The organism is Microbacterium maritypicum MF109, from assembly GCF_000455825.1.
Classification (GTDB): Bacteria; Actinomycetota; Actinomycetes; order Actinomycetales; family Microbacteriaceae; genus Microbacterium; species Microbacterium maritypicum_A.
The window spans coordinates 1-57,671 of sequence record NZ_ATAO01000179.1 but is presented as its reverse complement, the minus strand read 5'-3'; the positions used below and the strand labels follow the sequence as shown (position 1 = coordinate 57,671).

The 57,671-nt window shown below is 69.8% G+C and carries 52 protein-coding genes, 1 tRNA gene and 1 riboswitch (1 of these 54 running past the window's edge); of the genes, 23 read left to right on the top strand and 30 right to left on the bottom strand.

What is annotated here, in order from left to right; genetic code table 11:
• The 5 genes in view from xseA to L687_RS30280 are tightly spaced (at most 36 nt apart) and all read left to right on the top strand, a layout consistent with a single transcriptional unit that may run on beyond the window.
• Positions 1–940, top strand: partial view of an exodeoxyribonuclease VII large subunit gene (gene xseA, locus L687_RS30300; protein WP_021199552.1) — the 3' portion only. It extends 338 nt beyond the left edge of the window; 940 of the gene's 1,278 nt are visible here — the last part of the coding sequence; its start codon lies beyond the left edge, outside the window; its stop codon occupies positions 938–940.
• 36 nt (positions 941–976) lie between these two features.
• Positions 977–1,219, top strand: a complete 243-nt coding sequence (locus L687_RS30295; RefSeq protein ID WP_021199551.1) for an exodeoxyribonuclease VII small subunit — start codon at positions 977–979, stop codon at positions 1,217–1,219.
• Positions 1,216–1,860, top strand: a complete 645-nt coding sequence (locus L687_RS30290) for a DUF4245 family protein (RefSeq protein ID WP_021199550.1) — start codon at positions 1,216–1,218, stop codon at positions 1,858–1,860. The genes L687_RS30295 and L687_RS30290 overlap by 4 nt, the downstream gene beginning before the upstream one ends.
• A complete protein-coding gene (locus L687_RS30285) occupies positions 1,857–2,546 on the top strand; it encodes a carbonic anhydrase (RefSeq protein WP_021199549.1) in 690 nt (229 codons plus the stop codon). Before L687_RS30290 ends, L687_RS30285 begins: the two co-directional genes overlap by 4 nt.
• Entirely contained in the window at positions 2,543–3,937 is a 1,395-nt protein-coding gene (locus tag L687_RS30280; RefSeq protein WP_021199548.1) for a class II fumarate hydratase, read from the top strand. Before L687_RS30285 ends, L687_RS30280 begins: the two co-directional genes overlap by 4 nt.
• 63 nt (positions 3,938–4,000) lie before the next feature.
• Here the strand turns inward: L687_RS30280 and L687_RS30275 are convergent, their stop codons facing one another.
• From L687_RS30275 to L687_RS30265, 3 genes are all read right to left on the bottom strand, one after another.
• Complete coding sequence (locus L687_RS30275; protein WP_021199547.1) at positions 4,001–5,383, bottom strand: PhoH family protein; 1,383 nt, start codon at positions 5,381–5,383, stop codon at positions 4,001–4,003.
• A gap of 158 nt (positions 5,384–5,541) precedes the next feature.
• Positions 5,542–6,672 (bottom strand): aminotransferase class V-fold PLP-dependent enzyme, encoded by a 1,131-nt coding sequence (locus tag L687_RS30270; protein WP_021199546.1) that lies wholly within the window; start codon positions 6,670–6,672, stop codon positions 5,542–5,544.
• Positions 6,673–6,727: 55 nt separating this feature from the next.
• Positions 6,728–7,507 carry an isoprenyl transferase gene (locus tag L687_RS30265; RefSeq protein WP_029260386.1) on the bottom strand — a complete coding sequence of 260 codons (780 nt, stop codon included), beginning with the start codon at positions 7,505–7,507 and terminating at the stop codon, positions 6,728–6,730.
• A 97-nt stretch (positions 7,508–7,604) separates the two neighbouring features.
• On the opposite strand from L687_RS30265, the gene trhA reads away from it, so the two are divergent.
• Positions 7,605–8,336: a PAQR family membrane homeostasis protein TrhA gene (gene trhA, locus L687_RS30260; protein WP_021199544.1), complete on the top strand. Its 732-nt coding sequence runs from the start codon at positions 7,605–7,607 to the stop codon at positions 8,334–8,336.
• A 7-nt stretch (positions 8,337–8,343) separates the two neighbouring features.
• Here trhA and L687_RS30255 read toward each other — a convergent pair whose 3' ends face one another.
• Positions 8,344–8,643: a hypothetical protein gene (locus L687_RS30255; protein ID WP_021199543.1), complete on the bottom strand. Its 300-nt coding sequence runs from the start codon at positions 8,641–8,643 to the stop codon at positions 8,344–8,346.
• 67 nt (positions 8,644–8,710) lie between these two features.
• On the opposite strand from L687_RS30255, the gene L687_RS30250 reads away from it, so the two are divergent.
• Complete coding sequence (locus L687_RS30250) at positions 8,711–9,097, top strand: DUF4307 domain-containing protein (protein ID WP_021199542.1); 387 nt, start codon at positions 8,711–8,713, stop codon at positions 9,095–9,097.
• Positions 9,098–9,195: 98 nt separating this feature from the next.
• Positions 9,196–9,684: a transcription elongation factor GreA gene (gene greA / locus L687_RS30245; protein WP_021199541.1), complete on the top strand. Its 489-nt coding sequence runs from the start codon at positions 9,196–9,198 to the stop codon at positions 9,682–9,684.
• A gap of 69 nt (positions 9,685–9,753) precedes the next feature.
• Here the strand turns inward: greA and ilvA are convergent, their stop codons facing one another.
• Positions 9,754–10,983, bottom strand: coding sequence for a threonine ammonia-lyase (ilvA, locus tag L687_RS30240; protein WP_021199540.1), 1,230 nt, complete (start codon positions 10,981–10,983; stop codon positions 9,754–9,756).
• Entirely contained in the window at positions 10,980–12,176 is a 1,197-nt protein-coding gene (locus L687_RS30235) for an AI-2E family transporter (RefSeq protein ID WP_021199539.1), read from the bottom strand. Before L687_RS30235 ends, ilvA begins: the two co-directional genes overlap by 4 nt.
• Positions 12,177–12,264: 88 nt before the next feature.
• Between L687_RS30235 and L687_RS30230 the strand changes: the two genes are divergently transcribed.
• Both L687_RS30230 and L687_RS30225 read left to right on the top strand, forming a co-directional pair.
• Positions 12,265–13,518 (top strand): winged helix-turn-helix domain-containing protein, encoded by a 1,254-nt coding sequence (locus L687_RS30230; RefSeq protein ID WP_021199538.1) that lies wholly within the window; start codon positions 12,265–12,267, stop codon positions 13,516–13,518.
• The gene (locus tag L687_RS30225) at positions 13,515–14,420 is read left to right on the top strand and encodes a hypothetical protein (protein WP_021199537.1); all 906 of its coding nucleotides are present in this window, start codon (positions 13,515–13,517) and stop codon (positions 14,418–14,420) included. The genes L687_RS30230 and L687_RS30225 overlap by 4 nt, the downstream gene beginning before the upstream one ends.
• A gap of 25 nt (positions 14,421–14,445) precedes the next feature.
• Here the strand turns inward: L687_RS30225 and L687_RS30220 are convergent, their stop codons facing one another.
• The 3 genes from L687_RS30220 to L687_RS30210 form a co-directional block, all read right to left on the bottom strand.
• On the bottom strand, positions 14,446–15,012 hold the full coding sequence (locus L687_RS30220) for a LemA family protein (RefSeq protein WP_021199536.1): 567 nt from the start codon (positions 15,010–15,012) through the stop codon (positions 14,446–14,448).
• Positions 15,013–15,100: 88 nt separating this feature from the next.
• Positions 15,101–16,414: a D-arabinono-1,4-lactone oxidase gene (locus L687_RS30215; RefSeq protein WP_021199535.1), complete on the bottom strand. Its 1,314-nt coding sequence runs from the start codon at positions 16,412–16,414 to the stop codon at positions 15,101–15,103.
• Complete coding sequence (locus L687_RS30210; RefSeq protein WP_021199534.1) at positions 16,411–17,658, bottom strand: alanine racemase; 1,248 nt, start codon at positions 17,656–17,658, stop codon at positions 16,411–16,413. The genes L687_RS30215 and L687_RS30210 overlap by 4 nt, the downstream gene beginning before the upstream one ends.
• An 86-nt stretch (positions 17,659–17,744) precedes the next feature.
• On the opposite strand from L687_RS30210, the gene L687_RS30205 reads away from it, so the two are divergent.
• Positions 17,745–17,817 (top strand) — tRNA-Leu (locus tag L687_RS30205).
• A 23-nt stretch (positions 17,818–17,840) separates the two neighbouring features.
• Here L687_RS30205 and L687_RS30200 read toward each other — a convergent pair.
• The 11 genes from L687_RS30200 to L687_RS30155 all read right to left on the bottom strand — a co-directional run bounded on the left by L687_RS30200 (position 17,841) and on the right by L687_RS30155 (position 28,390).
• Positions 17,841–18,506, bottom strand: coding sequence for a DedA family protein (locus L687_RS30200; RefSeq protein WP_021199533.1), 666 nt, complete (start codon positions 18,504–18,506; stop codon positions 17,841–17,843).
• 6 nt (positions 18,507–18,512) lie between these two features.
• On the bottom strand, positions 18,513–19,121 hold the full coding sequence (locus L687_RS43105) for a hypothetical protein (RefSeq protein WP_235045223.1): 609 nt from the start codon (positions 19,119–19,121) through the stop codon (positions 18,513–18,515).
• 625 nt (positions 19,122–19,746) lie between these two features.
• Positions 19,747–21,273: an NAD(P)/FAD-dependent oxidoreductase gene (locus L687_RS30190; protein WP_040569697.1), complete on the bottom strand. Its 1,527-nt coding sequence runs from the start codon at positions 21,271–21,273 to the stop codon at positions 19,747–19,749.
• 25 nt (positions 21,274–21,298) lie between these two features.
• Positions 21,299–22,606, bottom strand: a complete 1,308-nt coding sequence (locus tag L687_RS30185; protein WP_021199530.1) for a S8 family serine peptidase — start codon at positions 22,604–22,606, stop codon at positions 21,299–21,301.
• Complete coding sequence (locus L687_RS30180; protein ID WP_021199529.1) at positions 22,603–23,145, bottom strand: DUF501 domain-containing protein; 543 nt, start codon at positions 23,143–23,145, stop codon at positions 22,603–22,605. The genes L687_RS30185 and L687_RS30180 overlap by 4 nt, the downstream gene beginning before the upstream one ends.
• 47 nt (positions 23,146–23,192) lie before the next feature.
• Positions 23,193–23,768, bottom strand: coding sequence for an FtsB family cell division protein (locus L687_RS0121530; protein ID WP_021199528.1), 576 nt, complete (start codon positions 23,766–23,768; stop codon positions 23,193–23,195).
• Positions 23,769–23,843: 75 nt separating this feature from the next.
• Positions 23,844–25,124, bottom strand: a complete 1,281-nt coding sequence (gene eno / locus L687_RS30175) for a phosphopyruvate hydratase (protein ID WP_021199527.1) — start codon at positions 25,122–25,124, stop codon at positions 23,844–23,846.
• Between the two features lie 132 nt (positions 25,125–25,256).
• The gene (locus L687_RS30170) at positions 25,257–25,916 is read right to left on the bottom strand and encodes an O-methyltransferase (protein ID WP_021199526.1); all 660 of its coding nucleotides are present in this window, start codon (positions 25,914–25,916) and stop codon (positions 25,257–25,259) included.
• A gap of 31 nt (positions 25,917–25,947) precedes the next feature.
• A complete protein-coding gene (locus L687_RS30165; RefSeq protein ID WP_021199525.1) occupies positions 25,948–26,898 on the bottom strand; it encodes a CPBP family intramembrane glutamic endopeptidase in 951 nt (316 codons plus the stop codon).
• Positions 26,895–27,965, bottom strand: a complete 1,071-nt coding sequence (locus L687_RS30160) for a DUF1648 domain-containing protein (RefSeq protein ID WP_021199524.1) — start codon at positions 27,963–27,965, stop codon at positions 26,895–26,897. Before L687_RS30160 ends, L687_RS30165 begins: the two co-directional genes overlap by 4 nt.
• Positions 27,962–28,390, bottom strand: a complete 429-nt coding sequence (locus L687_RS30155; protein ID WP_021199523.1) for a GntR family transcriptional regulator — start codon at positions 28,388–28,390, stop codon at positions 27,962–27,964. Before L687_RS30155 ends, L687_RS30160 begins: the two co-directional genes overlap by 4 nt.
• Before the next feature lie 109 nt (positions 28,391–28,499).
• Between L687_RS30155 and L687_RS30150 the strand changes: the two genes are divergently transcribed.
• Positions 28,500–28,970 carry a PaaI family thioesterase gene (locus L687_RS30150; RefSeq protein WP_021199522.1) on the top strand — a complete coding sequence of 157 codons (471 nt, stop codon included), beginning with the start codon at positions 28,500–28,502 and terminating at the stop codon, positions 28,968–28,970.
• On the opposite strand, the gene L687_RS30145 is transcribed toward L687_RS30150, so the two are convergent.
• Positions 28,951–29,955, bottom strand: coding sequence for a LacI family DNA-binding transcriptional regulator (locus L687_RS30145; protein ID WP_031207208.1), 1,005 nt, complete (start codon positions 29,953–29,955; stop codon positions 28,951–28,953). The two genes, L687_RS30150 and L687_RS30145, sit on opposite strands and share 20 nt — an antisense overlap.
• Before the next feature lie 104 nt (positions 29,956–30,059).
• Here L687_RS30145 and L687_RS30140 point away from each other — a divergent pair, with 104 nt between their 5' ends.
• The 5 genes from L687_RS30140 to L687_RS30120 are packed head-to-tail and all read left to right on the top strand — an operon-like array spanning position 30,060 to position 36,381.
• A complete protein-coding gene (locus tag L687_RS30140; RefSeq protein WP_021199520.1) occupies positions 30,060–31,070 on the top strand; it encodes an alpha/beta hydrolase in 1,011 nt (336 codons plus the stop codon).
• Positions 31,067–32,083: an alpha/beta hydrolase fold domain-containing protein gene (locus tag L687_RS41555; RefSeq protein WP_021199519.1), complete on the top strand. Its 1,017-nt coding sequence runs from the start codon at positions 31,067–31,069 to the stop codon at positions 32,081–32,083. The genes L687_RS30140 and L687_RS41555 overlap by 4 nt, the downstream gene beginning before the upstream one ends.
• A 35-nt stretch (positions 32,084–32,118) precedes the next feature.
• The gene (locus tag L687_RS30130; RefSeq protein WP_031207206.1) at positions 32,119–33,417 is read left to right on the top strand and encodes an MFS transporter; all 1,299 of its coding nucleotides are present in this window, start codon (positions 32,119–32,121) and stop codon (positions 33,415–33,417) included.
• A complete protein-coding gene (locus L687_RS30125) occupies positions 33,414–35,147 on the top strand; it encodes a CocE/NonD family hydrolase (RefSeq protein WP_021199517.1) in 1,734 nt (577 codons plus the stop codon). Before L687_RS30130 ends, L687_RS30125 begins: the two co-directional genes overlap by 4 nt.
• A 4-nt stretch (positions 35,148–35,151) precedes the next feature.
• The gene (locus L687_RS30120) at positions 35,152–36,381 is read left to right on the top strand and encodes an APC family permease (protein WP_021199516.1); all 1,230 of its coding nucleotides are present in this window, start codon (positions 35,152–35,154) and stop codon (positions 36,379–36,381) included.
• A gap of 79 nt (positions 36,382–36,460) precedes the next feature.
• On the opposite strand, the gene L687_RS30115 is transcribed toward L687_RS30120, so the two are convergent.
• Entirely contained in the window at positions 36,461–37,252 is a 792-nt protein-coding gene (locus L687_RS30115) for a helix-turn-helix domain-containing protein (protein WP_021199515.1), read from the bottom strand.
• Positions 37,253–37,339: 87 nt separating this feature from the next.
• Between L687_RS30115 and L687_RS30110 the strand changes: the two genes are divergently transcribed.
• Positions 37,340–37,906 carry a VOC family protein gene (locus L687_RS30110; protein ID WP_021199514.1) on the top strand — a complete coding sequence of 189 codons (567 nt, stop codon included), beginning with the start codon at positions 37,340–37,342 and terminating at the stop codon, positions 37,904–37,906.
• Here the strand turns inward: L687_RS30110 and L687_RS30105 are convergent.
• From L687_RS30105 to nhaA, 4 genes are all read right to left on the bottom strand, one after another.
• Entirely contained in the window at positions 37,875–38,681 is an 807-nt protein-coding gene (locus tag L687_RS30105) for an SGNH/GDSL hydrolase family protein (protein ID WP_021199513.1), read from the bottom strand. The two genes, L687_RS30110 and L687_RS30105, sit on opposite strands and share 32 nt — an antisense overlap.
• Before the next feature lie 64 nt (positions 38,682–38,745).
• Positions 38,746–39,996: a histidine--tRNA ligase gene (gene hisS / locus L687_RS30100; RefSeq protein ID WP_021199512.1), complete on the bottom strand. Its 1,251-nt coding sequence runs from the start codon at positions 39,994–39,996 to the stop codon at positions 38,746–38,748.
• Between the two features lie 69 nt (positions 39,997–40,065).
• Positions 40,066–40,671 carry a MazG family protein gene (locus L687_RS30095; protein WP_208323757.1) on the bottom strand — a complete coding sequence of 202 codons (606 nt, stop codon included), beginning with the start codon at positions 40,669–40,671 and terminating at the stop codon, positions 40,066–40,068.
• Positions 40,672–40,807: 136 nt separating this feature from the next.
• Positions 40,808–41,977, bottom strand: coding sequence for a Na+/H+ antiporter NhaA (gene nhaA / locus L687_RS30090; protein ID WP_021199510.1), 1,170 nt, complete (start codon positions 41,975–41,977; stop codon positions 40,808–40,810).
• A 110-nt stretch (positions 41,978–42,087) separates the two neighbouring features.
• Between nhaA and L687_RS30085 the strand changes: the two genes are divergently transcribed.
• Positions 42,088–44,784: a phosphoenolpyruvate carboxylase gene (locus tag L687_RS30085; RefSeq protein ID WP_021199509.1), complete on the top strand. Its 2,697-nt coding sequence runs from the start codon at positions 42,088–42,090 to the stop codon at positions 44,782–44,784.
• A 131-nt stretch (positions 44,785–44,915) separates the two neighbouring features.
• A complete protein-coding gene (gene gdhA, locus L687_RS30080) occupies positions 44,916–46,286 on the top strand; it encodes an NADP-specific glutamate dehydrogenase (RefSeq protein ID WP_021199508.1) in 1,371 nt (456 codons plus the stop codon).
• A 72-nt stretch (positions 46,287–46,358) separates the two neighbouring features.
• Here gdhA and L687_RS30075 read toward each other — a convergent pair whose 3' ends face one another.
• The 4 genes from L687_RS30075 to mfd all read right to left on the bottom strand — a co-directional run bounded on the left by L687_RS30075 (position 46,359) and on the right by mfd (position 55,149).
• Positions 46,359–47,786, bottom strand: a complete 1,428-nt coding sequence (locus L687_RS30075; protein ID WP_021199507.1) for an APC family permease — start codon at positions 47,784–47,786, stop codon at positions 46,359–46,361.
• 159 nt (positions 47,787–47,945) lie between these two features.
• Positions 47,946–50,915, bottom strand: a complete 2,970-nt coding sequence (locus L687_RS30070) for an aminotransferase (RefSeq protein ID WP_021199506.1) — start codon at positions 50,913–50,915, stop codon at positions 47,946–47,948.
• A complete protein-coding gene (locus L687_RS30065; RefSeq protein ID WP_021199505.1) occupies positions 50,912–51,538 on the bottom strand; it encodes a gamma carbonic anhydrase family protein in 627 nt (208 codons plus the stop codon). Before L687_RS30065 ends, L687_RS30070 begins: the two co-directional genes overlap by 4 nt.
• A 35-nt stretch (positions 51,539–51,573) precedes the next feature.
• On the bottom strand, positions 51,574–55,149 hold the full coding sequence (mfd, locus tag L687_RS30060; RefSeq protein ID WP_031207203.1) for a transcription-repair coupling factor: 3,576 nt from the start codon (positions 55,147–55,149) through the stop codon (positions 51,574–51,576).
• A gap of 78 nt (positions 55,150–55,227) precedes the next feature.
• Between mfd and L687_RS30055 the strand changes: the two genes are divergently transcribed.
• The 3 genes from L687_RS30055 to ribD form a co-directional block, all read left to right on the top strand.
• Complete coding sequence (locus tag L687_RS30055) at positions 55,228–55,791, top strand: GNAT family N-acetyltransferase (protein WP_021199503.1); 564 nt, start codon at positions 55,228–55,230, stop codon at positions 55,789–55,791.
• Between the two features lie 50 nt (positions 55,792–55,841).
• On the top strand, positions 55,842–56,705 hold the full coding sequence (locus L687_RS30050) for an Fpg/Nei family DNA glycosylase (protein WP_021199502.1): 864 nt from the start codon (positions 55,842–55,844) through the stop codon (positions 56,703–56,705).
• A 93-nt stretch (positions 56,706–56,798) separates the two neighbouring features.
• Positions 56,799–56,943: riboswitch (FMN riboswitch) on the top strand.
• Positions 56,944–57,006: 63 nt separating this feature from the next.
• The coding region (ribD, locus tag L687_RS30045) for a bifunctional diaminohydroxyphosphoribosylaminopyrimidine deaminase/5-amino-6-(5-phosphoribosylamino)uracil reductase RibD (RefSeq protein ID WP_021199501.1) at positions 57,007–57,671 on the top strand (665 nt) is incomplete at its 3' end.

Below are 57,671 nucleotides of genomic sequence, written 5' to 3'. Positions count from 1 at the left end.
CGACTTCAGCTTCGCGGTCTCCGCGATGAAGCACGTCGGGCTCGGCGACCAGCTCGAGCGGCTCGAGAAGCTCCGCGTGCAGCTGCGGCAGGAGGGTCTGTTCGACCCGGCCAGGAAGAGGCGCCTGCCGTTCCTCCCGCACGTGATCGGTCTGATCACCGGTGAGCGGTCCGACGCCGAGAAGGATGTCCACCGCAATGCCGAACTGCGCTGGCCGCAGGTGCGCTTCCGCACCGAGTACGCCGCTGTGCAGGGCGACCGCTGCGTTCCCGACACGCTCGCGGCCCTCGCTCGACTCGACGCCGACCCCGAGGTCGACGTGATCATCATCGCCCGCGGCGGCGGCGACCCGCAGACGCTGCTCGGCTTCAGCGACGAGAAGCTGGTGCGAGCGGTCGCCGCGGTCTCCACCCCGGTGGTGAGTGCGATCGGGCACGAGAACGACCACCCGCTGCTCGACGACGTGGCCGATCTGCGCGCCTCGACCCCGACCGACGCCGCGAAACGCGTCGTGCCCGACGTCGGCGAACAGCGTGCGCTCATCGCCCAGCTGCGTTCCCGCGCCACCACGCGGCTGACGCAGCGACTCACCCACGACATCTCGCAGCTGGAGCAATTGCGCTCGCGCCCCGTGCTGCGCTCGCCCGCGCCGATCATCGACGCCCGCGCCCAGGAGATCTGGCTGCTGCTCGGACGTGGACGAGACGCCGTGAACCGACAGCTCGACGACGCCGGCCGCCGCACCGGTGAGCTCCGCGCGTCGCTGCGCGCGCTCTCCCCCGCGGCGACGCTGGCCCGGGGCTATGCCATCGCCCATCTCGACGGCGGCGTGATCCTGCGTGACGCCGCCGACGCGCCGGCCGGGAGCGCGCTCACGATCACCCTCGATCGGGGCTCGTTGAGCGCCCGCTCGGAGGGTGAGATCGCGGAAGACGCCTGAGCCGAGCACCCGCGGCACACGACGTAAGATGGAGGAGTGAGCGCCCTGAACGACACCCCTGTGGACACGCTGTCGTTCGAGGCGGCCCGTGACGAGCTGGTCAAGGTCGTGGCCGAACTCGAGCAGGGTTCCCCGACGCTCGAGCACTCCCTCGCCCTCTGGGAACGCGGTGAGGCTCTCGCCGCCCGCTGCGAGGAGTGGCTGCTGGGGGCCAAGCGCCGCCTGGATGCCGCCCGCGCCGCGGCTTCGGACGCCGAGACCCCGGCGGGAGATTCATGAGCAAGCAGCCCCCGATCATCGCCGAACTCGGCCGCCCCGAGACTCCGGACGAGACCGCCGCACGCAAGGCCGCATCCAGCAAGGCCTACCGATCGAGCCAGACGGTGCGCAACCTCGTCGCCGCGCTGCTGGTCACTCTCGCCGTGGTCGCCGTCATCATCTTCGCCGTGCCTCGCGGCGCCCCCGTCGAGCAGAAGCCCCTCGACGTCGCCGCGGTCGCCGAAGGTGTGGAGTCCTCGATGGACCGCCCTGTCCTCATCCCCGAGCTCGGCGACTTCTGGCGTGCGAACGGTGCAGAGATGCAGGGTGGAGCCACCGTGGTGTGGGAGGTCACCCTCGCTCCCAAGTCCGACAAGGAACGTGGTTTCATCAAGGTCGCGCAGGCGTTCGACGCCGATTCCTCCTGGGCACCGCAGCGCCTGAACGGCATCGCCCCCACCGACACGGTGCGCATCGGCGGACTCGACTGGGACGTCTACAAGCCGGGCAGCGCCGAATCCAACGCGAACGTCACCTACGCCATCGGCACCCAGGCCGGCGACGACTACATCCTGCTCTACGGATCGCGGTCGGCGGATTCGACCGCTGAGCTCGCCGAGTCGCTCATTCCGCAGATCCGCACCATCTCGGAGGCTTCATGACGCACCCGCTGACCCCCACCGCCGCCTGGAAGCAGATGCAGGACGGCAACCGCCGTTTCGTGCAGGACGAGCCTCGGCACCCGAACCAGGACGTCGCCCGCCGCAAGGATCTGACAGCGGCCCAGCACCCGGTCGCGACGCTCTTCGGCTGCTCGGACTCGCGTCTCGCCGCCGAGATCATCTTCGACCTCGGCCTCGGCGACCTGTTCGTGGTGCGCAACGCCGGACAGGTGATCGGCGAGTCGATCGTCGCGAGCCTCGAATACGCCGTCGCGGTGCTCGAAGTGCCCCTGATCGTCGTTCTCGCCCACGACTCCTGCGGCGCCGTGCGCGCAGCGATCGACGGCACCGCGATCGACGCCGCTCCCCTGCCGCCGCACATCTGGAAGCTGATCGCCCCGATCGTCCCCGCGGCGCGGAAGGTGCTGGCCGAGAACGGCGGAACCACCGTCGCCGAGATCGACTCGGAGCTCGTCGGCATCGAACACCTGCGCAACACGGTGAGCGACCTGCTGCAGTCGTCCGAGATCATCAGCGGCGCCGTCTCCGCGGGCCGCCTGGGCATCGTCGGCGCCAACTACCGTCTGGCCGAGGGCACCGCGGTGCCCGTCATCACGGTCGGAATCGACGCCGAAGGCGTCACCACCGAGGGAACTGACCCCGCAACCGAGGAGGGTTCGGAATGACCGAGCAGGACTACCGCATCGAGCACGACACCATGGGTGAGGTGCGGGTGCCCGTGAACGCACTGTACGGAGCGCAGACCCAGCGCGCCGTGGAGAACTTCCCGATCTCGGGCAAGGGTCTGGAGTCGACGCAGATCGCCGCCCTGGCCCGCATCAAGAAGGCCGCGGCGCTCGCCAACAAGGAGCTCGGCACCCTCGACGGCGCCATCGCCGACGCCATCGCCCAGGCCGCCGATCAGGTAGCGTCCGGCGCCCATGACGGAGAGTTCCCGGTCGACACGTACCAGACCGGATCCGGCACCTCGTCGAACATGAACATGAACGAGGTGCTGGCCACGCTCGCGACGCGCATCCTCGGCGCGACGGTGCACCCCAACGATCACGTGAACGCCTCGCAGTCGTCCAACGACGTGTTCCCGACCTCGGTGCACATCGCGGTCACCCAGGCTCTCATCGATACTCTCATCCCCGCGCTCGACCACCTTGCCGTCGCCCTCGAGGCAAAGGCGGAGCTGTGGAAGGACGCGGTCAAGTCCGGTCGCACGCACCTCATGGACGCGACGCCCGTCACGCTCGGCCAGGAGTTCGGCGGTTACGCCCGCCAGATCCGCCTCGGCATCGAGCGCGTGCAGTCGGCCCTCCCCCGCGTCGCCGAGGTCCCGCTCGGCGGCACCGCAGTCGGCACCGGCATCAACACCCCGCTCGGCTTCCCGCAGAAGGTCATCGCGCTGCTGGCAGCGGAGACCGAGCTGCCGATCACCGAGGCCAAGGACCACTTCGAGGCGCAGGCCAACCGCGACGGTCTCGTCGAGGCCTCCGGCGCCCTGCGCACGATCGCGGTCTCGCTGACCAAGATCAACAACGACCTGCGCTGGATGGGCTCCGGCCCCAACACGGGTCTCGGAGAGCTGCACATCCCCGACCTGCAGCCCGGATCCTCGATCATGCCCGGCAAGGTCAACCCGGTCGTGCCCGAAGCCGTGCTGATGGTGTGCGCGCGCGTGATCGGCAACGACGCGACCGTCGCCTGGGCGGGCGCATCCGGGTCCTTCGAGCTCAACGTCGCCATCCCCGTCATGGGCACGGCCGTGCTCGAGTCGATCCGTCTGCTGTCGAACGCCTCGCGCGTTCTCGCGGACAAGACGATCGACGGCCTGCAGGCCAACGTCGAGCGTGCCGCTGCCTTCGCGGGCATGAGCCCGTCGATCGTGACCCCGCTGAACAAGCTCATCGGCTACGAAGCCGCAGCGAAGATCGCCAAGCACTCGGTCGCCAAGGGCATCACGGTGCGCGACGCCGTGATCGACCTCGGCTACGTGGAGCGCGGCGACCTCACCCTGGAGCAGCTCGACGAGAAACTCGACCTGCTGTCGATGACGCACCCGGGCTGACCCATAGCGCGAGACAGCGGATGCCGCGAGGACTCTTCCCCGCGGCATCCGCTGTTTCCGTCGTCAGCTGAGCTCTCCACCCTCCAAGAGCTCGGTGACGAGGGCGGCGATGGCCGAACGCTCGGAGCGCGTCAGAGTCACGTGCCCGAAGAGGTCGTGCCCCTTCAGCGTCTCGATCACGCTGGCGATTCCGTCGTGACGTCCGACCCGGAGGTTGTCGCGCTGACCGACGTCGTGGGTGAGGATCACCCGGGAATTCTGGCCCATCCGACTCAGCACCGTCAGCAGCACGTTGCGCTCGAGCGACTGCGCCTCGTCGACGATCACGAACGCGTCGTGGAGGGAGCGTCCGCGGATGTGGGTCAGCGGGAGCACTTCGAGCAGTCCGCGCTCGATGACCTCCTCGATCACGTTTCCCGACACCACCGAGCCCAGCGTGTCGAACACCGCCTGACCCCAGGGCCCCATCTTCTCGCCCTGGTCGCCGGGAAGGTAGCCGAGCTCCTGCCCGCCGACGGCGAACAACGGCCGGAACACGATGATCTTCTTCTGCTGCTGCCGCTCCAGCACCGCTTCGAGTCCGGCGCAGAGCGCGAGCGCCGACTTGCCGGTACCGGCGCGTCCGCCGAGGGAGACGATGCCGACCTCCTGATCGAGCAGCAGGTCGATCGCGATGCGCTGCTCGGCCGAACGGCCGTGCATACCGAAGATGTCGCGGTCTCCTCGTACGAGTCGGTACTCGCCGTCGCCCGTCACCCGGCCGAGCGCGGAACCGCGCTCGGAGTGGATGATCAGTCCGGTGTTCACCGGGAGACCGCGTGCCTGCTCGCTGATGCCGACCTCGCTCTCGTAGAGGTCGCTGATGTCGTCACCGGAGAGGTCGAGCGTCGAGATGCCGGTCCACCCGGAGTCCACCGCCTGCTCGGCCAGATACTCCTCGGCGCGCAGGCCGAGAGAGGCGGCCTTGACACGCATCGGCAGGTCCTTCGAGACGATCGTGACGTCCTGCCCGTCCTGCGCGAGGTGCATGGCGACCGAGAGGATGCGCGTGTCGTTGTCACTGAGGCGGATGCCGGCGGGAAGCACGGAGGAGTCGGTGTTCGCCAGCTCGACGCGGAGCGTGCCACCCTCGCCGACCTCCACCGGGAAGTCGAGCCGTCCATGCTCGATGCGCAGGTCGTCGAGGTGGCGCAGGGCCTGCCGTGCGAAGTAGCCGATCTCCGGGTCGTGGCGTTTGCCCTCGAGTTCCGTGATCACGACGACGGGAAGGACGACCGAGTGCTCCGCGAAACGGAAGAACGCCTGCGGATCGCTCAGCAGGACAGAGGTGTCGAGGACATACGTGCGCAGATCCTGATCCGGATCGGCGGACGATGCCCGGCTCGACGTCTTACGGGTGGACTGCTGCGCGGTGCTGGTGGCCTGCTGCGCTGTACGTGTGGTCACGACCCACTCCCGACCCGGGGAATCCCGGCTATTCGAACGAGTCGACCAGGGGGTCACGAGTCGTCAACCTGAGGCCGACTCGAACGGGCGCCTTGCCCGATGCCTAGAACGTACGACCGTGCGGGTGATTAACCCGAATTCGACACGCCAATGATTCGTTACGCGCTGATGAACGTCTCGTTGCCGAACGCCCGCAGAGCATCGTCGAGGAGCTCGAATGTCGCGGCGTCGGTGCCCGCGTGCGGCGCGATCCGCACCGAGGCACCCCGTGCCGTGACGACCACTCCGGCGTTGGCGAGTGCCGCGGCGAGTCGCGCGGGCTCCTCCGGAGCGAGCGCGACGATGCCCGCACGCCGGCTGCGCTCGCGCGGGGAGCTCACCTCGATGCCGTGGCGGTCGGCGATCTCGATCACGGTGTCGACGTTCTGGGCGAGCCGCTCCTCGATCGAGTCGACGCCGGCATCGCGCACGTCGCGCACGCCGATCGCGAGTCGGCCGGCCGCGAGCGTGTCGGGCTGGCTCACGGTGAAGGCGCGGGCCGACGGCGCAGGTGCAGGCAGTTCGTCGACGAACAGCCCCGCAGCCGTCGTGCCGGTGATACCGGACAACACGGGGGTGATGCGCTCTCGTGCACGGGGCGAGAACCACGCGAAGGCGCTGCCACGACCCGCGCGCAACCACTTGTAGCCGTGTCCGACCACCACGTCGGCAGCGGAGTAGTCGGCGTCGATCACACCGAACGACTGGACGGCGTCGACGATGAGCAGGCGGTCGGCCCCGATCGACTCGCGAAGCGCCGCGAGATCGACGCGGAATCCGGTGCGGAAGTCGACGTGGCTCACCGCCAGCGCGACCACCTCGTCATCGAGGGCCTCGATCACGGTGTCGGGTGTCACCCGCCCGTCGTCGGGTGTGATCCAGCGCGGTGCGACCGTTCGATCCGATGCCGTGGATGCGCGCTCCAGGGTCAGACTGACGCTCGGGAATTCGGCGGTGCTCGCGATCACGTCGCCGGAGAGCCCGAACAGCGCGTGCATGAGCCCGTGGGTCGACGACGGCTGCAAAGTGACGTCGTCGGCCTCCGCGTCCAGCAGCTCGGCGACGAGCTCCTGGGCCTGACCGATGCGCTCGGCGACCAGGGAGAGCGATGACGGCCGCCCGCTGCCGAGCAGATCGGCGTCGGCGAAGACCTCTTCACGGACGGACGGCGACAGCGGACCGAAGGCCGCCCAGTTCAGATAGCCGGACTCGGTGTCGAACGTGTCGACATAGTCCCGGAAAGTGCTCACTGCGTCATTGTGGCACGGCTCACAGGTCCCTGGTCCCCGGCCTCCCGACACCCGTTCAGCGCCCGAAGCGTCGGTCCCGATCGGCGTAGTCGCGGATCGCACGGAGGAAGTCCACCTGTCGGAGATCAGGACCCAGCGCCTCGACGAAGTAGAACTCGCTGTGCGCGCTCTGCCACAACAGGAAGTCGCTCAGCCGCTGCTCCCCACTCGTGCGGATCACCAGGTCGGGATCGGGCTGACCGCCGGTGTAGAGGTGCTCGCCGATCATCTCGGGCGTGAGATGGGCGGCGAGGTCTTCCAGCGTGCCGCCGGATGCCTCGTGCTTCGTGATGATGCTCCGCACCGCGTCGACGATCTCATTGCGTCCGCCGTAGCCGACGGCGAGATTCACGTGTAATCCGGTGTGATCCTTCGTGCGCTTCTCGGCGTCGGAGAGGACGCGCGCGAGTTCCGCCGGGAGGATGTCGGATCGGCCGACGTGCTTGACCCGCCAGTTGCCTTCACGGGACAGAGCCTCGGCGAGTTCGGCGATGATCTCGATGAGGTCGGCGAGCTCCGCGGAATCGCGCTTTCGCAGGTTGTCGCTCGAGAGCAGATACAGCGACACCACGCGCACACCGAGCTCGTCGCACCAGCCGAGGAACTCGCGCATCTTGGCGGCGCCCGCCCGGTGGCCCTCTGCGGGCGTGTCCAGTCCGAGCTGACGCGCCCAGCGACGGTTGCCGTCGATCATCATCGCAACATGATGCGGCACGCTGGCCGGATCGAGGTGGCGACGCAGCCGGCTGGTGTAGAGCCGATACAGCGGCCCTCGCCCCGGGCTCTCGCGTGACATCACCTCCCTACGCTACCGTGTCGAGGCCCGCGGCATCGTGTGTGCGCGCTGAGGATATGTGCCCTGTGGGGTATGCGCGTCGGCTTAGAGTGAGCACGTGAGCACTCCCGAGCCCTCCGGCCCCGACGTCCCCCAGCTGCCCCTGCTCGAAGCGGCCGCCGTGGATGCGGCGACCGAGGTCAAACCGACCTGGCGCGGATGGATCCACGCCGGCACGTTCCCGGTGGCTCTGATCGCGGGCATCGTCCTCATCGTCGTGGCCGATGGCGCCCCGGCGAAGTGGGCCTCCGCCGTGTTCATGCTCACCTCGCTGCTGCTCTTCGGCAATTCGGCGCTCTACCACCGCATCGACTGGCGGCCGAAGGTGAAGGTGCTGCTCAAGCGCATCGACCACGCCAACATCCTGCTGCTGATCGCCGGTACCTACACTCCTCTGGCGGTTCTGGCGCTCCCGCCCGCGAAGGGCGTACTGCTCCTCTGCCTGGTGTGGGGCGGAACCCTCGTCGGCATCCTTTTCCGGGTCTTCTGGATCCACGCGCCGCGCTGGCTCTACGTCGCCCTGTACCTGCTGCTCGGCTGGGCGGCCGTGATGTACATCGTCGACCTCATGAACGCGAACTTCGCGATGATGGTGCTGGTGATCGTGGGAGGCCTTCTCTACACGGGGGGCGCCGTCGTCTACGCGCTCAAGAAGCCCAACCCCTGGCCGGGGCACTTCGGGTTCCACGAGATCTTCCACGTGTGCACGGTGCTCGCGTTCCTGTGCCACTGGACCGCGTGCCTGCTCATCGCGCTGTCACCGCTGTCGCCCTCGCTGGGCGCACCGTAGCGGTCGGTCAGCGAGCGGGCGTGTCGCCTTCGCCCTCCGCTGAGGTCGTGCCGTCGGCTGTCGATTCGTTCGCTCCGGGTGCAGCGGCACCGCCCTCGGCCCGCGCCGCTTCTTCGGCGTCCAGCTCGTCACGCACCTCTTCGCGGTACCGGACCCGGCGGATGCGACGGTTCATGTCCCAGATCAGCAGGATCACCGCGATCACGACCACGACGATCGCGGCGAAGCCGACGAACCCCGGGGTGACCGACACCGGATCGACGGTCATGCTCGGCGTCGGCATCGGGGTCTCGGACAGAGAGAACATGAATCGGCCTTTCGTACGCAGGTCGCATAACCTGGTAACACCAGCCTAACGACCGGAAGACCCACCTGTGACGACCGCACAAGAGCTCGACGAACGCTATGGCCGAACCCGACGACGCCGGACGCCGTGGATCATCGGTGGCGTGATCGCGCTGTTGATCGTGGGCGCGTTCAGCTGGATGACCGTCGCCCAGTCGATGGCGTCCGTCGACGCGGACGACCTGGGCTTCGAACTCGTCGACGAGCACTCCGTGAACATCAGCTTCCAGGTGACCGGCGTGCAGGGCAAGGATGTCGTGTGCGCCGTGGAGGCCCTCGACGAGGAGTTCGGCGTAGTGGGTTGGAAGATCGTCGAGATCGAGGCCGGAGACAGCCACTCCCAGGCCCGCTCCGTCACCATTCCGACCGTCTCGGCAGCCACCACAGGTTTGGTGAACGCCTGCTGGGTCGCTTAGACTCGTGCCAGACAAGACGACGCCCCGGCACCGTGCCGGGGCGTCTTGGCATATCCCCCGCAGCATGCCGGAGGGATCCCGAAAGAAGGAGCTTCGTCATGTCCACCGATGCTCAGGTTCCCTTCCTCACGCAGGAAGCGTATGACCGGCTCGTCGCCGAGCTGGAGCACCTGTCCACCTTCGGCCGCGACGAGATCGCCAAGCGCATCGAGGCGGCCCGCGAAGAGGGCGATCTCAAGGAGAACGGCGGATACCACGCCGCCAAGGACGAGCAGGGCAAGCAGGAGGCGCGCATCCGCACTCTCGAAGGCCTGCTGAAGACCGCCAAGGTCGGCGAGGCTCCTGCCAGCCGCGGGATCGTCGAGCCCGGCACCGTGGTCACCGCCCTCGTCGCGGGCGGTGAAGAGGTCTTCCTCCTCGGCAGCCGTGAGATCGCGGCCGGCAGCGACCTCGACGTGTACAGCGAAGCCAGCCCCCTCGGTCAGGCCATCCTCGGCCTGAAGGTCGGCGAGAAGTCCTCCTACGAGGCTCCCAACGGGCGATCGATCAGCGTCGAGATCGTGAACGTCGAGACCTACACGGGCTGAGCATCCTGTCAGAAGCGCCCCCGCATCCTGTCGGACGCGGGGGCGCTTCTGCGTGATCGATCGGTGTGCTCAATCGGGGACGAGGATGGGCTCGAAGCCGGCGCGGCGCAGCGTGTCGAGCGTGTGCTCCGAGTGCTCAGGTCCACGCGTCTCGACGCTGAGCTCGAGGATGACCTCGCTGATCTGGAGGCCGTGGCCGTGGCGGGTATGCATCGCCTCGATCACGTTCGCACCGGCCTCGGCGATGAGCTCCGACACGCGGGCCAGCTGGCCGGGACGGTCGGGCAGAGGGATGCGGATCGTGAGATAGCGACCGGAGGCGGCGAGTCCGTGGGAGACCACGCGCTGCAGCAGGAGCGGATCGATGTTCCCGCCCGACAACACGGCCATCGTGGTCCCGATGGCCGACACCTTGCCGGCCAGGATCGCCGCCACACCGGCCGCACCGGCGGGCTCCACCACGACCTTCGACTGCTCGAGCAGGATGAGGATGGCCCTCGCCAGGTCATCGTCGGAGACGGTGACAACCTCGTCGACGAGCTCTTTGATGATGTCGAAGGGGACCGCGCCCGGTCGAGCGACCAGGATGCCGTCAGCGATGGTCGGTCGCGTCACGATGTCGACGGGCTCTCCGGCCTCGAGCGAGGGCGGGACCGCGGCCGCGTTCTCGGCCTGCACGCCGATGATGCGGACCGTGCGCCCGAGCTCGGCGGCGCGTGCCTTCACCGCCGCGGCGACGCCGGCGATGAGACCTCCCCCGCCGATGCCGAGCACGACGGTGTCGACATCGGGTGCATCTTCGAGAAGCTCGAGACCGAGCGTTCCCTGCCCGATCACCACGTCGCGGTGGTCGAACGGGTGGATCAGCACCGCCCCCGTACGCTCCGAGAATTCGGCGGCGAGACGCAGGGATGTCGCCACCGTCTCGCCCTCCAGCACGACCTCCGCTCCGTAGCCACGCGTGGCGAGCAGCTTCGGCACGGGAACGCCCAACGGCATGAAGATGGTGGCGGGGATGCCGAGCTCCTGCGCGGCGAGCGCCACTCCCTGCGCATGGTTGCCCGCGGACGCGGCGACCACGCCGCGCGAGCGCTCCTCGGCGCTCAGCTTCGACAGCCGGTACGCCGCCCCGCGGATCTTGAACGACCCGGTGCGCTGGAGATTCTCCATCTTCAGCAGGACGGGGGCTCCGAGGATGTCGGAGAGGGCTCGCGAGGGCAGCGTCGGCGTGTGCGAGATCACCTCAGCCAGACTCTGAGCGGCGTGCTCGAACTCGGTCAGGCTGGGGACTGCGCTCATCGATTCCTCCGTCTCCGCTCGCGCGGAACTGTGCTCCAGATAAGGTCTCCGCTCGGCCCGACGCCGGTGCGCCAGGAGCCCGAGCTGATGGTCACCGCGGCGACGTTGACGAAGGCCGCCAGCGGCACAGCGAAGAGGGCGCCGGGGATGCCGGCGATCATCGCGCCACCCGCCACCACGAGGACGACGGCGAGCGGGTGCACCTTGACCGCAGAACCCATCATGATCGGCTGCAGGATATGCCCCTCGATCTGCTGGACGGCGAGGACCACCACGAGCATCCAGAGCGCGATCCACGGACCGTTGTACACGAGCGCGAGGAACACGGCGACGGCGCCGGTCACCACCGCACCCACGATCGGGATGAACGAGCCGAGGAAGACGAGCACGGCGACCGGGAGCGCGAGGGGCACCTGGAGGAGGAACGCCCCGAGGCCGATGCCGATCGCGTCGATGGTGGCCACGAAGAGCTGGGTGCGCGCGTAGTTCACGATCGTGGTCCAGCCGTTGCGCGCGGCACCATCGACGGCCGGGCGGGCGCGACGCGGGAAGATCTTGAGGGTCCAGCGCCAGATCCCCGCACCATCGGCCAGCAGGCAGATGAGGATGAACAGCGCGAGCAGGGCGCCCGTGGCGACGTGACCGACCGTCGTGCCGATGGCGAGCGCGCCCGTCCAGAGGACCTGCGCCTGCTCGCTGATGAGATCCAGACCCTGCTGGAGGTAGTCGGCGATCTGCGTGTCCGAGAGGTTCAGCGGACCGTCGTGCAGCCACACCTGGAACTGATCGAACGCTTCGGTCGAGCGCGCCTGCACGTCGGGAAGCTGAGCCCGCACCTGCCAGACGACGAGCCACATCAATCCGGTGACGATGGCGGCCGTGCCGATCAGCGAGAGCGCGATCGCCAGCCAGCGCGGAAGACCACGTCGCAGCATCCACGAGAACGCCGGCCACAGCAACGCCGTGATGAGGATGCCCACCATCAGCGGGATGACGAGGAGCTTGAGCAGCATCACCAGCCAGATGAAGACGCCGATCGCGGCGGCGATCAGGAGCAGCCGCCAGGCATATCCCGCCGTTATCCGCAGGGGCAGGGGCACCGCCTCGTCGGCCTCGGTCGTCACGGTGCGGTCGGTGGAGACCGGGCGCGGACGGAACAGATCTCGCAGCCGGGGTCGCTGGTCCTCGCTCATCGCCCAAGTCTACGGTCATGCCGTATGCCGTCGGACGCATCCTTTCTCCGGGGGGTGGCATGTCGGCGGCCGGAGATACCCTGGCCGTGTGACCGACACCCTCAGCTCCACCCAGGCACGCCGCATCGCTCTGGCTGCTCAGGGCTTCACACGCACCCGCCCCGCATCGGTCACGGGGCGGCACGTGCACCGGGTCATGGACCGGCTCGGGGTGCTCCAGATCGATTCGGTCAACGTGTTCGCCCGGTCCCACTACCTGCCGTTGTTCTCGCGACTCGGCGCGTATGAACCCGCTCTCCTCGACCGCGTCTTCCTCTCCCGCACGACCCACTACGTGGAGTACCTCGCGCACGAGGCGACCTTCATCCCGATCCAGGACTGGCCGCTGTGGCGGTTCCGCATGGAGGACTTCCGTCGGCGGTGGGCCGGCGAGGACTCCTGGATGAGCAGCAACGCGCGCACGGTGCAGTGGGTGCAGGACGAGTTGCGCGCGCGTGGGCCGCTGCGGCCGGCCGACCTCCGCGCCGATGCACCCCGAGAGCGGGGAACGTGGTGGGACTGGGACGATGTGAAGCTCGCCCTCGAGCACCTGTGGCGTGTCGGCGACGTCGCGATCAGCGGGCGCCGCGGTTTCGAGCGCACGTATGCGCTGGCCGCGCATGTGATCCCCGACGGCATCCGCTCGGAGGAGGTCTCCCGCGCCGATGCGATTCTCGAGCTGACGCGTCGCGCGGCCCGTTCGAGCGGTGTCGCGACGCAGTCCGACCTCGCAGACTACTACCGGATCCGCGACCGGGCGGCCGTCGCCCGCTCGATCGCCGACCTCGCCGATGCGGGCGAGTTGCAGCCGGTGCAGGTGCGCGGCTGGGAACGTGGCGGGCGTCCGCTCGCGGCCTGGCGGCATCGTGACGCGGTGCTTCCCCGGGGAATCGATGCGGCCGCGATCCTGACCCCGTTCGACCCCGTCGTGTGGTTCCGCGATCGAGCACTCCGCGCGTTCGAACTCGACTACCGCATCGAGATCTATGTGCCGGCGGAGAAGCGTCGGTACGGCTATTACTCCTTGCCCGTCCTCGTCGGCGACCGCATCGTGGCGCGGGTCGACCTCAAGGCCGACCGCGCGACGTCGACGCTGCAGGTCCAGTCCGCCTGGTGGGAACCGCAGGCGCGCCCCGGCGATGCGGAACCGATCGCGGCAGAGCTCACCCTCGCGGCGGAGTGGCAGGGTCTGGAGAACGTCTCGGTCTCCGGCTGGGGCGACGCCACCGATGCCCTGCATGCAGCGCTGGCGAACAGCCGTGCCGTGGGCCGTCATCTGCATGCGCGGGAGAGCCGGACGTGAGAAGGGCGCGCTGGTGGCTCATCGGCGGTGCCGCGGGACTCGTCCTGGCCGCCGCGGGCCTGTGGATCTGGCAGTCGACAGCCCCTTCGTCCACTCCCGAGGAGGCGGCACTCGACTACCTGCACGCCCTGGAATCCGGCGACCCCGATGCTGTGGCAGCCACCGGGATGAAGGTCTCGAGGACCGCCCTTGACGCGTTCGACGCCGCGACCTCACTGATCGAGGATGCCAAGGTCACGCGCGTCCGTGAAGACGCCGACGGAGCATCCGCCGTCGTCGACATCTCCTTCCGCCTCGACGGCGCGTCGCAGGAGGCGCAACTGAGCCTCGGCGTCGTGGAGGACCGTTGGATCGTCGACTCCGCGGGTCTGGGCAGCCTGACCATTGAATCGAGCATCGGCTCCGACGTGGCGATCGGCGACGCGACCATTCCGGCAGGGAAGGGTGTTCCGCTGCTGCCTGCGACCTACACCGTGGCTGTCGCGCCGACGACGCTGCTCGACGGCGAGAGATCGGTGTCGGTGCTGCCCGGCGCGAAGACCACGGCGACGGTCGATGTCGCCGTGCGCCCGGAAGCGACTGCTGCCGCACAGGACAGGCTCGACGAGCTCCTCGAGACCTGTACCGCCCCAGCCACCACGGAGGCGGAGGGCTGCGGAATCCGAATCCCCTGGGGGACGGAGTTCCGCGATGTGACCGGCATCCGCTATCGGATCGACGAGTCACCGACCATCGCGCTGTCCCCAGCCGGTTTCACAGCGGAGGGTGGAGTTCTCGTGGCCACCGTCACCGGGACCGGCCAGAACGGCGAACCTCGCACCACCACGTATCGCACCGACTCCTGGAGCCTGCGCGGCGATGTCTCATTCACCGCCGACGGTCTCGTGCTCTCACCGTGGTGAGAGGGGTCTGGTCAGGCGGAGGTCATCAGAACTGCACGCGCGGTGGCTCGGAGATGGCGCTGCTGTCGGCGACCTCGAAGAACTCCCGCTCGGAGAAGCCCAAGCCCTTCGCGAACAGGTTGTTCGGGAACACCTTGATCTTGGTGTTGAGCTCGCGCACACCGCCGTTGTAGAAACGGCGTGCGGCCTGGATCTTGTCCTCGGTGTCGACCAGTGCCTGCTGCACCTGGAGGAAGTTCGTGCTCGCCTGCAGCTGCGGGTACGCCTCGGCGACCGCGAACAAGCTGCGCAGAGCCTGTTGCAGGTGTCCCTCGGCGATGCCTGCTTCCCCGGGGCCTCCCGCCGACAGCGTCTCGGCACGCGCGCGAGTCACGTTCTCGAAGACGGCCTTCTCATGGGAGGCATATCCCTTGACCGTCTCGATCAGGTTGGGGATGAGGTCGGCTCGTCGCTTCAGCTGCACCGTGATTCCGCTCCACGCCTCATCGACGCGGACGTTCAGCTGCACCAGCGAGTTGTACGTGGCCCACAGATAGATGCCGACGAGCAGGATCACTCCGACAACGATCAGTACCGGCACGAGCCATTCCATCAGAGGCCCACCCTTCCTCGTGTTTCTCTCATCCTAGACGCGCAGCCTGCACGTGGACTGGGCATGCCCGGCGACGACCGCAGACCGATCAGCTGCCGAGGACCCGTTCAAGATAGCGGTTGGCGAATCGACGTTCGGGGTCGAGGCGATCGCGCAGCGTGACGAAATCGTCGAACCGCGGGTACCGCTCCCGGAGCGTCTCCGCGGTCAGCGTGTGGAGCTTGCCCCAGTGCGGGCGTCCCCCGTATTCGTGCATGATCTCTTCGACGGCACCGAAGTACTCCGTGGGGTCGGCTCGCCAGTACCGGTGCACGGCGATGTAGGCGCTGGCACGCCCATGGGCCGTCGACAGCCAGCGGTCGTCGGCGGCCGCGAACCGCACCTCGATCGGGAACTCGATCCGCCACCCTCGTCGGTCGATGAGCGCCCGGACCGCCTGGAAGGCGGCCACGGCGTTCTCGGCGGGGATCGCGTACTCCATCTCGCGGAATCTCACGGTCCTGCTCTGGATGAGCACCCGGTGCGACAGCTCGGTGTATTCGCGATCGCCCGTGAGCTTGACGGCGAGCCGGCTGAAGGGTGGAGTGATCGCGGGGATGACCTGGCCCGCCGCGCACACCACGCGATACACGCCGTTCGAGAGCAGCGTCTCATCGATCCATCGCCCGACCGCCGGGAGCGGCTTGCGGACCGTCGCCTCCGGCATGCGCGTCTGGCGCTTGGTCAGGGCCACATCGGTGTGGGGGAACCAGTAGAACTCGAAGTGATCGGCGGCAGCGACGCGCTCGTCGAGGCTGGCCAGCACCTCGTCCAGGGCCACCGGCTCGTCGATCGCGTGCATGACGAACGCGGGCACGCACTGGAGAGTCACCTCGACGACGATGCCGAGCGCGCCGAGGCCCAACGCCACGGCGGGCAGGAGCTCATTCTCGTGCTCCTCGTCAATGCGGAGGAACTCGCCGGCCGCCGTGACCATCGTGACACCGACCACCTGGGTCGCGAGGCCGCCGTATCCGGCTCCCGTTCCGTGCGTGCCCGTCGATATCGCACCGGCGATCGACTGCCGATCGATGTCGCCGAGGTTCTCCATCGCGAGCCCATAGGGCGCGAGCAGAGCCGGGATGCGGTGCAGCCGAGTGCCGGCGAGCAACGTCACCCGCCCGGTGGCGGTGTCCACGGAGACGAGGCCCTGCAGGTCGTCGAGTTCGAGCAGGACGCCCGGGGCCACCGCGATGCCCGTGAAGCTGTGACCGGCGCCGACGGCCTTCACCGGCAACCCGTGCTTGACTGCGGCGATCACCGCGCGCTGCACGCCCTCCGGGCTGCGCGGACGCTCCACACGCACGGGTCGGACCGAGGCCGAGCGGCCCCAGTTCTGCCAGGTGCCGCCGATTCTCGTCACAGGAAGGCCTTTCCCTCGCCGCGGTAGGTCGGCAGCTCGTCGATGATCTCGTCGCCCGAGACCAGGTGGTAACTCTCGATGCGCTCGGCCGGCTCGCCGCTCTTGGCATGACGGAACCAGACCCGGTCCCCCACGCCCAGCGACGTGGCCGTCGGCCCCTGGAGCGGTGTCTGCACTTCTCCAGCCGCTTCCCGGGAGAGCGTGTGGAGCCCTTCCGGCCATACGGGACGCGGCTGACGGGACGCGACTGCGGGGCCGGAGGCGATCCAGCCTCCGCCGAGCACGGTGGCGATGTCGACGGCCGGGCGCCGCACCACGTCGAACGCGAACGCCGAGGCTGGAGCAGGTCGGAACGAACGGTACCCGTCGAACAGATGGCCGCCCAGGAGCCCGCTCCCCGCACTCGCCTCGGTGAGGGACTCGTCGCTTCCAGTGAACTCGAGCGATCCGGTGCCACCGCCGTTGAGGATCTCCAGCGGAGCGATCGCGCCGACGGCGGAGACGATGGCTGCCCGGCGTTCCCGCAGCTCATTGCGCGAGCGGGCCTGCACCATCCGGATCAACGGCGCATCGGGCCCGGCGTCATCGCCCTGTCCCGCGATCTGCGCGTCATACATCTGCAGTCCGACGAGCCGGAACCCTGGCCGCGCGACCACCTTGCGAGCGAATGCCGCCACCTCTCCGGCGCTGAACAGCGCCGAGCGTCGGACGCCGATGTGGCCGAGGAGCGACGAGCGCCAGGAGGCGTCGACGTCGATCGCGACGCGGAGTTCGGGTCGCGACCCCGGGCCGGCGACGCTGTCGATCAGATCGAGATGCACGAGGTCGTCGACCATCAGGGTGATGCGCTGCGCGGCCTGCTCGTCGGCGAACAGCCGTTCCAGTCCTCCGCGATCCACGGTCGGGTAGCCGAGCATGATGTCGTCGTGCGTCTCGGCGAGCCAGAGCGCTTCCTCCAGCGTGAAGGCGAGGATGCCGTGGAACCCGGGCAGCGCGAGCACGGCATCGAGCACGGATCGCACGCGCACCGACTTCGAGGCGACACGGATCGGCAGCCCGCCGGCCCGCACCAGAAGGTCCATGGCGTTGTAGCGGAGCGCCTCCCTGTCGATCACCGCGACCGGGGCGGGGAGATGCCCGGTCACGGCGGACAGGCGCGGCCAGTAGCGGGCCGGGTCCTCCCACTCGGGGGCGACCGCGGGCGCACCATGGACGGGGCTCAGTTCGTCGATGAGGTCGAGCACTCCCCCACCCTAAGGCCTCATCGGACTCGGGATCACCCCCTGCGGCACCGCGTCGCATGCGGGCACGGCGATAGGCTGGCGGCGAGGCCCCCGTAGCCCAATGGCAGAGGCAGGCGACTTAAAATCGCTTCAGTCTGGGTTCGAGTCCCAGCGGGGGCACACCGGGGTTCGGCCCCGCCCTCTCAGTCTTCGATGTCGACGGCTCGCTTCTTCTCGCCCGAGGCCTCACGGATCCTCCGCACGATCAGGACGACGAGTGCGATCGCGATCGCCGAGTACACGACGTAGTCGAGATAGCCGAGATACTGCTCCAACTGCTCGTGCTGCGTGCCCAGCGCTGCGCCGACGCCCAGCAGGAGTGTGTTCCAGAGGCCGCTGCCGATGACCGTGTAGATGCTGAACGTCACGAGGTTCATGCGGGATGCGCCCGCCGGGATCGAGATGAGGCTGCGGACGCCGGGGACCATCCGCCCGACCAGCACGGTCCAACCGCCGCTGCGCACGAACCAGTCCCCTCCCCGCTCGAGGTCGGACCGGCTCACCAGCCGAGTGGCCGCCAGCATGCGCACGGCCCGATCCATGCCGATCGCGGCACCGAGTCCGTACAGCAGCAAAGCGCCCAGCAGGGACGCGAGAGTGCTCCAGAAGATCAACCACCCCAGGTTCAGGGCGCCGCTCTGGCTGAGGTACCCCGCGAACGGCAGGATGACCTCGCTCGGGATGGGGGGCACCAGGACTTCGAGGAAGACCAGCACACCCACCCCGACATCCCCGAGTGCGGTGAGGACGTCGGCCGCGAATCCGGTGAGCCCGGTGAAGCCATGATCGGCGGCAGCAGTGAGGACCATCCGCGATCAGCGCCCGAAGATGTCGCCGATACCGGGGATGCCGAGATTGCCGAGTTGCTCGCCCCACCCGCTCGCCGCATCGCCCAGACCCGACACGGTCTCGCCGGCCGAGCCCAGGAGCTCACCGGCACCTCCCGTGAGCGACTCGACGTCGATGCCGGCGGCCAGGGACTCGATGTCGATGCCCTCCGCCATCGCGCCGAAGTCGACGCCGATGTTCGCGGCCTGCTCCAACAGGGGCCCCGCCACGGTGCTGAGGACGGCCCCGCCCGCCACCACGCCGAGCAATCCGACGGCCGCGCCACCAGCCGCGACCGCCGCACCACCACCCGCGCCACCGATACCGGCTCCACGTGCTCGCGACAGCAGTCCGCGCATCCGGCCCGGCTTCATGGCCTCAGCACGTCCGGCGGCGCGGGCGAGGTCGTCCGCCGACGAGGACCGCGGTCGCTCACCGGGTTCGAGCTCCTGCCTCATCCGGGCCTCGACCTGCGCGCGCTGGTCAGGTGTGAGGCGGGCGAACGCCTCGCGGTGGATCTGTTCGACACGCTGCGGATCCGCCGTCTGGAGGAGGTAGTCGTAGCGGGCGATGGCCGCTCGGTCGGCGTCGGTCACGGCGTGTGAGCCCCGCGCGGTTCCGTGAGGAGGCGGCGCGTACGGGTCTGCAGCAGATGGTGCCGTGTTCGCGGGACGCGGTCGTCCACCGGACGCGGCCGGCGGCGCGTACGGGTCGGCCGACGAAGGCCTGTCCTGGCCTGACGACCGTGCGGGGTCGGCAGGACCGCGGACCGCGTCGACTGCTCCACGGAGCATGCCTCCCCAGTCCGTCGACCGGGACCCGTCCTGCGAGCGCGATCGGTCGCCCGCGTGAGGGTCGCGCCCCGTGCCGGCGTTCTTCTCGAGTGCTTCGGATGCCATTCCGATCAGTCGGGAGAGCTTTCCCATGAGTGGTCCCTTTCGTGGTGCGGACCACCGCGGATCCACGACGCCGGGACGACGGCAGGGTTCTCTCGGCAGCCCGCGATGCGGGTGCCAAGGTCTCCTCCACCCTCACGGGCCGGCGGGCCGGAGCACGATCTCGTGCTCGTAATGACGACGTCGCCGCATTCGGGAGTACTCCCCTTGCTCGCGTGACGATACCGGCCGTACCTATGCATGGCCTCGGAGCCGCCCCGCAGAGACGAACATCGGCCCCGACGCGGAGCGCGTGGGGGCCGATGTTCGTGTGCGAGCGTGTCTGCTACTTGGCGGCAGCCTCGGCCGGCTCGGGGGCCTTCTCGGCGGCGGGCTTCTTCGCTGCGGGCTTCTTCGCTGCGGGCTTCTTCGCGACCGGCTTCTCCGTCACCTCGGCCGATGCGGCCGGAGCGGCCTTGGCCGCCGACTTCTTCGCAGGCGGAGCAGCCTTCGCGGCCGGAGCAGCCTCTGCCACGGGCGCGGCCGGAGCAGCCGGGCGCGGGCGCGCCGCGAACTCCTCGAAGACGTAGCGCGGGTTCTGCACGGTCTCGAGGTTCACCAGGTCGCGGCCGAGCCACAGGTTGTTCCACCAGCCCCAGATGACGCGGAACTTGCGCTCCCAGGTGGGCATCGCGAGACCGTGGTAGCCGCGGTGCGCGACCCAGGCCACGAAACCCTTGAGGGCGATCTTGCCGGACTGGAAGACACCGTTGTAGAGGCCGAGGCCGGCGACGGCACCGAGGTTCTTGTGGAAGTACTCCTTGGGCTTCTCTCCCCGGAGGACCGCGACGAGGTTCTTCGCGAGCAGCTTGGCCTGGCGGACCGCGTGCTGGGCATTCGGCACGCAGAAGCCGCCGACTCCACCACCGGAGAGGTCGGGAACCGCCGAGACGTCACCGGCCGCCCACGCTCCCTCGACGAACGCCTCCGGCGTTCCGACGCGCAGGTCGGCGCGGGTCTGGATGCGACCGCGCTCCTCGACCGGCAGGTCTCCGCCGCGGACGACGGTCGGGTTGGCCATGACACCCGCGGTCCACACGATGACGTCGGTTGGGATGACCTCACCGGTGGAAAGCTCGACGTTGCCGTCGACGGCGCTGGTCAGCTGCGTGTCGAGGTGCACGTTGGCTCCGCGCTTGGCCAGGTCCTTGAGCACCCACTCGCTGGTCTGCAGCGAGACCTCGGGCATGATGCGGCCCATCGCCTCGATGAGGTGGAAGTGCGTGTCGTCGAAGCTGATCTGCGGGTACTTGGCCACCAGCGCGGACGCCAGCGAACGCAGCTCGGCGAACACCTCGATGCCGGCGAAGCCACCACCGACGACCACGACGGTCAGCAGACGGTCGCGCTCAGGCCCGGCCGGGAGGGAGGCGGCCTTGTCGAAGTTCGACATGACCTTGTCGCGGATCGCGACGGCCTCTTCGATCGTCTTCAGACCGATCGCGTTGTCGGCGATGCCGGGGATCGGGAAGGTACGCGACACGGCACCGGCGGTGACGACGATCTGGTCGTACGCGAACTCGTACGGCTCGCCCACGGGCGGCGTGATGGTCGCGACCTTCTGCGCGTGGTTGATGTTCGTCACCTTGGCGGTGAGGACGTTCGTGCGCTTGAGGTGACGACGGTGCGCGACCACCGAGTGTCGCGCCTCGATGGAGCCGGCGGCGACCTCGGGCAGGAACGGCTGGTACGTCATGTACGGCAGCGGGTCGACCATGGTCACGTCGGCTTCGCCCTTGCGCAGGTGCTTCTCGAGCTTCCACGCGGTGTAGAAACCCGCGTACCCTCCGCCGACGATCAGGATCTTGGGCACAGTGCTGTTCTGAGGCACAGAAGAACTACTCCTCGGAGTCGGGGGTGTGGCGTACGGAAATGCGCGCCGATCGGATGCGCCGGGCAGCTGCGGTGACGCCAAGCGCTACCAGGATACCAGGGACGGTGAGCGCAATGAGCGGCAGGGTACCGTAGCGCAGTGAATCCGCGCTGGGAAGCAACGGTGAACCGGCCTCGGTCGGCGCGTCTGCGGCCGGAAGAGGGGGAACGGCGACCGGGGTCCTCGTCTCCACCGGCTGCGGTTCCGACTGCGCACGGCGGAACACGCGGATCCACTCCGCCAGGTCTCCCATGGGGTTCTCGCTCACCGCGGGAATGTTCGCAGAGATCGCCGCCGCCGCATCCACCAGCCCGTACCCGTACAGCGGATCCTGGGGCTTGATCGCATCGTCGACCGGAATCGCGGTCTTGATGATGCGATTGATGACGTCGATCGCCTTGATGTCGGGGTGCGCCGAGCGGATCAGCGCCGCGACTCCGGCGACGATGGGCGCCGCACCGCTCGTGCCGCGCCAGGGGACGACCGAGCCATCGGCCGAGACACCGATCAGGCCTTCGCTGGGCGCCGAGATCCCGATCGTGATGCCCTGCGTCGACGCCTCGATGCTGGCCGTGCCCGTCTGGTCGACGCCGCCGACGGTGAGCACGCCGGGAATGGTCGCCGGGGCGCCGATGATGTTCGTCCCGCTCCCCCGGTTGCCGGCGGCGACGACCACCACCACGTCGTGCTCGAAGGCGTACAGGAACGCCTCGTCCCAGCTCTCGTCCCAATCGAGCGTGTTCGTGGTGAACGACAGATTGATGACGTCGGCCCCGTTGTCGACGGCCCACTTCATGCCCTTCGCCACCTGTTCCGTGAACGGCACCGCCGCGGCCGCACCGAAACCCACGGAGATCGAGAGCAGGTTGGCCTCCGGAGCCACGCCGATCATGCCCGTTCCGTCCGGTGCACCGCGTCCGGCAGCCAGCGAAGCCACCCAGGATCCGTGGTTGCCGTCGACCGCGCCCAGCGGGGTGCGTCCGTCCGGAGTCCCGGCCCCCGACACGTCCGTGCCCCCGACGACCGCGTCGCCGAAGACCGACGGCACCTTGCCGATGCCCGTGTCGATCACCGCGATCGTCACGCCCTTGCCGCGGGTCGTCTGCCAGGCCTCGCGGATGCGTGCGCCGTCGAGCCAGTACTCCGAGGCGCGGATCGGATCTGCGGGGTCATCGGGGATCGGCGGCGGCGTGGCGGAGGCGCCGATGAGCAGCACGGTCGCCGCGACCACCACGATGGCGGCAGCGCTGCGCAGCTTCCGGCGCGCGGTCATGCCGAGGGGGCCGCCCCGTCGCGCACCGCGGCACCGGGGTCTTCGCAGCGGCAGACCGAGGGCGACCATGAAGAGCGTGCGAGTGCGGCGTCGCCGATCGGGTTGACCCCGGGGCCCGCAGCCAGGGCATGTCCGGCCAGGGCGTGCAGGCACTTGACACGCGTGGGCATGCCTCCGGCGGAGATGCCGTCGATCTCGGAGACCTCTCCGAACTGCCCACGGTCGGCGAGATAGGCCTCGTGGGCTGCGAGGTAGGCCGCGGCCACGTCTTCGTCGTCGGTGAGGAGGGCGGCGAGCTCCGGCATCACCTGGGTGGCCTCGAGCGTCGACATCGCCGCGGTCGCCGCCGGGTGCGTCAGGTAGTAGAACGTGGGGAACGGCGTGCCGTCCGGCAGACGCGGGGTGGTCGCGACGACCGTCGGGTTGCCGCACACGCAGCGGGCCGCGATGCCCACCACGCCTCGGGCGGGACGACCGAGCTGAGCCGATACGACGGCGAGTTCGGCGGGCGTGGGGGCGGGGAACGGCGGCGTGGTCACCCCACCAGCGTAGGGGAGCCGCCAGGGAGGATGCTCGGAGCGAATGCTCAGGGAGCGACGGCGGCCGTGTCGCTGAGCCCGGTCGAGACCACGGTGCGCAGCAACTGCGGCATCCAGTCCGTCGGCGTCTCGACGAGCGTCTCGCTCACGGGGTCCTGCTCACGCGGAAGTGCTGCGGGGTCGAGGTCGTTGTCGACCAGGTAGACGACCTCGCCGGGCTTGACGTAGTAGAGGCGTTCGCGGGCCTGGGTGGCGATGTACGCGGGGTCGTTCCAACGCTCGCGTTCCGCGACGAGCGCCTCGATCTGGTCTTCGCTCACCTTCACCGATGCCTCGAGAGCAGCGATCTTCTGACGCTGATCGATGAAGGTCCCGAGCGTGGGCACGAGCACCCAGGCTCCCAGCACCACGAGAGAGAGCATGATGACGGAGAACGCCGAGAGCCGGATGCCGGATGCCCACTCGCGCACGTCGACGCGAGGCGCCTCGCCTCGGGACGCGCTCGACGCACGCCGAGACGACGTCGTCGCTGCCTGCGCCCGGGGCTTCGCGCCCTTCTTCGTGGGCGAGGGCGTCGGCTGCGCTCGCGGAGACGACGAAGGAGGAGCCGGTCGTCGTGCCACGGCTCCTCCTTCGTCGTGCCGGCTCAGCGGCGGTGTTCACCGCCGTGTCGGCGGCTTCTTCGATGTGTCGTGCGTTCAGGCCTGGTAGCGCGGGAACGCCGAGCGGCCGGCGAAGACCGCGGCGTCGCCGAGCTCTTCCTCGATGCGCAGCAGCTGGTTGTACTTCGCGACACGCTCGCTGCGGGCAGGGGCGCCCGCCTTGATCTGGCCCGCGTTGGTCGCGACGACCAGGTCGGCGATCGTGGTGTCCTCGGTCTCGCCCGAGCGGTGCGAGAGCATCGCCGTGTACCCGGAGCGCTGCGCCAGGCTGACGGCGTCGAACGTCTCGGTGAGCGTGCCGATCTGGTTGACCTTGACGAGCAGCGAGTTGGCGACGCCACGCTTGATGCCGTCGGCGAGACGCTGCGGGTTGGTGACGAACAGGTCGTCGCCGACCAGCTGGACCTTGGAGCCCAGGACGTCGGTGAGGTGCTTCCAGTTGTCCCAGTCGTCCTCGGCGAGAGCGTCTTCGATCGTGACGATCGGGAAGTCGTTCACGAGTCCGACGTAGTACTCGGTGAGCGCGGCGGCGTCCCAGTCCTTGTTGTCGAGACGGTACACGCCGTCCTTGAAGAACTCGGTCGCGGCGACGTCGAGCCCGAGGGCGATGTCGGTTCCGGGCGTGAACCCGGCCTTCTCGATCGCCTTCACCAGGAAGTCGAGGCCCTCACGGTTGCTGGGCAGGTCGGGAGCGAAGCCGCCCTCGTCGCCCAGACCGGTCGCGTAGCCGGCGGCCTTCAGCTCGGCGCGCAGCACGTGGTAGGTCTCGACGCCCCACCGGAGTGCCTCGGAGTAGGTCTCCGCGCCGATCGGCGCGAGGAAGAACTCCTGCATGTCGATGCCGTTGTCGGCGTGCTCGCCACCGTTGATGACGTTGAACAGCGGAACGGGCAGCACGTGCGCGTTCGGGCCGCCGAGGTAGCGGAACAGCGGGAGGTCGGCCGAGTCCGCGGCGGCCTTGGCCACGGCGAGGCTCACGCCGAGGATGGCGTTGGCGCCGACGCGCTTCTTGTTCTCGGTGCCGTCGACATCGATCAGGATCTCGTCGACGATGCGCTGCTCGCTCGCCTCGACACCCTCGATCGCCGGTCCGAGCTCATCGATGATGGCCTCGACGGCCTTCAGCACGCCCTTGCCGCCGTAGCGGCTCTTGTCTCCGTCGCGGAGCTCGTACGCCTCGAACGCGCCCGTGGATGCGCCGGACGGAACGGCCGCCCGCTGCACGATGCCGTCGTCGAGGAGGACCTCCACCTCGACGGTCGGGTTTCCGCGCGAGTCGAGAATCTCGCGTGCGCCTACAGCCTCGATCAGTGCCACTGATGTGCTCCTTGCTCAGGGGGAAAACGTTGTGTGGAGCGTCGTCGATCCGCGCCCAGTCTAGCCCGGCCTCCCGACGGACTCCGGGACTCGCCCGGACGCGAATCGCCCGCGGCGGGAGGCCCCGGAAGGTCAGACGACCACGGCGATCGCGAAGCCGTCCCATCCCTTCACGCCCACGGTCTGCAGGGCCGTGGCATCGAAGCGCGGATCCTCCCCCAGCATCCGCAGTCCGTCGCGGGTGCCCACGACCTTGGGATCGGTGCTGTCGTCGCGGACGATCTCGCCCTCGCGCCCGATGTTGTCGAGCACGATCACCGTGCCGGGGTGCCCGAGCTTCGCCGCCCAATCGAGGTAGATCGTGTTCGACTCCTTGTCGGCATCGATGAACACCAGATCGAATCCGCCGACCAGGGTCGGCAGCACGTCCGCTCCCCGCCCCACCCGGATGTCGACGCGATCACCGACCCCCGCGGCGTCGATGCTGGCACGGGCGACCGCCGCGTTGTCCGATTCCGCCTCGATAGTCACGACCCGTCCTTCGGCGCCGACGGCGCGGGCGAGCCAGATCGTCGAGTAGCCGCCGAGCGTGCCGATCTCGAGCACGCGGCGCGCGCCGCTGATGCGGACCAGCAGGTTCAGCAGTTTGCCGGCGACGGGCGCGACCTCGATCTCCGGGAGGCCGGCGGCCCGCTGCGCAGTGAGGGCCGACTCCAGCGCCGGATCGGGACCGACGAGCAGATCGGAGAGGAAGCTGTCGGCGTCGGACCAGGCGGCGGGGGTGGATTCCATGGCCTCAGCCAACCCCCGGCGCCGCCCTCCGTCAAGGCCGCGGTGCCGAGAGCAGCCGCCCCGACGCGTCGGCGAGCTCGGGCTGGGCACGGAACTGTCCCGTCAGCTGCAGCACCACCGCGACGAGCGCGAGGACGACCCAGGTCGCGACGCCGAGTGGTCCCGCCAACGCCAGGTCGGGCTGCGTCGCGGCGACGATGAGGATGAGCCCCGCCGCGGCGTTCAGAGATCCGTGCGCGATGACCGCCGGCCACACCGATGCGGACCGCAGCCGCAGCCAGCCGAGCAGGACGCCCCAGGCCACGCATCCACCGATCATGAACAGGATGCCCGTGATGTCGGTGCGCCCGAAGTTGTAGCCGAGCAGGATGATCGGGCTGTGCCACACGCCCCAGATCACGCCGCTGAGGATCAGAGCCGGCCAGGTGCCGAGCGGGCGCAGCGCCGGAAGCAGCCACCCCCGCCAGCCGAGCTCCTCGCCGAACGCGAAGAGGCTGTTGAACAGCGCGCCGATGGGGATCATCGCGAGCTGCGCGAACACGACGACCTGGACAGGAGGCAGTGGCGTTCCGGCCGGCACTGCCTTCTCGAGCTCGGCTGCGAGAGCCGAGAATGTCAGGTCGAGCTGCACGAAACCGAGCGCGGCGGAGAGCAGGACGCCCAGGCCCACCAGCAGCGGCGGAACGAGCCACCCCGCGACCATGAGCCAGATCACGCGCTTCGCGGGGCGCAGCGGCCACAGTCCGAGGAAGCGGGCGCGCTGCCCGGGTGCGGGGACGCGCATCGCGAAAGTGACGATGAGAGCCGCCACCGCAGGCGTGAACATCATCACCGGCAGCAGGAACACCGAGCTCGGCTCGGCGAGCCCGTCGCCCAGCCACAGGGGCAGGGCGACCAGCCAGGAGAGGACGAAGGAGACCGCCACGAAGACGATCACCGCGGTCCACGGCACACGGCGCGGGTTCAGGGTCTGGTCGTTCATGAGGTCTCCTTTCCGGAGTCCGTCGATCGATCGGTCGAGGCGATGGCCGCGGTCCCCGCGCGGTCGACATAGGCCTGGAGCAGCGCCGCGGCTTCTTCCGCGCCGTCGATGGTGACGATGAAGGGTCGCCGGCCCCGTCGGGAGACCTCGATCGCAGATCCGCGGCGCATGACGATCCCGGTGCGCCCGTCGACGGCGATGCGCCATCCCCAGCCGCCGAACTCGCCGAACGGGGAGATGTCGACAGCGCGCGCCGCCTCGACCTCGTCGAGCGGGACACGGATGCGCGGCCAGCCCAGCAGGGCACGAGCAGAGAAGCCCTCCGGTGTGACCGTGACGCGGAACGAGGCGGTCGCCGCGAGGGCGAAGCCCACGACGACCACGACCAGCGCGACGATCCAGCCACCCTCGACGCCGGTGCCGAGCATGTACGCGGCGAGCGCGACGAGACCGAGGAGCACGAACAGCAGGAAGGCGAGCGCGCCGCGCGGCATCGTCGTCGTGGCGACCCACACGACGCGTTCGCCCTTCGCGACGTGCACCGAGTAGCGGGGTTCGAGCGTGCGCCCCTGCTCCGGCCGCACGCGCGGCTGCACGGCCCAGGCGATGCCGCCGACCAGAAGGAGTGCGGCGAACGCGAGTGCCATGGTGCCCCCGATGCCGGGCGATTCCGCGGGGTCGGCGAGCTCACGCTGGATCGCGAGGGATCCGAGGCTCATCACGGCCGCGAAGGCGGACATCCCCGCGGAGAGTGCGCCCATCAGCCGGGCCGCCCCGCCCCAGTGCGCACCGACGGACGCGAGGGTGACGATCGCCATCAGCGCCGGCAAGCCGAGCCCGACCCCGACGAGGATCCAGAGATACACGGACGGCGGGCCGAACCGGTCGGCGCCGCTCACACCCCAATGGGTCGCCACCTGTGGCGGCAGCGTGGGCAGCCAGGCGAGCAGGATCACGACGGCGACGGCGGTGATCACGATCGGCAGGATCACCGCGACGACGAAGAAGGTCAGCCGAGCGCGTCGCAGCAGCGCAGGCGGCGTGCGGGTGAGGTCGTGGATGGTCATGGCGAGTCCTCCTCGCGGCTGTCGGGGCGGTCGGGATCGGAACGGGGGAGATCAGAACGGTCGAGATCGGATCGGGCGTCACGGTGCGCATGAACGATGCCGGCGAGCGTGTCGGCGGAGACGCCGAGGGCTGCGGCACGGCGCACCAGCTCGTCGATGTCGTGAGCGAGTTCGGCGAGGGGCGCAGCCGAGGCCGCGATGACCGCTCCCCTCCCGCGACGCAGATCGACCAACCCCTCATCGCGCAGCCGCTGGTAGGCGTGCAGGACGGTGTGCTGGTTGATGTCGAGCGCTTCGGCGACGTCGCGGGCCGCGGGAAGGCGATCGCCGGGCGCGAGGACCCCGGTGAGGATGTCGGAGCGGATGGAGGCCGCCACCTGGTCGTAGAGCGCGCGGGGGCTGTCGGGATCGACGCGGATGAGCATCCGGCCCTCCTCTCCTATCATCGCTACTTATTCTATGCGAACTATAATAACTGTGCCAACCCTCCAGACGTCTTCGTCGCTTCCGCCCTGGTGCCGCACACTGGCCTTCATGCGCATCACTCCCCGCCGTCTCGCGATCGGCATGAGCCTGTGGATCCCCAACCTCTTCAGCGGCATCCGCATCCGCCGCTTCAGCGAGGACTGGACGCACGCGACCGTCGAGCTGCACGTCAACGTCTTCACCCGCAACTACGTCAAGACCGCGTTCGGCGGCTCGATGTCGGCGATGACCGACCCGTACTTCTTCATGCTGGTCATGCACCAGCTCGGACGCGACCACGTCGTGTGGGACACCCGCGGCGAGATCGAGTTCCTCAAGCCCGGCCGAGGCGTGCTCACCGCCGAGTTCGAGGTGTCGAAGGAGAAGGCGGAGGAGATCCGCGAGCGTGCACGCGGCGGAGCCAAGGTGCTCGAGTGGTTCGAGACCGTCATCACCGACCGTGAGGGCGACGTCGTCGCGAAGGTGCGCCGCGAGGTCTACATCCGGGAGAAGAAGCGCGTCACCGCTTCGCGGGGCTGATCCCGCCGGCGAGCGTCGACGCCCTCGCGATCAGGGTGGGGGCGAGGCGCACGGTGTCGTGCGCGGTCGATGCGCCCGACACCAGTCCGAGGACGAGCTCCAGAGCCGTGCGACCGCTCTCCTCGAACGGCTGCCGCACGGTCGTGAGGTCGAGCGCCGCAGCGACCTCGCCGTCGTCGTAGCCGACGACCGCGAGCGGAGCGGTGCCGGGATCCGCGCGCAACGCCGACAGCACCGCGGCGGCGAACTGGTCGTGGTTCGCGACGATCGCCGTCGCACCCGCGGCGCGGGCCGCAGCGATCACCCGGCCGTCGACCGCGGAGGGATCAGCGACCGCCAGGTCGGTCATCGCCAGGTGCTGCGTGAGCCCTTCGATACGGAGCATCCCGGCCGACACGTAGGCCGGCGAGCGCTGCGGCTCATGCACGAACAGGACACGACGATGTCCGAGGCCGGCGAGGTGGCGGCCGATCTGCGCACCGCCGTCACGGTCGTCGACGAGGACGACCGGACCTCCCACGTCCGACCGCGTCGGCACCACGTCGACGTAGACCACCGGGATGCGCGCGGCCCTGCTCGCCCGTCGCGCCGCGCCGCCGAGCGGAACCCCCATCACCACGAGGCCGGTGGCGTCCGTGCGCGTGGGCAGCACGTCGAGCAGCGGCTCATCGGCGGCCGCCGCCGAATCGAGGTCGTAGGGGATGATGTCGACCGCCGCATCCCTGGCCCTGCGGAGCATCCCGGACAGGCGACGCAGGTACGAGGGGTAGGTCGTGAACGGTGCAGCGACCGCGATGCGCGCGGCCCCCACGCGTCGCCCCTGCGTCATCCGATACCCGAGCGCGGTGGCCGCGGCGACGATGCGTTCGCGGGTCTCGGGTCGCACCCTGTGCGGCGCACTCACCGCCAGCGACACGGTGGAGATGCTCACTCCCGCGCGCTCCGCGACGTCGTAGATGGTGACCCGCCCCGGTCGTGCGCGCATGCTCGGACCTCCCTTCTTCATCGAAGTTCTTCGATTCCTCAGACTAGGTCGGAACCCGCCCCGGTCGGAACCCACCGGTGCGGAACCGTCGAAGGAGATGCCCGATGCCGACACCGCGGTCCCGATTCCGGCGCCCGACCCTCGACAGCGCCGTGGCGGCGTGGGAGGAGCGGGTCGCGCCTCTGCTCGAGGAGGAACCCGCAGACCCCGCAGGACGACGCCGGGTCGCTGCCAGGAACGACGACACCGTGAGCGCCGCGCTCGGGATCACGCCGCTCCCCACCGCCGCCGAGGAGCACATCGTTCCGGTCGACGGGCACCCCGACGTACGCGTGCGCGTCTACTGGCCCGGCGAGGAGCGCACGCCACCCGGCTCGGGCCTCCCCGCGCTGGTGTACTTCTACGGCGGCGGATTCACGATCGCCGGGATCGACTGGGTCTCGTGGGACGCGCGGTTCCGAGCCCGAGCGCGGGATGCGGGGATCGTGATCGTCGCCGCCGACTACGCCCACGCCCCGGAGCAGCAGTTCCCGACCCAACCGGAGCAGTGCTGGGCGGCTTTCGAGTGGACGCACACCCACGCGACGGAGCTGGGGACATCGCCGGACCGCCTCGCCGTGGGTGGGGCCTCATCGGGAGGCGACCTCGCCGCAGCCGTGACGTTGATGAACCGCGATCGCTCGGCGCATCCGATCGCCCTGCAGCTGCTGGAGAACCCCGCACTCGACCTGACCATGGGTCATGCCGATATGGCCGGCATCGATGCGCGGATGCCGGGAGTCATCGTGCGCGCGGTCGGCCGCACCCTGGTCCGGCAGTATGTCGGCGAGGATGCCGCGGCCGCTCGCCTCCCGTATGCGTCCCCGTTGCGGGCCGCATCGCACGAGGGGCTTCCGCCCGCCGTGATCCTCACCTCCGAGCTCGACCCCCTGCGCGGCGACGGAGAAGCCTATGCCCGAGCGCTCTCCGCCTCCGGGGTCCCGGTGACCGCGATGCGCTTCATCGGACAGACGCACGGCTCGCTCGGTTCGACCGGATTCGTGCCCGCAGCGGATGCCGCGCATCGCCTGGTCGTCTCCGAGCTGCGCACCCTCCATGGAAGGACGCCGTCATGAGCGACCAGGAGCAGCACGAGCCGCCGCTGAGTCCGGCGATCCTGGAGTGGATCCAGCGCATCCGCGAGCTCTCCGCGACCCTCCCCGAGCTGGAGTCGCCCGCCATGGGTGCGCGTCGCCGGGCGCAGCGGGAGCTGAGCGACCTCCTGGCCTCCGAGTTCACCGCGCCGGTCCCCTCGGGCGTGGAGATCGACGATCTGACGGTGGCGGGAGGGGAAAGTCCGCTGCGCGCCCGACGGTTCCGCACCGCAGCCGCGCCGGGCGCCCTCCCCACGATGCTGTGGCTGCACGGCGGCGGTTGGACCGGCGGCACGATCGACGAGTCGCTCAACGATCGGCTCTGTGCGGATCGCGCACTGCGCTCCGGCGTCCAGATCATTTCGCTCGAATACCGGCTGGCGCCCGAGCACCCGTTCCCCGCTCCGGTCGACGACGCCGTCGCGGCCTTGGCGGATCTGCGCGAACGTGCCGACGAGCTCGCGATCGATGCGGATCGGCTGGGCGTGGGCGGCAACTCCGCCGGCGCGACCATCGCAGCCTCCGCCGCGCTGCGCGAGCGCGACGCCGGAACATCTCTGCACCACCAGGCGCTCGAAGTGCTTCCGGCCGCGCTGCGCCTCGTCGGCGCATCGATGCCCCGCCGCCTCGCCGCCGCGGACTGGGAGGCGGCCATGCACCTCGCCGAGGTCTATCGCGCCGGCGCTCCCCTCGCCGACGCTTCTCCGCTGGACGCGCCAGACCACCGCGACCTCGCTCCCGCCCTGATCCTCGCCGCCGAATTCGATCCCCTCCTGGACGGCGCGATGGCGTACGCCGACGCGCTGCGCGAGGCCGGAGTCCCCGTGGTCCTGCGCATCGGCGCCGGCCACGACCATGCCTCCCCCGGCCTGACCGGCCGGTGGGAGAGGGCACGCCAGTGGCGCGACGTCTTCGTCCGGGAACTCGCCGATGCCTACCGCTCCGCCGGTCACTCCCCCGCGGATGCAGTGACGACCACGGGAGCGCACCTGTGACCCTTCCCCACCCCGACCGAGATCCGGAGACGATGATGTCCACCCACGCAGTCGATCCTGTCTTCCCCGCAGACCCCGCTCCGCCACTCACCACCGACGCGATCCCCGGTCAGCGCCAGACACGCTGGTTCTGGATCGCCTTCGTGCTCGCGTGGCTCGGATCCGGCATCGCCCAGGGCGTCGCCAGCGTCGCGATCCCCCAGCTCCTCAAGGAGTGGGACCCCGACCAGGCGACGGGCGACCTCAGCATCATCCTCACGCTCGGCGGCGCCGCCATCCTCATCACGACGCCGATCTTCGGTCGTCTGAGCGATCGATCGATGTCCCGCCTCGGCATCCGCCGCCCCTGGATCCTCTCCGGCTCGCTGATCGCCCTGGCCGGATACGTCGTGCAGGCGACCGCCCCCTCCCTCCTCGCGCTCGGAGCCGGCACCATCCTGGTCCTGGTCGGCTGGGGCGCCGTGTCGATGACGGTCCACACGCTGTTCGCCGACCAGATCCGCCGCAGCATCCGCGCCATCATGTCGGCCGTCACGGGGGCCGCCACCGCGATCGGGATCCTCGGCGGAGTGTCGCTCGCCGGAGTGGTCGCCCCGATCGGCCAGGTCGGCATGTTCCTGATCCCCGGCGGGTTCTCCGTGCTCCTGGCACTGATGCTGTTCTTCACGCTGAAGGACATCCGTCGCCGGCAGCCCGCCGACCCGATGGACTGGAACGCCGTTCTGGCGACGTTCTGGCTGAGCCCCCGCCGCTACCCCGACTTCGCCTGGGCCTGGCTGTGCCGCTTCTTCATGACCGCATCGATCGTGTCGGTCACGAGCTACCTCTACCTGACGATCTCGGGCCGCTTCGGCATCGACGACCCGACGGAGATCGCCGCGGTGCAGACGCAGGCCACGGCGGCCTTCACGCTCATGAACCTGGTGATGGCATTCGTGTTCGGGGTGATCTCCGATCGCACGGGCCGCCGCAAGCCGAGCGTCGTCATCGGCGCACTCGCCAGCGCGGGAGGCCTGATACTGGCGATCTCCTTCGGTGACATCGCGTTCTTCCTCGTCGGGATCGCGGTCGTCGGGGCCGGTCAAGGCGCCTACATCGCGGCCGATGTCGCCCTGATGACGGAGTGCCTCCCCTCCGTGGATGACGCCGGCAAGGATCTCGGCATCGTGGCCCTCGCCTATCTGCTGCCGGGCATCCTCGTGCCCGTTTTCGGATTCTTCGCCACCCGCATAGGCTCGCCGACAGGTGAGAACTTCGCGGCCCTCTACATCGGCGCGGTCGTGATGGCCGTGATCGCCGCATTCGCGGTCACCAGAGTGAAGGGCGTGCGATGACCGATGCTCCCCGTCTCGGCGGCACAGCCCGCCGTGAGTACCGACGCCTCTCCCGATCCGTCGACATGCCCCCGCAGACGCATCGGAAGGTCACGCGCACGGCCGACATCCCGGTCTCGGCGGACGACGGAGCCGCACTCCTCACCGACCACTGGCATGCGGAGGGATCCGACGGGCACACCGTGCTGATCCGCACCCCGTACGGGCGTGACGGCATCGCCGGGGTGGCCCTGTTCCTCGCCGAACGCGGGCACCATGTCGTGGTGCAGAGCTGCCGGGGCACATTCGGGTCGGGAGGAGTGTTCGACCCGCTGCACGACGAGGTCTCCGACGGACAGGCGACGATGCGGTGGTTGCGCGCGCAGCCGTGGGCGACAGGACGCGTGCACTCCTGGGGCGGAAGCTACTTCGGCGTGACCCAGTGGGCCTACTGCGACGGCGACGTGCGTCCGGACGCCCTGGGCATCGCGATCTCGGCGCGGCGGTTCGACGACGCGATCCTCTACCCGGGCGGCGGATTCTCGATCGACACGCCGCTCACGTGGGCGTACGCGCTGGACATCCAGGAGCGGTCGCTGCCGTCGAAGGCGTGGGCACTGCTGCGCGCCCGCCGCGCCTTCCGTCGGGGTGCGCTCGCGATCCCGCCTGCAGACGCGGTGCGCGTGGCACGTGGCGCGGACCCGCAGTTCTTCCGCGACTGGGTCGAGCACAGCGACGAAGGCGACCCCTGGTGGGAGCCGATGCACTTCGCACAGGACATCGAGAGCATCCCGCCGGTCACTCTCGTGGCCGGATGGCAGGACCTGTTCCTGGTCGGTCAGCTGGCGGACTACGCCGCACTCCGCGATGCGGGGCGCCCGGTGCGCCTCATCATCGGCGACTGGGTGCACGGTGCCCCCGAGATCACGGTGATCGGCGCCCGCGAGGTACTGCGCTCCTTCCGCGCGGACGCCGCCGCGGAGGGCGTACGCCTCGACGTGACCGGAGGAGGTGGCCCGCGGGAGCTGGAGATCTGGCCCCCGCCGCATTCGGCGATGTCGATGGCCCTCACCGCCGACGGACGACTCGACCGAAGCGGTGTCGAGCACCCCACCGCCGAGCTGACATACCGCTACGACCCGGCGGACCCGACGCCGGACGGGGGCGGACGCACGCTCAATCCCTTCTCCGCAGGGCGACGCAGACAAAGCACCCGCGAACGCCGGGACGATGTCCTCGTGTTCACCGGTGATCCGCTTCCGGAAGACCTGATCGTCATCGGAGTGCCCGAGATCGCCCTGCGTCTCGCATCGTCGAATCCTCGAGCCGACCTGTTCGTGCGTCTCTGCGAGGTCGACTCCAGGGGCGTCTCCCGAGCGGTCACCGACGGGTATCGACGTCTCTCGCCCGACGAAACCGGCACCGAGGACACCGGCACCGACGTCACCGGCACCGACGACACCGGCACCGACGACACCGGCCGTATCCGGCTCGAACTCGCGCCCCTTGCCCACCGCTTCGCCGCAGGGTCGCGTCTGCGCGTGCAGGTGTCGTCCGGCGCCCACCCGCTGCATCTGCGCAACTCCGGCACCGATGATCCGGTGCGCGATCACTCGCGCCTGATCGCCAGCGAGCAGACCGTGCGTGTGGGAGGCTCCGATCCCGCCACCCTCACCCTGCCCGCCGCAGTGACGGCTGGGGCGCACGCGGGGGCGGCGTCACCCGCCGTTCACCGCCGCGTGCCACGATGACGGGATGCCCCTCGCCCGTCGCCTGACACTCGCGGATGCCGTCGCCATCGGCCTCGGATCGATGATCGGCGCCGGCGTCTTCGCGGTGTGGGCACCCGCGATCGGGGTCGCCGGGAGCGGGATCCTCATCGCCCTCGCGATCGCCGCCGTCGTCGCGTACTGCAACGCCACCTCGTCGGCGCAGCTCGCCGCCGCCCACCCCGTCGCCGGCGGCACGTATGCCTATGCCCGCGCCGAGATCGGCCCCTGGTGGGGCTTCATCGCGGGGTGGAGCTTCGTGATCGGCAAGATCGCGAGCTGCGCAGCCATGGCCATGACGTTCGCCGCCTATGCAGCCCCCGCCGGCTGGCAGGTGCCCGTCGCCGTCTCGGCCGTCGTGCTTCTCGCCGTCGTGAACTGCTTCGGTGTGACCCGCACAGCACTGGTCACCCGCATCCTCGTGGCGTGCTCGCTGCTCGGGCTCGCGGTCGCGGTCGGATTCGGTATAGCAGCCGCCCCGACGGCCGCTCCTCCTCCGCTGCCCGAGGCGACGGTCTACGGGGTGCTCCAGGGAGCCGGGCTGCTGTTCTTCGCGTTCGCCGGATACGCGCGCATCGCGACGATGGGCGAAGAGGTCGTCGACCCCGCCCGCACGATCCCCCGTGCGATCGTGTTCGCCCTGGGCGGCGCCGTCGTCGTGTACGCACTGGTCGGGTCGGTCGTCGTGCTCGTGCTCGGTGCCGAAGCGATCGGGGCGACGGCGCCGCTGGTCGATCTGCTCGCCGCAGCCGGTGCATCGGTGTGGATTCCGGTGCTCCGCGTGGCCGCGGCTGCCGCCTCGCTCGGCGCGCTCCTGGCGCTGCTGACCGGAATCGGCCGCACGACCCTGGCGATGGCCCGCGAGGGCGATGTTCCGCGGTTCCTCGCGAAGATCGACCGGAACCACCAGGTTCCGCAGCGTGCCGAGATCACCATCGCCCTCATCGTGATCGCCATCGTGCTCGTCGCCGACCTGCGCGGTGCCATCGGCTTCTCCTCCTTCGGTGTCCTCCTCTACTACCTCATCGCGAACGCCGCGGCCTTCCGGCAGCGCGGGCGTGCGCGACGCTACCCGCGAGCGCTGCAGGTTCTCGGTGCCCTCGGATGTCTGGTCCTGGTGAACACCCTGCCCGTGTTCGCGTCGATCATCGGCACCGCCGTCGTGCTGCTCGGCATCGGATACCGCCTGCTGCGTCTGCGGCTCACACGGGCCTGAACTCCTCGGGCGCTGAGCTCCTCGGGGTTGAGCCCTCGGGGTTGAGCTCTCACGACTCCGGGGCTCCGCCTGTCCGATCTCAGCCGCGCGTCTCGGAACGGTACACCCGCGGCGCGATGCCGAGCACAGCCTGGAAGTCCCGCGTGAGATGCGCATGATCGGCGTACCCGATTTCTGCGGCGATCGAAGCCAGGTCGACTCCCGGCTCGTCGCGTACCCGCTGCGCCGCCTCCTGCAGGCGCCGACGCCGGATCATCGCGGCCGGCGAGAGCCCGACGTGGCGGTGCGTCATGCGCTGCAGGGTCCGCACCGAGACCGCCAGGCGTGTGGCGGCCTCCTCCGTGGTGAGGGCGGCCCCGTCTCCCATCAGCACCTCCATGGCGGCATTGGCCTGGCGTGCAGGTTCGCCAACCGGTCCCACACGCTTCTCGAGCCACCGGGAGACAGCCTCGACCGCCCGTTCCCGGCGCCCTTCACCCGCCTCCATCGCGTCGGCCACGGCACGGCGGAGGTCGGCGACGACCTCTCCCGCGTCGAGCACCCGCTCCGCGTCGACCAGGGATGACGGATCGTCGATCAGCGCGACGACTGCTGCCGGTCGCAGAAGGGCACCGACAGCCCATCCGCTCCCCCGCAGATCGCGGTGGGACAGGCGGGTGGTCGCGCCCGACAGCGTCACGGCATCCGCATCGACGACGAGGTTGAGCGCCGGATAGGCGACCACCTCCTGCCGCGACGAGCGCCCGGGCTCGATGTCCCACTCCGGAATCCAGAACCACGCGACCAGATCCGCCACCGACGACGGTGCCGGCAACCGATGGAACTGCGGCAGACGTGCGGGATACAGCACACCGCGGCTCGGGTTCACCATAGCCCCAGCGTAGGCTCCGGACCCGACATCCGGATGCTGTCGCAGATCTTCAAGCCACCGCCATCCCGACCCGCCTAACGTGGCGGCATGAGCACTGACGACACCACGAACGACACCACCGCGAAGACCCCCGCGAACGCCCCGACGACCGGGGCGAACGGGACATACACGACGAACGGGCGCCCGAACAGCGCCACCTCCCTCACGCCCTTCCTGGCGATCCCCGACGCGAAGCAGGCGATCGAGTTCTACCGCGACGTCTTCGGCGCCCGCGTCATCGACGTCACGGAGTTCGGCGGGGTGGTCGCGCACGCCGACCTCGACTTCGGTCTCGGCCTGCTCCAGCTCGGAGAGCCGAACCCCGACTACCACCTCGTGCGCTCCCCCGACGGCGACGACGACTGCTACTCCATGGGTCTGTACGTCTCGGACGTCGATGCGGTCGTCGAGAAGGCCGTCGCCGCGGGAGCGGCCGTGCGTGAAGCGCCCGCGCCCTTCGTCTCGGGCGACCGGTTCGCCAGCATCCGCGATCCGTTCGGTGTGCGCTGGTCGGTCATGACCCGTGTCGAGGACATCTCCGACGAGGAGAGCAGCCGCCGGGTGGCCGAATGGGCAGCGTCGTTCAGCGCGGAGCCGACGGACGGCGCGAGCTGAGCGACCTCTCCGCCGCGCGATACACCGCCGGCAGCAGCGCCTCGGCTGTGCGGCGATACCCGAGCGCGCTCGGATGGAAGCGGTCGAGGCTGAACATCGCTTCGGGCTCGTCGAAGAACATCGATCCCACCGCGTGGCGCAGATCCACCGGCTCGGCGCCCGCCTGTCGGGCCGTCTCGTCCTGGATCTCAGCGAGACGGCGCGACAGGCTCGACGCGATCCGCCGGAGGGGCTGCGGCACGGCGCGCAACGCACCGAGGTCGGGGCAGGTGCCCACGACGACCTCGGCACCCATCTCGCGCAGCCGGCGGATCGTCTCGTGCAGATGCTGCGCGGACAGCCCCACCGGCAGCCGGTGGGTCACGTCGTTCCCTCCGACGACGATCACGGCCACGTGTGGGCGGTACTCGGCGGGCAGGGCGTCGAGCTGAGCGGGGAGATCGGGCGACTCCGCACCGACCGCTGCCGCCGTGCGCAGCCTCACGGGGCGGTGCATCCGGCGTCCTGTCGACTTCGCCAGACGCCCGCCGAGCGTCTCCTTGCGGTGCTCGGCTCCGAGACCCGCGGCGATCGAGTCGCCGAGCACCAGCAGGTCGAGGGGCGCTCCGTCGAGACCTCGACGCCAGAGGCGATCCGCATCGAGTGCTTCCTCCCCCAGCGGCTTCCCGATCCGCCGTCGCGCGAGCGCCGCCTGTCGGCCGAGCACGAGCCGGAAGCCGATGAGGAGCGCGACGAGTGTCACCCCGGCCAGAACGGGGATGCGGAAGCGGCTCACGTCCTGATTCCATCCCGACACCGTGAACGCGGCGTGAACGGGATCCGGCGACGACCCCGGCTCGTCAGGAGAGCGGCTTGAGCTCCAGCTCGCCGGCACCGGTGGAGACGGTCGCGAAGGCGGTGTAGCCGTCGGCAGCCGATCGCTCCAGCAGCGCCTTGACGTTCTTGGTGCGTCGCTCGAGCCGCACCCTGGCCCCGCCGGCGATCAGTGCCGCCTTGTGCCGGACCAGCTCGTGCACCGGAACTTCGGCATCGTGGATGAGCACGACCGCCTGCGCCCCGGCATCGGCCTCATCGGCGATCAAGTCGACCAGGCGTTCGAATCCGAGCGAGAAGCCCACCGCCGGTACCTGCTGCCCGAGGAAGCGCCCGATCATGCCGTCATACCGGCCGCCGCCACCGAGCGAGTACCCGACGGAGGGGTGCGCGAGCTCGAAGATCGTGCCCGTGTAGTACCCCATGCCACGCACGAGGAACGGATCGAAGACGAGCGGGATGTCGGACTGCCCGCGCCCCGCGGCCACGGCCTCGCCGATGCCGACCAGGTGCTCGACCAGCTCGGCCGGTGCCCCCTCGGGCAGCGCCTTGCGGATCTGCCGCTCGCCGAACGGGTGGTACTCCATGGTCTGCGGGCGGCGCAGGAAGGCGTCGAACGCGTCGGCGGCCGCAGTCGAGGCACTGCGCTCCCGCAGCTCGGCCGCCACCCCCTCGGGGCCGATCTTGTCGAGCTTGTCGATCGTGATGAGCACCCCTGGGCGCTCCTCCGCCGTGAACCCGAAGCTGTCGAGCATCCAATCCAGAACCCGGCGGTCGTTGATGCGCACGGTCGCGCCCTCGAGGCCCAGCGCGTCGACGGCGTCGAGCGAGGCGACCATCAGCTCGGCCTCGGCGCGCGAGGAGTCATCGCCCATGATGTCGATGTCGCACTGCACGAACTGACGGTAGCGGCCCTTCTGCGGACGCTCGGCGCGCCAGACCGGACCGATCTGGATCGAGCGGAACACGGTGGGGAGCTGGCCACGGTTGCTCGCGTAGAAGCGCGCGAGCGGCACGGTCAGGTCGTACCGGAGGCCGAGATCGGAGAGCGCGGCCGGGTCGTCGGCGGCGGCGCGGATCGCATCGGCATCGAGACCACGGCGCAGGATGTTGTAGGAGAGCTTCTCGTTGTCGCCGCCGATACCGGCATGCAGTCGGTCGTAGTCCTCGACGACGGGCGTCTCGATCTCGTCGAATCCGTGTGCGAGGTAGCGCTCGCGGATGACGGAGAGCACACGCTCACGGCGGGCCTTGTCGGCGGGGAGGATGTCGCGCATGCCGCGCGGCGGATTCACGGTAGCCACGGTTCCATCTTCCCAGGTCTGTCGGCGTCGTCGCGCCGGGCGTCAGGAGGCGGCTTCGGCCGCGCGCACGTCGTCTTCGAGCACCCGCAGCCGCTCGCGCAGCGCCCGCTCGGCATCCCAGCCCTCGGCGCGCGCCGTCGCGACGAGGGCGAGGAGCGCTTCGCCGAGCTCCGCTTCCGAGTCCGGCGAGACGGCGGCCGGTGTCGGGTCGATCGTCACGCCCGCACCGGCGGCGCGGCCCGCGAGCTTCTGTGCGAGCGCGAGCGCCGGCATCCCCCGCGGCACACCGTCGAGCACGCTGCGTCGCGTGCGCTTCTCGGCCGCCTTCGCCGCGTTCCAGTGCACCAGCACCTGTTCGGGGGTGTCGGCGACCTCCCCGGCGAACACGTGAGGATGGCGACGCACCATCTTCTCGGTGAGCGTGCGCGCCACATCGTCGATGTCGAACGGATCATCCGGGTCCTGAGCCGCGATGGCGGAGTGGAACAGCACCTGCCACAGCAGATCGCCCAGCTCCTCGCGAAGGTCGTCGCGACTGCCGGCCTCGACCGCGTCGATCACCTCGTGCGACTCCTCGATGAGGTACGGCACGAGGTCGCGGTGCGTGATCTGCTGCGACCACACGCAGCGGTCCCTGACCGCGTGCATGGTGTCGGCGGCCTGACGGAGCGGATCCTGTGCGTCGTCGACGCCGGCATCGGTCTCGGGCTGAGCGCTCACGCTTCCTCCTCGAATCGGTCGGGCGCGGAGAGGCCCCGAGTCGGACTTCCCGTCATGATGCCTCTCAGGATGCTGCGGATGCGACCCGACGGTACCAGCGGGCCCGCAGCGACACGATGATCCCGGAGAGCACGAGAGCGATCAGCGACCCCACGAGCACGCCGAGGATCGCCTGGTCCCTGATGCCGCCGTCGTCGGCGAAGGCGAGATTCGCCAGCAGCAGAGAGACCGTGAAGCCGATGCCGCCGAGGGCTCCCGCGGCGAGGATGTCGGCGAACGGCAGCGCCGGATCGGCGCCCTTCGGGCGGATGCGCATCGCCAGCCAGCCGAACAGCGAGATGCCGATGATCTTGCCCACGGGCAGGGCCACCACGATGGCCCAGAACGCCGGCGACAGCTGCGTGATCGACACGGCGGGGATCACGACGAACGCCGCGACGAACGCGAACAGCGGCAGGATCGCACCGTTCACGGTCGGTTCGAGCGCATGCCGGGTGCGACCGGCGGGAACGGGCGACATCACGAGGCCCAGCAGCACACCGGCGATCGTGGCATGGATGCCGGAGGAAGCGACCAGGCCCCAGGTGAGCACGCCGACCAGGACCATCGCCACCGCGATCAGCGGGTGCCCCTTGGCGTGCAGGAGCCGGCTCAGCGCCCAGAACACCGCGACGCCGACGATCGCGAGGCCGAACAGCAGCCACTGCACGTCTTCGGCGAACAGCACCGCGATGAAGATGATGCCGATGATGTCGTCGAGGATGGCCAGCGCGAGCAGGAAGACGCGCACCCGCGACGGCAGCCCCTTGCCGAACATCGCCAGCACCCCGAGGGCGAAGGCGATGTCGGTCGCCGTGGGGATGGGCCAGCCCGGCGCCGTGGTGCCGTCGCCGCCGGCGATCAGGAGGTAGACCGCGATCGGGACGAGCACGCCTCCGGTTGCCGCGATCGCGGGCTGCACGGCCTTGCGTGGGGAGTCGAGCTCGCCGTGGGTCAGTTCGTGACGCAGCTCGATGGCCACGACGAGGAAGAAGACGGCGAGAAGACCGTCGGACACCCAGTGCGCGATGGACAGGTCGAGAGCGGTGCCGGGGATCGCGATGTGGAAGTCGAGGAAGGCGGCGAGCGCGTCGTGAGTCGGGAGGTTCGCGAGGAGCAGCCCGAGCCCGGCCGCGACGAGGAGGAGGACGGCAGGGAACTGCTGTCCGCGGAGGGGATTCGCTGAGATGCGCATTCCCCCCATCGTAGGTCGCCGGGAAGCCCCGGTGCTTCTCTCGATCGCGTGCCCGGACGCAGTCCGTCATGCGTGCAGGACACCCCTTCCCCGAGGGATACTCTCGAAGGGTGACCCCCGCACACTCCTTCTCCGAGCCCACGAACACCGAGGCCATCCGCGTGATCGGCCGCTTCGAAGCCGGCCGCGGCATCCCGGATGCGATGCGCACAGACGTCAGGATGCTCGGGCAGCTGCTCGGGCAGGTGCTGCGCGAAGCCGGCGGCGACGGCCTCTTCGAAGACGTCGAACGGCTGCGACTTGCGACGATCCAGGCCTACGACGAGGAGACCCCCGACGCGTTCGAGCGCGCGGCGGCGATCGCCGAGTCGTTCACGGTCGAGCGGGCCGACGAGGTCGCCCGCGCCTTCACCTGCTACTTCCACCTGGTCAACCTCGCCGAGGAGCACCAGCGTGTGCGCGTGCTGCGCGAGCGTGCCGGACAGCCGGGACGTGAGGACGCCGCCGACACCGTCGCGACCGCGTACGCCCGACTGCGCACCGAGGTCGGCGACGACGAGGCGCGCCGCCGCCTGGAGGGCCTCCGCTTCCACCCGGTCTTCACCGCGCACCCGACCGAGGCCCGCCGCCGTGCGGTCTCGTCGAGCATCCGCCGCCTGTCGGAACTGCTCACGCAGCACGACGCCGCGAGCGAGGGCGGATCGGAAGAGCACCGTGCCCGCCGACGGATGCTGGAGGAGATCGACACGCTCTGGCGCACCGCTCCGCTGCGTTCCCAGAAGCCGTCTCCGACCGACGAGGTCCGCACCGTGATGGGCGTTTTCGACGAAACGCTCTTCACGACGGTGCCTCATGTGTACCGTCGCATCGACGACGCGCTCCGGGGAGAGGACTCGGGTGCCAGCGCCCCCGTCGTCCCCGCCTTCGTGCGGATCGGCTCGTGGGTCGGCGGCGACCGCGACGGCAATCCCTTCGTCACGGCGTCCGTCACGCGCGAGGCCTCGCAGATCGCGGCGGACCACGTGTTGCGCGGGCTCGAGCGTGCGCTGGAGCGCATCGGCCGGACGCTCACGCTCGCCTCAGACGACACGCCGCCCAGCGCCGAGGTCACCGCACTCTGGGAGAGCTTCGCCGCTGCAGAGCCCGCGCTGGCAGCCGAGCTCGCCACCCGCTCTCCCGACGAGCCGCACCGCCGCGTGCTGCTGATCCTGGCGCGTCGCGTCGCCGCCACGCGCCGGGGTGACGACAGCGCCCAGGCGTACGCACGTCCCGAGGAGCTGCTGGAAGATCTGCGCGCCGTGCAGGCGTCGCTCGCCGATGCCGGCGCGAAGCGCCATGCGTTCGGCGGCGTGCAGCACCTGATCTGGCAGGTCGAGACCTACGGCTTCCACCTCACCGAGCTGGAGGTGCGTCAGCACTCCCAGGTGCACGCGAAGGCACTGGCAGAACTCGAGGCGGGAGAGGCCGTCAGCGCGCAGACCGAGGAGGTGCTGGAGGTGTTCCGCGCGATCGCGGATATCCAGCGCGACCGCGGGCTGCGCGCCGCCGGGCGCTACGTCGTCTCGTTCACCCAGGCCGCCTCTGACCTCGCCAATGTGCACCGCCTCGCCCACTACGCCCTCGGCGACGACGCTCCGGTGCTCGACGTGGTGCCGCTGTTCGAGACGTTCGCCGACCTGCAGGCGGCTCCCGGCATCCTCGAGGAAGCCGTGACGTTCCCGGAGTTCCGCGAGCGCATGGCCGCCACCGGCAATCGGCTCGAAGTCATGCTCGGCTACTCCGACTCGTCGAAGGACGTCGGCCCGGTGGCCGCGAACCTCGCCCTGTACGAGGCGCAGGAGAAGATCGCGCGGTGGGCCCGGGAGTCCGGCATCGAGCTGACCCTCTTCCACGGTCGTGGGGGTGCCCTCGGACGCGGCGGCGGCCCCGCCAACTCCGCGATCCTCGCGCAGCCGCCGCACTCGGTCGACGGCCGCTTCAAGCTCACCGAGCAGGGCGAGGTGATCTTCGCGCGCTACGGTGAGCCCGCGATCGCGATGCGTCACATCGACCAGGTCGCCGCGGCGACGCTGCTCGCCTCCTCCCCCACCGAGGAGGAGCGCACGAGCCGGGCGGCCGCGCGGTACGCCGAGGTCGCGTCGATCATGGACGCCGCCTCCCGCGAGCGCTTCTTCTCCCTCGTGAAGGCGGAGGGTTTCGCTCCCTGGTTCGCCACCGTGACCCCGATGGAGGAGATCGGTCTGCTCGCGCTCGGCTCGCGGCCGGCCCGCCGCGGACTGTCGGTGGAGTCGCTGGAAGACCTGCGGGCGATCCCGTGGGTCTTCGCGTGGACGCAGGCGCGTATCAACCTGGCCGGATGGTTCGGCCTCGGCACCGCCCTGGACGCCGTCGGCGATGAGGCGCTGCTCGTCGAGGCGTACCGGGAGTGGCCGCTGCTGCGCACCATGATCGACAACGTCGCGATGAGCCTCGCGAAGACCGACGAGCGCATCGCCCGCCAGTACTTGGCCCTCGGCGACCGCGACGACCTGGCACAGCTCGTGCTCGATGAGCTCGCGACGACGCGGCGCTGGGTGATCCGCCTCACCGGCGGCGAAAGTCTGCTCGAGAACAAGCCCGTGCTCCAGCGCGCCGTACAGCTGCGCAGTCCGTACGTCGACGCGCTCTCGCTCCTGCAGCTGCGCGCGCTCCGGGCGCTGCGCTCGGCCGCGGAGGATCCCACGGGCTCCGGCGCCGACGCGGAACAGCAGCGACTGCTGCTGCTTTCCGTCAGCGGTGTGGCCGCCGGCCTGCAGAACACCGGGTGACCGACGTCGCCACCGAACCGGCGGGAACCCCCGCTTCGGTGGCGACTAGAGTGAAGTCTCTGCCGGATCCGGCACAGCCTCACGCGACACGATCGCCTGCACCACCATCCCCCACCAGAAAGCTCTTCCGCGTGACCGCTTCGTCTCCCGCCGACTTCCATCCGCTCGCCGCATCGGTGCAGCCCGTGTTCGACACGGTGCTCTCCCGCAGCCCGCACGAGCCGGAGTTCCACCAGGCCGTCCACGAGGTGCTGCACTCGATCGCCCCGGTCCTGGAACGCCACCCGGAGTACGTCGACGGCGGCATCCTCGAACGGCTCGTCGAGCCCGAGCGTCAGATCCTCTTCCGCGTGCCGTGGATCGACGACTCCGGAAAGCTGCAGGTCAACCGCGGCTACCGCATCCAGTTCTCCTCGGTGCTCGGCCCGTACAAGGGCGGACTGCGCTTCCACCCCTCGGTGAACCTGTCGATCATCAAGTTCCTCGGCTTCGAGCAGATCTTCAAGAACGCGCTCACCGGTCAGGGCATCGGCGGCGGCAAGGGCGGCTCCGACTTCGACCCGCACGGCAAGTCCGACGCCGAGGTCATGCGCTTCTGCCAGTCGTTCATGAACGAGCTGTACCGCCACCTCGGCGAGCACACCGATGTTCCCGCGGGCGACATCGGCGTCGGCGGCCGCGAGATCGGCTACCTGTTCGGCCAGTACCGCAAGGTCACCAACCGCCACGAGTCCGGCATGTTCACCGGCAAGGGCACGGGGTGGGGTGGTGCCGAAGTGCGCACCGAGGCCACCGGCTACGGCGCGGTCTTCTTCGCGCAGGAGATGCTCGCCGTGCACGACGACTCCCTGAGCGGCAAGCGTGTGGGCATCTCGGGATCCGGCAACGTCGCGATCTACGCGATCCAGAAGGCCACCCAGCTCGGCGCCACCGCGGTGACGGCTTCCGATTCCTCCGGCTACGTCGTCGACGATGCCGGCATCGACGTCGACCTGCTGCGCCAGATCAAGGAGGTCGAGCGCGCCCGCATCGTCGAGTACGCCCACCGCCGCCCGAGCGCCCGCTTCGTCGAGGGCGGCAGCGTGTGGGAGGTGCCGGTCGACATCGCCGTGCCGTCCGCCACGCAGAACGAGGTCTCCCTCGCCGACGCGGAGGCACTGATCGCCAACGGCGTGCGCGCCGTGTCGGAGGGCGCGAACATGCCCTGCGTGCCGGATGCCGTCGACGCCTTCCAGAAGGCCGGTGTGCTGTTCGCCCCCGGCAAGGCCGCGAACGCCGGTGGTGTCGCGACCTCGGCGCTCGAGATGAGCCAGAACGCCTCCCGTCAGCGCTGGAGCTTCGGCGACAGCGAGAACAAGCTGCGCGAGATCATGGGTGACATCCACGATGCCGCCTTCGACGCCGCGGAGCGTCACGGCGTCGCGGGCGACTACGTCGCCGGTGCCAACATCGCGGGCTTCGAGCGCGTCGCCGCGGCGATGCTCGCCCAGGGCGTCATCTGATCCGTCCCTTCCTGCGACGAAAGAGCCGCCTTCCTCTTCGGAAGGCGGCTCTTCTGCGTCACGGAGCCGTCGTCAGCTCTCGTCGACCGGCACCTTGACGACCTTGTTGTACCCGGTCACCGCCTGGTTCTCGTCGAACGCGACGACCTTCTTGCGGAAGCCCTTGGTGATGATCGCGAGGTAGACCACTCCGATCGCGGTCCACACGAGGCCCCCGCGCAGAGCGTCTTCATGCAGGTTCGCCCAGAGCAGGCCGGTGAGGACCATGCCGATGCCGGGCATCACGATGAAGTTGAAGATGTCGCCGGGCGTCTTGCGACGGCCCTTGCGGATCGCGAACCAGGCGATCACCGAGATGTTGACGAACGTGAAGGCGATCAGCGCCCCGAAGTTGATCCACGCCGCGATCAGCTCCAGGGTGAACGGGATCGCCAGCAGGGAGATGGCGCCGACCAGCACGATGTTGAACGTCGGCGTGTGGGTGCGCGGGTTGATGTAGCCGAACGCCTTCTGCGGCAGCACGTTGTTGCGCCCCATCACCAACAGCATGCGCGACACCGAGGCGTGCGAGGCGAGGCCCGAGGCGAGGGTCGCGCAGAAACCGGCCGCGGTGAGCACCGCCATGAGCACGGGTCCGCCGACCAGGTTGCCGATGATCGGGAGGGTGGAGTCCTCGACGAACTGCATGTCGCCGCCGGGCGCGAACTCGTTCCAGTCGGGGAAGCGCAACTGCGTGAGGTAACCCGAGATCAGGAAGATCGCCCCGCCCAGCAGCACCGTCAACAGGATGGCCTTCGGCATGATCTTCGGATCCTTCGCCTCCTCCGCGTACATCGTGACGGCGTCGAAGCCGATGAACGAGAAGCAGACGATCGTGGCGCCCATCAGCACCGCGCCCATCGTGGCGCCGTCGTGGAAGAACGGGGTCATCGACGCGACCGTTCCCGCCCCCTCGCCGCGCATCAGCTGGGCGATCACCATCACCACGAACACGGCCATGACGACGATCGAGAACACCAGGAGGATCATGTTCATGTTCGAGGTGCCGCGCATCGTGAGGTAGATGATGGTGGTGACGAGGATGCAGTACAGCACGACCCAGATCCAGCCCGGGATCTCGGGGAACAGCGCTTCGAGGTAGCTGCGGATGATGAGGCAGTTGACCATCGGCAGCAGCACGTAGTCGATCAGCGAGGTCCACCCGACCATGAACCCCAGATTCGGGTGGATCGACTCGCGCACGTACGTGTACGCCGAACCGGCACTCGGGATCGCGCTCGAGATCTTGCCGTAGCTGATCGCCGTGAAGACCATCACGACCAAGGCGACCAGGTAGGCGGCCGGTACGACGTCGTCGGTGTCACGGGCGACCATGCCGAACGTGTCGAACACGACCGTCGGCGTCATGTATCCGAGCCCGAGCCCGACGATCGCCCACAGTCCGAGATTTCGTTTGAGCGTTCCTCCGCCGTGCGCGAGCGGCTTCGTCTTCGTGGCCATGGGTACTCCTCGGGGGACAGCGCATGGGTCGGACTTCGGGTCGTCCGACGCTGAGCAACAGTATGGACCGGAGGGAATCGTCAGCGCTACGGTGAATTCGGTTCGAAATGCGCTTTTAACATTCCGAACGACGGCGGGATTCGAAGGAGACGCCCGACCTCACCATCCCTCGGTGAGCACGCGATCCAGCATCGCGACGACGTGGTCGGCGCTCTCGGCGCTGAGGCACAGGGGCGGTTTGATCTTCAGCACGTTCGAGCGTTCCGAGGTCGTCAGCACGATGACCCCCAGTTCGCGCATCCGCTCGCAGATCGCCGCAGCCTCGGCGGCGGCAGGCTCCATGGTCTCGCGATCGCGCACGAGTTCGACGCCCAGGTACAACCCCTCGCCGTGGACGACGGCGACGAGCGGATGCCGGTCCGCGAGGCCGCGCAGGCCCTCGGCGAGGCGGGCACCGATCACTGCGGCGTTGTGCTGCAGGTCGTCCTCGGCCATCGCGTCTAGCACCGCGATGCCGACCCGGCAGCTGAGCGTGCTTCCCCCCGCAGACGAGAAGAATTGTCCCTGCGTCGACAGCGCGTCCGCGATGCGCTTCGTCGTGATCACCCCGCCGATCGGATACCCGTTGCCCATCGGCTTCGCGATCGTGACGATGTCGGGCACGACGTCCGCGAGCTCGAATCCCCAGAAGGTCGATCCCATCCGCCCGAATCCGACCTGCACCTCGTCGGCGATGCACAGTCCACCCGCCGCCCTGATCTGTGCGTAGGCCCCAGCCAGGTAGCCGTCGGGGAGCACCACGCCTCCCGCGTTGCCGAGGATCGACTCGCACAGGAACGCGGCGACCTCTCGTCCCTCGTCCTGCAGCCGGTCGAGATCGGCAGCGAGATCGGCGAGGTAGTCGCCCGCCACGTCGGAGCCTCGATAGGTGCCGCGGAAGCGATTGGGGACATCGGCCACGTGCACCCAGTCCGGGCGCGTCGCGAGGGCGGAGGGATTGTCGTAGGCGCTGGTCGTGACCGCATCGCTCGCCATGGTCCAGCCGTGGTACGCCTCGCGCAGTGCGACGACCGTCCGCCGTCCGGTCGCGGCCTGGGCCAGACGGATCGCGAGGTCGACCGCCTCCGAGCCGCTGTTGACCAACAGGACGGTGTCGAGGTCGCTGCCCTCCGGCATCAGTTCGAGCAGCCGCTCGCTGTACTCCGCGAGATCGCGGAACAGGAACCGGGAGTTCGTGGCGAGGGTGCGCAGCTGGCGGTCCGCCGCATCCGCGACTTTCGGATGCGCGTGGCCGAGACCGGCGACGTTGTTCACCATGTCGATGTAGGTGCGCGCGGTGGTGTCGACCAGGTGGTGCCGCCAGCCACGCTCGATCTGCGGCGGGTGCGCGTAGTAGCGCTCCTGCGCCGCCGCGAAGATGCGCTCACGGCGCGCCTGCTCCGCCGCCGAATCATCCCGCTGGGCGAAGGAGGGCAGCCCGAGCAGCGGCGCAGGATCTGCGGTGAGGCGGCGCCAGGCCGCGACCCGATCGGGGGCGATCAGTGCCGCTCCGTCCGCCTGGCGCTCCGGAGCGTCGTCGCGGTGGATTCCGACGGTCAGGCGCCGCGGCTCGAACGACGCGGCGAGCCAGCCCACGGTCTCCCCCGCATCGACGGGGCGCTCGCGCCGCTCCTCCGCATCGAGACCCGAGACCTCCAGCACCCATTCTTGGCCGTCGTCCGGACCGGTGAGGTCGAGCGCGAAGCGGGCGATCGCGCCCCGCTGCGTCACCCGTGCCTCCGTCGGTGCCACCACCCGCACCCGAGGGCCGGGAGGCAGATGCAGTTCGGTCGCGGTCGCCCAGGTATGCCCCGGGTCCGCCTCGTCGACGGTCGCGCGGGTCAGGCGGAACGCCCCGTACGGCATGACCGCCACAGCGGCGCCGAGGTCGAATGCATCGGCGACCAGAGCGTGCTCGACCGATTCCTCGAGCCAGCGCCCGTTGTCGAGGGCGGCAGACTCGACACCCGGATCGATCACGGCCACGCGACCGGTGAGATCCGGCAGCAGTGCGCGCAGCGGAGCCTCGTCGTCGTCCCCTGCGAGTTCGGGCGCGGAGAATCCCGGGGCGTCGATCCCGACCGCGGCGAGCACGTGCTCGGTCATCTCCACGAGCGGCAGCAGCGTCGCGGCGTCGAAGATCGCCTGCTCGCCCGCGACCCTCTCACGCGCGTAGTCGTTGTCCCCGTCGATCTCGAGCTGACGCCACCCGCTCGCCACCAGCAGGGCAGCGCGCAGCACCACGAGCGGCCAGACCGCCCTCGCCTCCGCATCGCCCAGCGGCACCTGGCGATGGAATGCCGCGATCGTCTCGATCACCCGCAGCGGCCGCTCCGGGTCGTGGTGCAGCATCGATGCCGCGCACACCGCCAGTTCGGCGACGCGCCAACCGAGCCCGAGGTCGCCGAGGTCGAGCACCGTGCGCGGGTGCAGCCGTGCGTCGTCGCCCCGCTCGCCCATCACGTTGTCGTCCGTGAGGTCGCCGTGGATCGTCTGCACGGGGAGCCGGTCGGCGAGAGGTTCGACGGCGGCGTGCGCCTTGGTCGCGGCGCGCAGCACCCGTCCCCGAAGTGCGGCATCGGCGATCGACGGCGCGAGCGCATCGATCTGTTCGTATGCGACGCGCATGTCCCACATCTGCCGACGATCCAGCCCGGGGTGTCGGAGCGGTTCCAGCGCGCGCACGGAGGCGGCGGCGAGCGCGCCGAACTCCGCGAGCACGACGGGTGCGAGATATCCGGAACCCACCATCGGCTCGCCCGGCGCGAGCTCACTGCGCCGCGCGGCGAAGCCGTTCCAGCGCTGGGTCAGCGCACCGTCGAGGCCGGGGAGCACTGCCGGTACGCGAACGCCGGCAGCGCGGTAGGCCTCGAGAGCGACATGCTGGGCGTCGCGTTCGTCGTCGCCGAACACCGGGTTGTCGATCCGCAGCACGCTCCTCGTGCCGTCTTCTGCCGTGAGCAGGAAGTTCCGGTCCTGGTTGCTGCCGAGCTCTTCCGCTGTCGCCGTGATCCCCCAGCACTCGAGCGCGATGCGCGCGGCATCGGCCGTATCGACGTCGGGACGGACCAGGCCCACGCCCGCCGTCATGCGCGGTGCTGCCCGCGGTGCGCGTCGCCGAGGCTCACGTCGTGGGCATGCCGCGCGAGCGAGCTGCCGTAGCGCTCGGTCAGCTGCACCATCAGGTCGGGGGTGTCCCGATCGACCCCGAAGACGTGCCCCGGGAAGTCGAGATCGGGCTGTGCCGCCGCGATCTCCTCCTCACGGTCCGGCGAGAACAGCTGTGCGGGGTCGCCCACCGCCACCCAGCCGATCGGCACGACCGTGCCCTCCGGCAGCACGGCGCGACGGAGCACGATGGCGTTCACGCGCACCTCACAGCGCGGCCCGATCAGCGAGCCGTTGAACAGCCGCGACCCCGAGGCGAGGAACGTCTCGTCTCCCACCGTCGCACCGGCGATGCTCGACAGCGTGCCGATCAGGGTGTGCGACCCGATGTGCACCGCATTCGCCGCCGTCGCCCGGATGAGCGCATTCTCCATCACGATGACGTGCTCGCCGAGCGTGATCGCCCCACCCTCGGCGGTGATGACGGCACCGTGCAGAACCTGGCAGCCCGGCCCGATCTCCACATCTCCGGAGACGACGGCGGTGGGGGCGATGACGGCGGTGTCATGGACGCGGGGCCGAGCCCCGAGGTGCTCGTACAACATGCGGCCAGACTAGTACCGCGGCCCCCTGTCGCGCGCTACTCGGTCTTGGCCGGCTCGGGGAAGATCGCGGTGAACAGCTGCCCGACCCACTCGAGCAGCTGTGCGTCGGGGAGCGGCTCGAGACCCACCCCGACCGCCGCGGGGACGGTGGGCATCGGCACGACCAGCGCCTCTCCCCCGGCCACGAGCTTCGCCTTCGGGTAGAGCCGCTGCAGCCGCACCTTGATCGAGTCTTCGAGCCGCGCGGGCGCGATGCGCAGGTTCGAGCCCATCACGACGACGTCGGTCAGCCCGACCCGGGCAGCGCGACGGCGCAGACGCGAGATCGCCAACAGGCCTTCGACCTCTTCGGGCGGCGTGCCGTAGCGGTCGACGAGCTCTTCGACGACCAGATCGATCGCCTCATCCTTGGCGGTCGCCGCCGAGGCGGCGGAGAGCTTCTGGTAGGCCTCGAGCCGCAGCCGCTCGCTGTCGATGTAGTACTCGGGGATGCGCGCATCCAGGGGCAGTTCCAGGCGCAGCTCCTGCCCGGTCTCGACCTCGTCCCCGCGGAACGTCGCCACGGCCTCGCCGATCATGCGCAGGTACAGGTCGAATCCGACGCCCGCGATGTGTCCGGCCTGTTCGGCGCCGAGCAGGTTGCCCGCCCCGCGCAGTTCGAGGTCCTTCAGCGCGACCTGCATGCCGGAGCCCAGGTCGTTGTTGACCGCGATGGTCTGCAGACGGTCGGCCGCGGTCTCGCTCAGCGGCTTCATCTCGTCGTACAGGAAGTACGCGTAGGCCCGCTCGCGCCCTCGTCCGACGCGGCCACGCAGCTGGTGCAGCTGACTGAGTCCGTACTTGTCGGCGCGGTCGATGATGATCGTGTTCGCGTTCGCGATGTCGAGACCCGTCTCGATGATGGTCGTCGAGACGAGCACGTCGAACTTGCGCTCCCAGAAGTCGTCGACGACCTGCTCGAGCTGGTGCTCGCCCATCTGTCCGTGCGCGACCGCGATCCGGGCCTCGGGAACGAGTTCGGCGAGCTCGCTCGCGACGCGCTGGATCGACTGCACCCGGTTGTGCACGAAGAAGATCTGCCCTTCGCGCAGGATCTCGCGACGGATCGCCGCGGCCATCTGCTTGTCGCTGCGCGGGCCGACGAACGAGAGGATCGGGTGCCGGTCCTCCGGCGGGGTCGCCAGCGTGGACATCTCCCGGATGCCGGTGACCGCCATCTCGAGCGTGCGCGGAATCGGCGTGGCACTCATGGCGAGGATGTCGACGTTGGTCTTCATCTTCTTGAGCGCGTCCTTGTGCTCGACGCCGAACCGCTGCTCCTCGTCGATGATCATCAGGCCGAGGTCCTTGAACATCACCTGGTCGGTGAGGATGCGGTGGGTGCCGATCACCATGTCGACCGAACCCTCGAGCAGGCCTTGCAGAGTGAGACGCGCCTCCTTGTCGGTCTGGAAGCGCGACAAGGGCCGCACCTTGACAGGGAAGCCGGCGAAGCGCTCGGTGAACGTCTCGAGGTGCTGCTTCACCAGCAGCGTCGTCGGCACGAGCATCGCGACCTGCTTGCCGTCCTGGATCGCCTTGAACGCCGCCCGCACCGCGACCTCGGTCTTGCCGAAGCCGACGTCGCCCGAGAGCAGCCGGTCCATCGGGATGGGCCGTTCCATGTCGGCCTTGATCTCGTCGATCGTCTGCAGCTGGTCCTGTGTCTCCGCGAACGGGAACGCCTCTTCCAACTCGCGCTGCCACGGGGTGTCCGGGCCGAACGCGTGGCCCTTCGCGCTCATGCGCGCGGAGTAGAGCTTCACGAGCTCGACCGCGATGTCGCGCACGGCCTTGCGCGCCTTGCCCTTGGCCTGCGACCAGTCGCTGCCGCCCATCTTCGAGAGCGTCGGGGCCTCGCCGCCGACGTACTTCGAGAGCAGATCGAGCTGATCCGTCGGCACGAACAGCTTGTCGCCCGGGTAGCCGCGCTTGGACGGCGCGTACTCGAGAACGAGGTAGTCGCGGATCGACTTGGTGGCGTTGCGCCCGCCGGTGGACACCTCGCGCTGGGTCATCTCGACGAAGCGGCCGATGCCGTGGGTGGCGTGCACCACGAAGTCGCCCTGCTTGAGCTGCAGCGGGTCGACCACGTTCTTGCGCCGCGAGGCGAGCTTCTTGACGACACGCTGATCGCCGCCGATGGTCCGGCCGTAGAACTCGTTGTCGGTGAGGACGGCGAGCTTCGCCTCGGCCACCTGGAAGCCGGCCTCGACGGATCCTGTGACGAGGGTCGCGACACCGCCCTCCGGTGCGTCGGTGAGCGTCTCGACCACCCGCGCGGCCAGGCCGCGGTCGGCGAGCACGTCGCGTGCGCGATCGACCAGACCGTGACCGGCGGCGATCACGACCACCCGCCAGCCGTCGGTCACCTTCGCCTCGACGAACGAGATCGCGCCGTCGACGTTGCCGTGGAAGGAGGGGATGACGGCGGCGCCGAGGTTCGTGGCCTCCGCATCGCCCTCACCGAGCCCGGCACCGAACGGGCTGAGCCGCCACCACACCCCGCCCCGGTCGCGCACGACCTCGCGCAGCTCGGCGATGGTCAGGAAGTCACCGGCCCCCAGATCGATGGGCGCGGAGGCGCCGGAGGTGGCGGCGCTCCAGGCGGCGTCGAGGAACTCGCGGTTGGTGTCGCCCAGGGTGATGGCGCGCGCACTCGATCGCTCGGGATCGATGACCGCCGTGGCGCTTCCCGCCGGCAGGTACTCGGCCAGCGACTTCAAGGGTCCGGCGACCGCGGGGAGCAGCGACTCCATGCCTTCGACCGGGATGCCCTCGGCCATCTTCTCGAGCATGCCCGAGATCGCCGGGAAGCCGCCGACGAGTGCGCGGGCCCGATCGCGGACCTCGGCCGTGAGCAGCAGTTCGCGAGTGGGCGGCAGGTCGACGCCGGTGACATCACCCGGAAGCGAGCGCTGGTCCGCGACGGAGAACGCACGGATCTGGTCGATCTCGTCGCCGAAGAACTCGACGCGATAGGGGTGCTCCGACGTGGGAGGGAAGACGTCGAGGATGCCGCCGCGCACCGCGAACTCGCCGCGCCGCGACACCATGTCGACGCGGGAGTACGCCCGTTCGACCAGCTGCTCGACCACGCGGTCGAGTTCGTGCCCCCGGCTGCCGACGCCGAGTTCGAGCGGGGCGATCTCGCCCAGGTTGCCGGCGATCGGCTGGAGCGCGGCCCGCACGGACGCGACGACGACGAGCGGGTGGTCGCCCGACCACTCCGCGATCCGGCGCAGCGTCTGCAGACGCTGACCGACCGTGTCCGGGCTCGGGCTGAGCCGCTCGTGCGGCAGCGTCTCCCAGGCGGGGAACGTGAGGATGTCGGCGTCGGGCAGGTAGGCGTGCATCGCCAGCGCGAGGCTCTCCGCCCGCCTCCCGGTGGGGACGACGGCGAGGAGGGCGGCCGGGTGTCCCGCCGCCGCCCTCTTCTCGAGCAGGCCGGCGAGCGCCGGGGCGTCGAGCCCGTCGACCAGGCCGAGGTCGGCGTCGGTGCGCGCCCAGCTGAGGGCGTCACGGTACAGAGACGCCTCTTCCAAGGCGCGCAGAATCCCCGGAACAGTCACCGGACAAGACTAGTCGCGCCCACGGACACTCCGGCCGCCGCGCCCGTCGAGGAACGCCAGCCTGCCTAGGCTGTCGGGATGGAATCCGTCGCCCTCACCACGCCCCGACTCGTCCTGCACGCCCCGACGGAGGCGGACATCGACGCGATCACCGAAGCGTGCCAGGATCCGGAGATCCCGCGCTGGACCACCGTGCCGAGTCCGTACACCCGCGAGGACGCCGCGCAGTTCGTGCGTCTGTCAGCCGCGCAGTGGGACGCCGGTTCCGAGGTCGTCTGGGGCATGTATGCGGACGGCGAGCTCGTGGGCATGATCGGTCTTCACAACATGACCGATCACTTCACGGGCGCGACCGCCGAGCTGGGCTACTGGGTGACGGCCGGCGCACGGGGCCGCGGATATCTCACCGAAGCAGCAGCGGCCGTGATCGATTGGGGTTTCGTCGGACTCCGGCTCGTCCGCATCCGCTGGCAGGCCGTCGCGGGGAACATCCCCTCGGCCCGCGCCGCCCGGGCCCTCGGCTTCCGCTACGAGGGCCTGCAGCGGCAGGCGCTGACGAGCCCGCGCGGGCGCGACGACGGCTGGATGGCCGGCCTCCTCCCCGGGGACGACCGCACGCCGGTCGACTGGCCGATCCTCTGAGGGGCGCGCCCCCGGGTGACAGTGTCGGCGCCCGATGACAGGATGAACCCATGCCGGAGATGCCGGAAGTCCAGGGCCTGACCACGTTTCTCGCCGAACGCGCCGTCGGGCGCACCATCACGCGCGCGACCGTCTCGGCGATCGCCGCGTTGAAGACCTACGATCCTCCGATCCACGCCCTCCAGGGAGCCACGATCACCGCGTCCGCGCGTCTGGGCAAGTTCGTCGTGCTCTCCTGCGGCGACGAGCTGCACCTGGTGTTCCACCTCGCGAAGGCCGGGTGGCTGCGCTGGTACGAGACGCTCCCGACCACGCTCATCAAACCGGGCAAGTCCCCCATCGCCCTGCGCATCGCCCTCGACGACGGCAGCGGTTTCGACCTCACGGAAGCGGGGACCAAGAAGTCGCTCGCCGTGTACGTGGTGCGCGATCCGCAGGAGGTGCCCGGCATCGCCCGGCTCGGCCCCGACCCTCTCGACCCCGCGTTCACGCGCGAGGCGTTCGCCGCCCTGCTCGAGGATCGGCGTATGCAGATCAAGGGGCTGCTGCGCGATCAGGCGGTGATCGCGGGCATCGGCAACGCGTACTCGGACGAGATCCTGCATGCCGCGCGCATGTCACCGTATGCGATCGCCGGAAAGCTCGACGACGCCGAGATCGACCGCCTGTTCGGAGCCATGCGCGAGACGCTGACAGAGGCGGTCGCCCAAGCCTCCGGCAAACCGCCGGCGGACCTGAAGGATGCCAAGCGCCGCGGCATGCAGGTGCACGCGCGCCGAGGAGAGGCCTGCCCGGTGTGCGGAGACACGGTCCGCAGCGTGTTCTTCGCCGACCGCTCGCTCGAGTACTGCCCCACCTGCCAGACCGGTGGCAAGGTACTGGCCGACCGCCGCCTCTCCCGACTGCTGAAGTGACGGCGGACGCGCCGCACGGTGAAGTCGTCTGTCGCGGAATGATCTGTCGCGGAATGAAATGCGCCCGAACGCGTTGAGTACACTCAGAACAACAACGTGCTCCGGGGTCGGTGGGAATCCGAACCGGCGGTGACAGTCCGCGAGCGTCTCGAGAGATCGGGATGCCGATCCGGTGGAATTCCGGGACCGACGGTGATGCGAGGGCGACCTCGCTAGTCCGGAAGGGAGGCAGCACGAGACGCATCCGTGCGTCCGTTCCGCCACCCCTGTCTGAACCCGGAGCCTCAGAGGAGGACGACGGATGGCAGTGAACGCGGCAGAGCGCCACGCGATGGATCGCGCGCTCCACCTCGCCGCCCGTGGACCGCGCGGGGCGAACCCGCAGGTCGGTGCGGTCCTCCTCTCCCCCGACGGCAGGGTCATCGCCGAGGGCTGGCACCACGGCGCCGGCACCCCCCACGCAGAGGTCGACGCGCTCTCGAAGCTCGCACCCGGCGAGGCGCGAGGAGCGACGGCCGTCGTGACCCTCGAACCCTGCAACCACACCGGCCGCACGGGCCCCTGCGCCGTCGCTCTCATCGACGCGGGCGTCGCACGCGTGGTGTACGCGCTCGACGACCCCGGCGTCGCCTCAGGCGGCGGGGCGGAACGCCTGCGGTCCGCAGGCGTCGACGTCGAGTCGGGTGAGCAGGCGGACGCTGCGCACGCGCTCATCGCCGGATGGCTGACCGCCCAACGACTCGGACGCCCCCATGTCACTGTCAAGTGGGCGCAGAGCCTGGACGGCCGCGCGGCCGCCGCCGACGGATCGAGCCAGTGGATCACGGGGCCCGCCGCACGCGCCGACGTGCACCGCCGACGTGCGGAGGCCGACGCGATCGCGGTCGGCACCGGAACGGTGCTGACCGATGACCCCGCTCTGACGGCTCGCGACGGCGACGCCCTGCTGCCGCACCAGCCGATCCC

What these genes read in the sequence shown, in the direction of transcription:
- L687_RS30145 (WP_031207208.1), bottom strand. Translation starts at nt 29,955, where the DNA reads ATGCGCGCACGACCGGGGCGGGTCACCATCTACGACGTCGCGGAGCGC.
- nhaA (WP_021199510.1), bottom strand. Translation starts at nt 41,977, where the DNA reads ATGCGCATCTCAGCGAATCCCCTCCGCGGACAGCAGTTCCCTGCCGTC.
- hisS (WP_021199512.1), bottom strand. Translation starts at nt 39,996, where the DNA reads ATGCGCGACATCCTCCCCGCCGACAAGGCCCGCCGTGAGCGTGTGCTC.
- L687_RS30280 (WP_021199548.1), top strand. Translation starts at nt 2,543, where the DNA reads ATGACCGAGCAGGACTACCGCATCGAGCACGACACCATGGGTGAGGTG.
- L687_RS30220 (WP_021199536.1), bottom strand. Translation starts at nt 15,012, where the DNA reads ATGGAATGGCTCGTGCCGGTACTGATCGTTGTCGGAGTGATCCTGCTC.
- L687_RS30265 (WP_029260386.1), bottom strand. Translation starts at nt 7,507, where the DNA reads ATGTCACGCGAGAGCCCGGGGCGAGGGCCGCTGTATCGGCTCTACACC.
- L687_RS30120 (WP_021199516.1), top strand. Translation starts at nt 35,152, where the DNA reads ATGCCCCTCGCCCGTCGCCTGACACTCGCGGATGCCGTCGCCATCGGC.
- L687_RS30125 (WP_021199517.1), top strand. Translation starts at nt 33,414, where the DNA reads ATGACCGATGCTCCCCGTCTCGGCGGCACAGCCCGCCGTGAGTACCGA.
- L687_RS30115 (WP_021199515.1), bottom strand. Translation starts at nt 37,252, where the DNA reads ATGGTGAACCCGAGCCGCGGTGTGCTGTATCCCGCACGTCTGCCGCAG.
- L687_RS30285 (WP_021199549.1), top strand. Translation starts at nt 1,857, where the DNA reads ATGACGCACCCGCTGACCCCCACCGCCGCCTGGAAGCAGATGCAGGAC.
- ilvA (WP_021199540.1), bottom strand. Translation starts at nt 10,983, where the DNA reads ATGAGCGCAGTCCCCAGCCTGACCGAGTTCGAGCACGCCGCTCAGAGT.
- L687_RS30290 (WP_021199550.1), top strand. Translation starts at nt 1,216, where the DNA reads ATGAGCAAGCAGCCCCCGATCATCGCCGAACTCGGCCGCCCCGAGACT.
- L687_RS30170 (WP_021199526.1), bottom strand. Translation starts at nt 25,916, where the DNA reads ATGGAATCCACCCCCGCCGCCTGGTCCGACGCCGACAGCTTCCTCTCC.
- L687_RS41555 (WP_021199519.1), top strand. Translation starts at nt 31,067, where the DNA reads ATGAGCGACCAGGAGCAGCACGAGCCGCCGCTGAGTCCGGCGATCCTG.
- L687_RS30050 (WP_021199502.1), top strand. Translation starts at nt 55,842, where the DNA reads ATGCCGGAGATGCCGGAAGTCCAGGGCCTGACCACGTTTCTCGCCGAA.
- L687_RS30070 (WP_021199506.1), bottom strand. Translation starts at nt 50,915, where the DNA reads ATGACGGCGGGCGTGGGCCTGGTCCGTCCCGACGTCGATACGGCCGAT.
- L687_RS30200 (WP_021199533.1), bottom strand. Translation starts at nt 18,506, where the DNA reads ATGGTCCTCACTGCTGCCGCCGATCATGGCTTCACCGGGCTCACCGGA.
- L687_RS30165 (WP_021199525.1), bottom strand. Translation starts at nt 26,898, where the DNA reads ATGAACGACCAGACCCTGAACCCGCGCCGTGTGCCGTGGACCGCGGTG.
- L687_RS30150 (WP_021199522.1), top strand. Translation starts at nt 28,500, where the DNA reads ATGCGCATCACTCCCCGCCGTCTCGCGATCGGCATGAGCCTGTGGATC.
- L687_RS30065 (WP_021199505.1), bottom strand. Translation starts at nt 51,538, where the DNA reads ATGTTGTACGAGCACCTCGGGGCTCGGCCCCGCGTCCATGACACCGCC.
- L687_RS30185 (WP_021199530.1), bottom strand. Translation starts at nt 22,606, where the DNA reads ATGACCGCGCGCCGGAAGCTGCGCAGCGCTGCCGCCATCGTGGTGGTC.
- L687_RS30235 (WP_021199539.1), bottom strand. Translation starts at nt 12,176, where the DNA reads ATGAGCGAGGACCAGCGACCCCGGCTGCGAGATCTGTTCCGTCCGCGC.
- L687_RS30155 (WP_021199523.1), bottom strand. Translation starts at nt 28,390, where the DNA reads ATGCTCATCCGCGTCGATCCCGACAGCCCCCGCGCGCTCTACGACCAG.
- L687_RS30130 (WP_031207206.1), top strand. Translation starts at nt 32,119, where the DNA reads ATGTCCACCCACGCAGTCGATCCTGTCTTCCCCGCAGACCCCGCTCCG.
- L687_RS30140 (WP_021199520.1), top strand. Translation starts at nt 30,060, where the DNA reads ATGCCGACACCGCGGTCCCGATTCCGGCGCCCGACCCTCGACAGCGCC.
- L687_RS30160 (WP_021199524.1), bottom strand. Translation starts at nt 27,965, where the DNA reads ATGACCATCCACGACCTCACCCGCACGCCGCCTGCGCTGCTGCGACGC.
- L687_RS30110 (WP_021199514.1), top strand. Translation starts at nt 37,340, where the DNA reads ATGAGCACTGACGACACCACGAACGACACCACCGCGAAGACCCCCGCG.
- L687_RS30055 (WP_021199503.1), top strand. Translation starts at nt 55,228, where the DNA reads ATGGAATCCGTCGCCCTCACCACGCCCCGACTCGTCCTGCACGCCCCG.
- L687_RS30075 (WP_021199507.1), bottom strand. Translation starts at nt 47,786, where the DNA reads ATGGCCACGAAGACGAAGCCGCTCGCGCACGGCGGAGGAACGCTCAAA.
- L687_RS30095 (WP_208323757.1), bottom strand. Translation starts at nt 40,671, where the DNA reads ATGCACGCGGTCAGGGACCGCTGCGTGTGGTCGCAGCAGATCACGCAC.
- L687_RS30255 (WP_021199543.1), bottom strand. Translation starts at nt 8,643, where the DNA reads ATGTTCTCTCTGTCCGAGACCCCGATGCCGACGCCGAGCATGACCGTC.
- greA (WP_021199541.1), top strand. Translation starts at nt 9,196, where the DNA reads ATGTCCACCGATGCTCAGGTTCCCTTCCTCACGCAGGAAGCGTATGAC.